The sequence below is a fragment of the Arthrobacter sp. MYb227 genome (assembly GCF_002975435.1).
Lineage (GTDB): Bacteria > Actinomycetota > Actinomycetes > Actinomycetales > Micrococcaceae > Paeniglutamicibacter.
In genome coordinates this window covers 56,721-114,203 of sequence record NZ_PCPT01000004.1, presented here as the reverse complement: position 1 = coordinate 114,203, position 57,483 = coordinate 56,721, and the positions used below count along the sequence as shown (strand labels likewise).

53 protein-coding genes and 3 pseudogenes (1 of these 56 cut by a window edge) are annotated in these 57,483 nt (G+C 55.1%); 38 read left to right on the top strand and 18 right to left on the bottom strand.

What is annotated here, in order from left to right; translation table 11 throughout:
• Positions 1–637: the 3' portion of a hypothetical protein gene (locus tag CQ018_RS10455; RefSeq protein WP_105549951.1), read on the top strand. The gene continues 542 nt to the left of window position 1, outside the view; the window shows 637 of its 1,179 coding nt (coding positions 543–1,179); the start codon falls outside the window, past its left edge; its stop codon occupies positions 635–637.
• Positions 638–927: 290 nt separating this feature from the next.
• Here the strand turns inward: CQ018_RS10455 and CQ018_RS10450 are convergent, their stop codons facing one another.
• Together CQ018_RS10450 and CQ018_RS10445 are read right to left on the bottom strand one after the other, a co-directional pair.
• On the bottom strand, positions 928–1,110 hold the full coding sequence (locus CQ018_RS10450; protein WP_105549950.1) for a hypothetical protein: 183 nt from the start codon (positions 1,108–1,110) through the stop codon (positions 928–930).
• Positions 1,111–1,307: 197 nt separating this feature from the next.
• On the bottom strand, positions 1,308–1,517 hold the full coding sequence (locus tag CQ018_RS10445) for a hypothetical protein (protein ID WP_146111872.1): 210 nt from the start codon (positions 1,515–1,517) through the stop codon (positions 1,308–1,310).
• 212 nt (positions 1,518–1,729) lie between these two features.
• Between CQ018_RS10445 and CQ018_RS20810 the strand changes: the two are divergent.
• Positions 1,730–2,277 (top strand): annotated as a pseudogene (locus tag CQ018_RS20810) (transposase).
• 384 nt (positions 2,278–2,661) lie between these two features.
• On the opposite strand, the gene CQ018_RS10430 reads toward CQ018_RS20810, so the two are convergent.
• Positions 2,662–4,407, bottom strand: a complete 1,746-nt coding sequence (locus tag CQ018_RS10430) for a UvrD-helicase domain-containing protein (protein WP_105549946.1) — start codon at positions 4,405–4,407, stop codon at positions 2,662–2,664.
• Positions 4,397–6,451 carry an ATP-dependent endonuclease gene (locus CQ018_RS10425; RefSeq protein WP_105549945.1) on the bottom strand — a complete coding sequence of 685 codons (2,055 nt, stop codon included), beginning with the start codon at positions 6,449–6,451 and terminating at the stop codon, positions 4,397–4,399. Before CQ018_RS10425 ends, CQ018_RS10430 begins: the two co-directional genes overlap by 11 nt.
• Positions 6,452–7,637: 1,186 nt before the next feature.
• On the opposite strand from CQ018_RS10425, the gene CQ018_RS10420 reads away from it, so the two are divergent.
• On the top strand, positions 7,638–9,869 hold the full coding sequence (locus CQ018_RS10420; protein WP_105549944.1) for a polyribonucleotide nucleotidyltransferase: 2,232 nt from the start codon (positions 7,638–7,640) through the stop codon (positions 9,867–9,869).
• 1,071 nt (positions 9,870–10,940) lie between these two features.
• Here CQ018_RS10420 and CQ018_RS10410 read toward each other — a convergent pair.
• The gene (locus tag CQ018_RS10410) at positions 10,941–11,405 is read right to left on the bottom strand and encodes a hypothetical protein (RefSeq protein ID WP_105549942.1); all 465 of its coding nucleotides are present in this window, start codon (positions 11,403–11,405) and stop codon (positions 10,941–10,943) included.
• Between the two features lie 179 nt (positions 11,406–11,584).
• Here CQ018_RS10410 and CQ018_RS10405 point away from each other — a divergent pair.
• Positions 11,585–11,842, top strand: a pseudogene (locus tag CQ018_RS10405) (S1 RNA-binding domain-containing protein); the annotation flags it as partial.
• 170 nt (positions 11,843–12,012) lie between these two features.
• On the opposite strand, the gene CQ018_RS10400 reads toward CQ018_RS10405, so the two are convergent.
• Positions 12,013–12,624: a TetR/AcrR family transcriptional regulator gene (locus CQ018_RS10400; RefSeq protein WP_105549941.1), complete on the bottom strand. Its 612-nt coding sequence runs from the start codon at positions 12,622–12,624 to the stop codon at positions 12,013–12,015.
• Positions 12,625–12,740: 116 nt separating this feature from the next.
• On the opposite strand from CQ018_RS10400, the gene CQ018_RS10395 reads away from it, so the two are divergent.
• The 5 genes from CQ018_RS10395 to CQ018_RS10375 all read left to right on the top strand — a co-directional run bounded on the left by CQ018_RS10395 (position 12,741) and on the right by CQ018_RS10375 (position 19,745).
• The gene (locus CQ018_RS10395; RefSeq protein ID WP_105549940.1) at positions 12,741–13,868 is read left to right on the top strand and encodes a P1 family peptidase; all 1,128 of its coding nucleotides are present in this window, start codon (positions 12,741–12,743) and stop codon (positions 13,866–13,868) included.
• Between the two features lie 31 nt (positions 13,869–13,899).
• Positions 13,900–15,345, top strand: a complete 1,446-nt coding sequence (locus CQ018_RS10390) for an APC family permease (RefSeq protein WP_105549939.1) — start codon at positions 13,900–13,902, stop codon at positions 15,343–15,345.
• A gap of 270 nt (positions 15,346–15,615) precedes the next feature.
• Positions 15,616–17,019, top strand: coding sequence for a pitrilysin family protein (locus CQ018_RS10385; RefSeq protein WP_258142556.1), 1,404 nt, complete (start codon positions 15,616–15,618; stop codon positions 17,017–17,019).
• A 253-nt stretch (positions 17,020–17,272) separates the two neighbouring features.
• Complete coding sequence (locus CQ018_RS10380; protein ID WP_105549938.1) at positions 17,273–18,790, top strand: sodium:alanine symporter family protein; 1,518 nt, start codon at positions 17,273–17,275, stop codon at positions 18,788–18,790.
• Between the two features lie 304 nt (positions 18,791–19,094).
• Complete coding sequence (locus CQ018_RS10375) at positions 19,095–19,745, top strand: hypothetical protein (RefSeq protein WP_146111871.1); 651 nt, start codon at positions 19,095–19,097, stop codon at positions 19,743–19,745.
• Between the two features lie 160 nt (positions 19,746–19,905).
• On the opposite strand, the gene CQ018_RS10370 is transcribed toward CQ018_RS10375, so the two are convergent.
• Both CQ018_RS10370 and moaA read right to left on the bottom strand, forming a co-directional pair.
• Complete coding sequence (locus tag CQ018_RS10370) at positions 19,906–20,211, bottom strand: MoaD/ThiS family protein (protein WP_105549936.1); 306 nt, start codon at positions 20,209–20,211, stop codon at positions 19,906–19,908.
• Entirely contained in the window at positions 20,211–21,269 is a 1,059-nt protein-coding gene (gene moaA / locus CQ018_RS10365) for a GTP 3',8-cyclase MoaA (RefSeq protein WP_105549935.1), read from the bottom strand. Before moaA ends, CQ018_RS10370 begins: the two co-directional genes overlap by 1 nt.
• 185 nt (positions 21,270–21,454) lie before the next feature.
• Here moaA and CQ018_RS10360 point away from each other — a divergent pair, with 185 nt between their 5' ends.
• Genes CQ018_RS10360 through CQ018_RS10330 form a run of 7 tightly spaced genes read left to right on the top strand, consistent with a single transcriptional unit; the run spans position 21,455 to position 26,194 of the window.
• Complete coding sequence (locus CQ018_RS10360) at positions 21,455–21,853, top strand: molybdopterin-binding protein (protein WP_105549934.1); 399 nt, start codon at positions 21,455–21,457, stop codon at positions 21,851–21,853.
• Positions 21,854–21,885: 32 nt separating this feature from the next.
• Positions 21,886–22,620, top strand: a complete 735-nt coding sequence (gene modA / locus CQ018_RS10355) for a molybdate ABC transporter substrate-binding protein (RefSeq protein WP_181149838.1) — start codon at positions 21,886–21,888, stop codon at positions 22,618–22,620.
• On the top strand, positions 22,617–23,438 hold the full coding sequence (locus CQ018_RS10350; RefSeq protein ID WP_258142554.1) for an ABC transporter permease: 822 nt from the start codon (positions 22,617–22,619) through the stop codon (positions 23,436–23,438). The genes modA and CQ018_RS10350 overlap by 4 nt, the downstream gene beginning before the upstream one ends.
• Before the next feature lie 39 nt (positions 23,439–23,477).
• Positions 23,478–24,734 carry a gephyrin-like molybdotransferase Glp gene (gene glp / locus CQ018_RS10345; RefSeq protein WP_105549932.1) on the top strand — a complete coding sequence of 419 codons (1,257 nt, stop codon included), beginning with the start codon at positions 23,478–23,480 and terminating at the stop codon, positions 24,732–24,734.
• Positions 24,731–25,261, top strand: a complete 531-nt coding sequence (gene moaC / locus CQ018_RS10340) for a cyclic pyranopterin monophosphate synthase MoaC (RefSeq protein WP_105549931.1) — start codon at positions 24,731–24,733, stop codon at positions 25,259–25,261. The genes glp and moaC overlap by 4 nt, the downstream gene beginning before the upstream one ends.
• Positions 25,258–25,758, top strand: a complete 501-nt coding sequence (locus CQ018_RS10335; protein ID WP_105549930.1) for a molybdenum cofactor biosynthesis protein B — start codon at positions 25,258–25,260, stop codon at positions 25,756–25,758. The genes moaC and CQ018_RS10335 overlap by 4 nt, the downstream gene beginning before the upstream one ends.
• Entirely contained in the window at positions 25,748–26,194 is a 447-nt protein-coding gene (locus CQ018_RS10330; RefSeq protein ID WP_105549929.1) for a molybdenum cofactor biosynthesis protein MoaE, read from the top strand. Before CQ018_RS10335 ends, CQ018_RS10330 begins: the two co-directional genes overlap by 11 nt.
• 241 nt (positions 26,195–26,435) lie before the next feature.
• On the opposite strand, the gene nhaA is transcribed toward CQ018_RS10330, so the two are convergent.
• Both nhaA and CQ018_RS10320 read right to left on the bottom strand, forming a co-directional pair.
• Positions 26,436–27,767 carry a Na+/H+ antiporter NhaA gene (gene nhaA / locus CQ018_RS10325; RefSeq protein ID WP_105549928.1) on the bottom strand — a complete coding sequence of 444 codons (1,332 nt, stop codon included), beginning with the start codon at positions 27,765–27,767 and terminating at the stop codon, positions 26,436–26,438.
• 88 nt (positions 27,768–27,855) lie between these two features.
• On the bottom strand, positions 27,856–29,379 hold the full coding sequence (locus tag CQ018_RS10320) for a SulP family inorganic anion transporter (protein WP_105549927.1): 1,524 nt from the start codon (positions 29,377–29,379) through the stop codon (positions 27,856–27,858).
• A 190-nt stretch (positions 29,380–29,569) separates the two neighbouring features.
• Here CQ018_RS10320 and CQ018_RS10315 point away from each other — a divergent pair, with 190 nt between their 5' ends.
• The 4 genes from CQ018_RS10315 (at position 29,570) to CQ018_RS10300 (ending at position 31,800) form a co-directional block, all read left to right on the top strand.
• Complete coding sequence (locus CQ018_RS10315; protein ID WP_105549926.1) at positions 29,570–29,962, top strand: MerR family transcriptional regulator; 393 nt, start codon at positions 29,570–29,572, stop codon at positions 29,960–29,962.
• 156 nt (positions 29,963–30,118) lie between these two features.
• Complete coding sequence (dapB, locus tag CQ018_RS10310) at positions 30,119–30,877, top strand: 4-hydroxy-tetrahydrodipicolinate reductase (protein WP_105549925.1); 759 nt, start codon at positions 30,119–30,121, stop codon at positions 30,875–30,877.
• 6 nt (positions 30,878–30,883) lie between these two features.
• Entirely contained in the window at positions 30,884–31,333 is a 450-nt protein-coding gene (locus CQ018_RS10305) for a tetratricopeptide repeat protein (RefSeq protein WP_105549924.1), read from the top strand.
• Between the two features lie 95 nt (positions 31,334–31,428).
• Positions 31,429–31,800 (top strand): DUF952 domain-containing protein, encoded by a 372-nt coding sequence (locus tag CQ018_RS10300; RefSeq protein WP_105549923.1) that lies wholly within the window; start codon positions 31,429–31,431, stop codon positions 31,798–31,800.
• Positions 31,801–32,032: 232 nt separating this feature from the next.
• Here the strand turns inward: CQ018_RS10300 and CQ018_RS10295 are convergent, their stop codons facing one another.
• Positions 32,033–33,553: an SLC13 family permease gene (locus CQ018_RS10295; protein ID WP_105549922.1), complete on the bottom strand. Its 1,521-nt coding sequence runs from the start codon at positions 33,551–33,553 to the stop codon at positions 32,033–32,035.
• A 2-nt stretch (positions 33,554–33,555) separates the two neighbouring features.
• A complete protein-coding gene (locus CQ018_RS10290) occupies positions 33,556–34,107 on the bottom strand; it encodes a gluconokinase (RefSeq protein WP_105549921.1) in 552 nt (183 codons plus the stop codon).
• Positions 34,108–34,195: 88 nt separating this feature from the next.
• Between CQ018_RS10290 and CQ018_RS10285 the strand changes: the two genes are divergently transcribed.
• Complete coding sequence (locus CQ018_RS10285) at positions 34,196–34,924, top strand: tyrosine-protein phosphatase (protein WP_105549920.1); 729 nt, start codon at positions 34,196–34,198, stop codon at positions 34,922–34,924.
• A gap of 35 nt (positions 34,925–34,959) precedes the next feature.
• Positions 34,960–35,241: a hypothetical protein gene (locus CQ018_RS10280; RefSeq protein WP_105549919.1), complete on the top strand. Its 282-nt coding sequence runs from the start codon at positions 34,960–34,962 to the stop codon at positions 35,239–35,241.
• Positions 35,242–35,321: 80 nt separating this feature from the next.
• On the opposite strand, the gene CQ018_RS10275 is transcribed toward CQ018_RS10280, so the two are convergent.
• Positions 35,322–35,714 (bottom strand): hypothetical protein, encoded by a 393-nt coding sequence (locus CQ018_RS10275; RefSeq protein WP_105549918.1) that lies wholly within the window; start codon positions 35,712–35,714, stop codon positions 35,322–35,324.
• Positions 35,715–35,795: 81 nt separating this feature from the next.
• Positions 35,796–37,040, bottom strand: a complete 1,245-nt coding sequence (locus CQ018_RS10270) for a heparan-alpha-glucosaminide N-acetyltransferase domain-containing protein (protein WP_105549917.1) — start codon at positions 37,038–37,040, stop codon at positions 35,796–35,798.
• Between the two features lie 64 nt (positions 37,041–37,104).
• On the opposite strand from CQ018_RS10270, the gene dapA reads away from it, so the two are divergent.
• From dapA to CQ018_RS10250, 4 genes are all read left to right on the top strand, one after another.
• Complete coding sequence (gene dapA, locus CQ018_RS10265; protein WP_105549916.1) at positions 37,105–38,022, top strand: 4-hydroxy-tetrahydrodipicolinate synthase; 918 nt, start codon at positions 37,105–37,107, stop codon at positions 38,020–38,022.
• A 15-nt stretch (positions 38,023–38,037) separates the two neighbouring features.
• Complete coding sequence (locus tag CQ018_RS10260; RefSeq protein ID WP_105549915.1) at positions 38,038–39,744, top strand: ribonuclease J; 1,707 nt, start codon at positions 38,038–38,040, stop codon at positions 39,742–39,744.
• 161 nt (positions 39,745–39,905) lie between these two features.
• A complete protein-coding gene (locus CQ018_RS10255; protein WP_105549914.1) occupies positions 39,906–40,589 on the top strand; it encodes a hypothetical protein in 684 nt (227 codons plus the stop codon).
• A 732-nt stretch (positions 40,590–41,321) separates the two neighbouring features.
• Positions 41,322–41,813: a DUF2975 domain-containing protein gene (locus CQ018_RS10250; RefSeq protein ID WP_181149837.1), complete on the top strand. Its 492-nt coding sequence runs from the start codon at positions 41,322–41,324 to the stop codon at positions 41,811–41,813.
• 27 nt (positions 41,814–41,840) lie between these two features.
• Here the strand turns inward: CQ018_RS10250 and CQ018_RS10245 are convergent, their stop codons facing one another.
• The gene (locus tag CQ018_RS10245; protein WP_105549912.1) at positions 41,841–42,512 is read right to left on the bottom strand and encodes a metalloregulator ArsR/SmtB family transcription factor; all 672 of its coding nucleotides are present in this window, start codon (positions 42,510–42,512) and stop codon (positions 41,841–41,843) included.
• A gap of 179 nt (positions 42,513–42,691) precedes the next feature.
• On the opposite strand from CQ018_RS10245, the gene CQ018_RS10240 reads away from it, so the two are divergent.
• Together CQ018_RS10240 and ribA are read left to right on the top strand one after the other, a co-directional pair.
• Complete coding sequence (locus CQ018_RS10240; protein WP_105549911.1) at positions 42,692–43,918, top strand: NAD(P)/FAD-dependent oxidoreductase; 1,227 nt, start codon at positions 42,692–42,694, stop codon at positions 43,916–43,918.
• Between the two features lie 121 nt (positions 43,919–44,039).
• Positions 44,040–44,618 (top strand): annotated as a pseudogene (gene ribA / locus CQ018_RS10235) (GTP cyclohydrolase II); the annotation flags it as partial.
• Between the two features lie 118 nt (positions 44,619–44,736).
• Here ribA and CQ018_RS10230 read toward each other — a convergent pair.
• Both CQ018_RS10230 and CQ018_RS10225 read right to left on the bottom strand, forming a co-directional pair.
• Complete coding sequence (locus CQ018_RS10230; RefSeq protein ID WP_146111870.1) at positions 44,737–44,934, bottom strand: helix-turn-helix transcriptional regulator; 198 nt, start codon at positions 44,932–44,934, stop codon at positions 44,737–44,739.
• 1 nt (position 44,935) lies between these two features.
• Positions 44,936–45,403 carry a hypothetical protein gene (locus CQ018_RS10225; RefSeq protein ID WP_105549909.1) on the bottom strand — a complete coding sequence of 156 codons (468 nt, stop codon included), beginning with the start codon at positions 45,401–45,403 and terminating at the stop codon, positions 44,936–44,938.
• A 358-nt stretch (positions 45,404–45,761) separates the two neighbouring features.
• Between CQ018_RS10225 and CQ018_RS10220 the strand changes: the two genes are divergently transcribed.
• From CQ018_RS10220 to dapF, 10 genes are all read left to right on the top strand, one after another.
• On the top strand, positions 45,762–48,659 hold the full coding sequence (locus tag CQ018_RS10220) for a DNA translocase FtsK (protein ID WP_105549908.1): 2,898 nt from the start codon (positions 45,762–45,764) through the stop codon (positions 48,657–48,659).
• 9 nt (positions 48,660–48,668) lie between these two features.
• Positions 48,669–49,289, top strand: coding sequence for a CDP-diacylglycerol--glycerol-3-phosphate 3-phosphatidyltransferase (gene pgsA, locus CQ018_RS10215; RefSeq protein ID WP_105549907.1), 621 nt, complete (start codon positions 48,669–48,671; stop codon positions 49,287–49,289).
• Positions 49,290–49,317: 28 nt separating this feature from the next.
• Positions 49,318–49,842, top strand: a complete 525-nt coding sequence (locus CQ018_RS10210) for a CinA family protein (protein ID WP_105549906.1) — start codon at positions 49,318–49,320, stop codon at positions 49,840–49,842.
• Positions 49,843–50,036: 194 nt separating this feature from the next.
• Positions 50,037–50,462 carry a helix-turn-helix domain-containing protein gene (locus CQ018_RS10205; protein WP_105549905.1) on the top strand — a complete coding sequence of 142 codons (426 nt, stop codon included), beginning with the start codon at positions 50,037–50,039 and terminating at the stop codon, positions 50,460–50,462.
• Positions 50,463–50,630: 168 nt separating this feature from the next.
• The gene (locus tag CQ018_RS10200) at positions 50,631–50,852 is read left to right on the top strand and encodes a DUF3046 domain-containing protein (protein WP_105549904.1); all 222 of its coding nucleotides are present in this window, start codon (positions 50,631–50,633) and stop codon (positions 50,850–50,852) included.
• A gap of 198 nt (positions 50,853–51,050) precedes the next feature.
• Entirely contained in the window at positions 51,051–52,100 is a 1,050-nt protein-coding gene (gene recA / locus CQ018_RS10195; protein WP_105550113.1) for a recombinase RecA, read from the top strand.
• A gap of 4 nt (positions 52,101–52,104) precedes the next feature.
• Positions 52,105–53,013, top strand: coding sequence for a regulatory protein RecX (locus tag CQ018_RS20705; RefSeq protein WP_308729122.1), 909 nt, complete (start codon positions 52,105–52,107; stop codon positions 53,011–53,013).
• Positions 53,014–53,015: 2 nt separating this feature from the next.
• Complete coding sequence (gene miaB, locus CQ018_RS10185) at positions 53,016–54,587, top strand: tRNA (N6-isopentenyl adenosine(37)-C2)-methylthiotransferase MiaB (protein ID WP_258142552.1); 1,572 nt, start codon at positions 53,016–53,018, stop codon at positions 54,585–54,587.
• A 10-nt stretch (positions 54,588–54,597) separates the two neighbouring features.
• Positions 54,598–55,506: a tRNA (adenosine(37)-N6)-dimethylallyltransferase MiaA gene (gene miaA / locus CQ018_RS10180; RefSeq protein ID WP_105549902.1), complete on the top strand. Its 909-nt coding sequence runs from the start codon at positions 54,598–54,600 to the stop codon at positions 55,504–55,506.
• A 73-nt stretch (positions 55,507–55,579) separates the two neighbouring features.
• On the top strand, positions 55,580–56,536 hold the full coding sequence (gene dapF, locus CQ018_RS10175) for a diaminopimelate epimerase (RefSeq protein WP_105549901.1): 957 nt from the start codon (positions 55,580–55,582) through the stop codon (positions 56,534–56,536).
• 151 nt (positions 56,537–56,687) lie between these two features.
• Here the strand turns inward: dapF and CQ018_RS10170 are convergent, their stop codons facing one another.
• Complete coding sequence (locus CQ018_RS10170) at positions 56,688–57,305, bottom strand: class I SAM-dependent methyltransferase (RefSeq protein WP_105549900.1); 618 nt, start codon at positions 57,303–57,305, stop codon at positions 56,688–56,690.
• Between the last annotated feature and the right edge of the window lie 178 nt (positions 57,306–57,483).

The window sequence follows — 57,483 nt, the reverse complement described above, 5'->3', positions numbered from 1 at the left end:
ATGGTTCCGTGACCGTCTGGTGAACGCGTTGTCCGATCCTGGGTCTCACATGTTGTTGGACGATATGACCACAGCGTTCCTACACGATTCTGGGTACTATCCAGACGGGCTCCCCACCGTCACTGAGTTGCGAAGCCGACGAGTAGCTGTGGGTACAGGTCTGGTGGAGAGATTACCGACATTTCCCGATGCACCGATGAGCCAAATCCTAGAAGCACGGGATGAGCCTGCTGCGGGCCGTGCCCGGTACAGAACATCGGCTAAAAATCTGGCCGACAAGCTTCAGTCCTCGGCGTTGGACGAGACGCTCTCAAGCGAGATTGATGAACTGTGGAATGACGAAGTGCGTCCCGCCTTGGAGGATTTGCGGAAGTCTGCGTCGATGACGCGGGTTGCCGTCGAATCGGGCAAGCGCCTCGTGACGGAGGGATACGGCGTTCCAACAATCGCTGTAGCGATCGCGAATATCCCTGATCTTGCGTCTGTTCTCCCCTCCGCAGCTGCCGCGGCAGGAGCAACGGGCCGTGTAATCGTTGCAGCTGCGGCCGAAGCGTTCAAGGCTCGTTCTGCCGTGAGGCAGCATGACTTCGTCTACCTTTTGGATGTGGACAAGAATCTGAGCCGGAGGCGAGGCTGAGTCCGGCACGCCAGCGCGAAGCTCGCGACACAATTATCCGTAACGTGTACGGGCGACGAAGGGACACGATCGACGATCGACTTTCTGGCACCTTATCTCCAGTCGTGCTTCCGCGCGCGTGTCGTTGGCAGGAAGCACGTTTACTTGGCCCGATGTAACTGCACTAAAGTATACGGCGGGGCGTTTGGTCACTGCCCTCAAGACCGACGCCTTCATCGTTACGCCCGCATCTAGGGCGGGTAGTGCGACATTTAGCTATATCGGCACACGGACAATCGTGCGATTAGTCGCTATTTTTTGTGTAGATGATCAGCGTATTCTTCTTTTGTCTCGTCTGTGTAGAGGTACTTCTCGACCGTCTCAGCACGGATTTTTCCCTCGTTGACATCCTTGAGGGTCTCCGCTGCGGCTTCCTCACCAAACTCGTCCATCAGCTTGTTGAATGTGACACCATCCAGCTTGTTCTTCACCACGAAATAAACCTCCATTAAAGCTATTTGTTTGCGAAGGGCTTCGTACGTTTCAGCACAGCACCGCAAAATGTCATATTAGCGTACGGCATTGGTGTCGAATAGTTTGCAATAGAAATTGAAGGACACGCTGAAATGCGGTCAAGCCAGCCGCTAGGTTCTTGTGGTGAGGTGCGGGCATGACGGTGACAAAGCTGGTCTTAGAATTCGAAAACCTCATAGTCTGCCTCCGCTTCTTCACTGGGTGCCGGGTAATCACCTGGATTGGATAAATGGAGAACTTCACTGCCAGCGGCGAAGTTGCTAACTTGTTCTAACCCAAACGCCTCGGCTTCGCTCTCTGTCTCAAATTCCTCATCGAGCTCCTCGCGGTCCCCATCCGAGTACGTCATGACTACCTTGAAACTCATACCGCCCCACTTCGTTTGAGCAACTTGTTCAGACCTGTGATTCTGCCATAACCTAAACGTTCTTGGAAGAATCCTCGCGAACAAATATCTGCGGAGCAGACTCGAACGTGAAGATCACCCTTATTGACGAACACTGCGGATCCGCTGCCACCGTACGGAAGACTCAACGACCCGAAGCATGGACGCGAAACATCGAGTATGTTTCCATCGAAATGTCGAGCGAATTCCGTAAAGCCATCCACAAGTCTCTGCCCGAGGTCAAGTTCTCTGTGGACGCTTTTCATATAGTCCAATGCCATGCCCACGACCTGCTCGGACACCGCGGACGGAACATTGGCCCCGCCTACGAATGCCGCAAGCTCTTGACCCGCAAAATCGAGAATCTCTCACAGAAACAGACTGAGCGTCGCAAAGAAATCCTTGAATCGGACTCTGAGCTCGCGGTCATCTACGCCATCAAAGAACACGTACGAGACCTACTAAAAACCAGCACCTTAGAAAGCTTTGCCGTCAGGTGGACAAACTACAAACCTCGCTGAAAGCCTCTGACATTGACGGAGCCAAATCCTTGCTACGCACCTTTACTGCGCGGAAGAAAGAACTCGAAACCTATTGCCTCATCAGGCTCACCAACGCCTGCAGTGAAGCAGCGAACCTGACAGCCAAGAACTTCAAACGAATGGGACGCGGATACATCAACCACGAAAACTACCGGTTACGAATATTTTCGTTCGCAACACGCGACCTCAGACCGTGCTGAACATCCGGGCACCACGCCCAAAGTCAAAGAGCCGCTCAATGCGCATACCCTCATAAAAACCCGGGCTAGGAGACACCAACATCTACTGATGACGCTCTATTCTAGACCTTGGTTACTCCCGTCGAACAATCGTTATGCGGTCATCAAACCCGCGAATATCTGATCTTGCCGTCATAAAGACACACCTGTATTTCACAGAACTCATGATGATGTCAGAAGGCCGACCCCGAACACTTCTGAAAATGGTTCGAGGTCGGTCTTCCACGTCTATTGACAAGAGTTTCTATAAGTTTCAAGAATACCAGCTTCCCTATAGTCATCGGAATAAAGCTCCGGCCCATTGCCAGCGCTGGAAGCTTGCTCGAAGCCTACAAGGCGTTGTTTCTACGATGATGTTGGAACGGGAAGTGCATGCACGTTGCTGCTACCAAACCATGATTCGAGAACATCATGTGCTGCGGCCTCAAGCTGCTGTGTGAAGAGTAACGCTACATTGGTGGTGGGGCGTGATGCACAGACATAGAACAAGTTTCGAGCCCGAACAAATCCTTTCCAATCCTTCTGCGGCACCTTGGAAGGGTCAGCTGCATAGGAAAGGAAACGAGGAAAATTGTAGTGGTTCCATCCGCCACCCAGAAGAACGATGACGTTTTCAAATTGTGCGCCTTTCACCCCGTGTTCTGTTTCATAAGGTGAATGATGGCCTATGAAGTCATTTAGGGCAACGATCTCTCGGTAGTCGACATCGAGGAGTTTCTCCAGCTCCAGCTGACGTCTTGTGCGTTCCTTATCGCTGGTCAAGTCACCAAGCTCATTGAGTTGCTGCTCGACGTCTGCCGGGATTGAGAATGGCGGCTTTCGAAAGTGCGCTAGTACGCTTCTGACGGTTCCGCACTCCGTTTCATTCACAATATTGGTCAGCGCAGCGTGAAGATGAGACTTGTCTGAGTTGCATCTCAGCATGGGTTGCGTAATGCCTAGGGCATCAAAGAACATCCCGGTTCGTCCGGATTTGAAGTGAGCTCGGGCAGGCTCGACCATTGCAATAAGGAACTTGACAAGATGATTCTCAAGCTTGACAAAATCGTCCTTGTTGCCAAAGATTCCCTCAATAGTTGGATAGCCCTGACGAGCAGCGATCGACTTATGGGTTAAGATAAGAGTTTTTGTCTTCGCTGGCGCCAAATCCCATCCATTGGTTTCCAGAGTTTCTCGAACCAGAGCTAGTGCGCTATCAACCAGTTCATGATCTAGGTCGTTCTGAGTGTGTGTGCCGGGCACTCTGCCGTCTAGCCATTTGTCAGTGTGAAAAACAAATGCTTGGCCTTTCTCTTTGAGGCTCGGCATAGCCTGGGTGAGTGTGGGGCGCATCGCATTCAATGCACGCACAATGGGAGCACTGGAGCGAAAGTTTGTTCCTTTCTGGATTACTTCTAGTTCTGTTTGGCTAATTTTCCCCACGGATCCTGAATGAATCTGTTGCCAGTCGTCGCCGAAGAAGCCGAAAGCGGGGCCTTTGTTGGATTTTACACAGTGCTCCAGGATTGCATGAGCAAGCGTGTCATCTGTGTCCTGATATTCGTCGATTAGAACAATCGGGTATTGACTTTTTAGCCGAGTTACAAATTTTTGTTTTCTCATGAGTAGCGCGGCTAAAGCAGGAACATCGTCATGATGAAGAGAAACTTCGGACTCAGTCACACGTCGATATCCACGAGAATATTCGATGTGCTGGTCCGTGATGCTATCTATGTCAGACCTCTCTAGTACTTTCGCCCACTTTTCAGGTTCGAGAAGCGAGCGAAGCTGACTTTGAAACGGCTTCATGACCGACCAGAAGAATTCGTGGATAGTTGCTACGAAGAACCGAGGATCTGCATCGATTCGATCGAGGATCTCGTCTTTGGCTACGTTTGTATAAGTAATGCAGGCAACTCGCCTTCCGCTTTGCAGAGCATGCGATGAAGAATTCTGTAGAAAGCGCAGCGCGTCAATAAGCGAAGTCGTTTTTCCGGCACCAGCACCCGCCTCGACCAAAAAGCTTTTAGGTACCGACAAACAATTGGATATTTTAGATTGAGTAGCTAACGCAACTTCGTCGGCGTTGGTTGCGACTATATTAGAGCCCATCGACAGTCTCCAGTTCGTTTAATGGAATGACAGCGATATCAGTGGCAACGGAGTTTCTTCCCTCCGGAAGTTCTGTACTTTCAGCGAGCAGCCAGTCCAGTCCTTCTTGGAGATAACGAGGGGTGTTCCATACAACACTTTCGACAGCAAATTTGAGTGCAAAGTCTGTTTTTTTGTAACTCGCGGCCACTTCACGGGCGGCGGTCTCTAGCTCATCTGATGATACTTTCGGGAGTTCAAATAGCGTGGGGTTTGCAAGAATGAAAGCGTCTTCAAAAGTGCGGCCGCATGGCCCTTTCTTGGACTCCGGGATTTGGAAAGCGATGCGGCGCTGTTGAACAATTTTCTCCTCAGACGTGAGACCGATGAGAGTTGCAGGTTTCAGGGGATCCGACGGATCTGACGCAAACCAGTGCTTTAACGCTTCATTACTCGTTGCACCCGCTTTGTGGACGGCGCACGCAGCTAGACGGTTGTTGTCGTTCTTGGCTACAGAATCTAGATCTGTGATTATGAGGCTCTTGAGTTCAAGGAAATCAAGCAATGGTAAGAATTTTTGAGCGTATGCCCCTCCTACTTCAAGTATGGTGACGTAATTGCTTCGCGCTTGTGCCGTCATTCCACCTATAATTTTTGGAACTATCAAACGCTCGCTCGTTCCTTCGATAAGGATCGCCTTGTCGGCAAAAAAGAGTTCAGAACTCGTGAGGGTCAGATACTGATGGAGAAACGCTGTATCGATTTCTTTATTGTTCTCCGCAGCCAATTGAAGATCTTTGATTACAGTTTCTCTTGAAGAGTCGTTTCCGCGTTTATCGAGGAAGTAACGAATAGCTTTGAAAGGGACGGTATTTGCTATGTGAGATGAGTGTGTCGAGACGACAAATTGGACATTCCATGGAGTTGATGACTCCTCCGAAAGCTTCCTGACGATCTCACCCAGTTGCCGAATGAAAGTTGCCTGCATTTGTGGGTGCAAGTGGGCTTCGGGCTCCTCGATGAATACAAGGTGGACGCTAGATCCTTGGTCTTCTTGTTGCCATTTTCGGTGAAGGCCGACGATCTGGAGAAGAATATGAAGCAGGTTTCTGGTTCCGAGGCCATTGTAAGTCTCCGGAAGTGAAGGCCCCGTTTCGTTCGGGTATCTGACTTTCGTATAATTCGAGAGCATGCTCCGAACGTTTAGAGTAGTTTGGGTAGCAATTCTGGTTCCGGCATCGCCAGGAAAACCGAAGAGCTCAAATATCGGCTCCAGAGATTTCAGATTTTGATTGAAATTTTTGTCAATCTTTTTGTGAACATCAGCCAATGCTTTATCAACTTGGTCGCTTGTTATATTTTCTGCAGTTTCGCCATTTGCCGAAATCGATGTATTGAAAAGGCGCTCCATGACTTTGGCAAGAACATCACTGTCCTTTGTAGTTACGTCGTCCAATCCGCGTTGTGCTCCGACATGTCCAACCTGAATCACTTTTTCGACATCAGTGAAATCTAGCTGGCGAACGTTCGTTGCGTCACGAGCATCTTCGGCGCGAACACTTCGACGGTAGTACTGTTTGATGCGCTCATTGAGGTTTTGAAAGAATTCATTTCGCTGGGATTCATTTGATGGCGAGATCAACCCTTCAAAGAAAACGCCCAGTTTACGAGGATCCAACTCATAGCTGATAACGATTAGTGCATCTGAGCGTGAATCATCGAGATCGATGATAAAAGGAGCGAGCGTCCCAAAATCATCAAGATTCTCTGAGTAGTCAATGTGGAATCGTAGTTCGATTCGAGGGATTTGTGACAGGATTGTTGTGTTGTTCTTGCGTGAAACGTAGTCTCGGCAAGCACTTTGAAACGACTGCCACGCATTAGCGGAGAAATCTTCGATGCTAAACAGACCAGTGCCACCGCCGAGAAATCGCCTTGACACTTCTCCGAGGGACGTCTTTCCGCTATTGTTGCGCCCAACAATTATGGTTGCATTCTTGTCCAATCGGAGCGGTACGTCTCGTAGTAATCGGAAGCCTTTGATTTCTACTTTTGAAATTTTCATTTATTCTCCAAGCTTTATCCACTTACTTAGTGGTTATCGAGATTCTAGCCCAGAGTTCTTGCCAATCGCTTTCGCGAGATGGAGCCTGCGTGGCGACGCCATCTGGACATTCATTCTTTCAATAGGAGCGCGGCATTTTGATCCGGGACCGCAGTAGGAAACAAGTAGAGTTGCTGCATTTCGGCGCATATTTGAATGCCCTGTGAGTTTGAACGTGAAGGGAGTGTCCTAGATAATCGGGATCGATTCTCCAATCAGGCGGTCGGAAATACGCTGATGCGGCAGCCAGCTGAGCCAAAATGGTATTTAGCCGATTAATCTGGTGATTTCGGTAGAATGCTTCGATAAAACCAGGGCACAAGATTGGCTCGTTTTTTGTGGCTTTGACCGATGGTTGTGACCCTAATGAGATCCAGCGGAATTCATTCTTTCATTACAGAACTGGCCCGGCGTCGAATATTGGAGCCTCAATGTTTCGCGGATGACGTTCGCCAACGGAAATGATCTGGTCTCTGGTAGGTATGGTAGCTCGTTTCGTTTCGCAGAATTGGTGATCTGAATCCTTCGAGAAATTCGCTCTAAACGGGCAGCACGATAGATACCGACCTCGCTTCAAATCGGCAGCGTGAATGGCTCATCTTTGTTCGAGAGTTCCTTGTTTTTGACGTGGGAGCCTCAATGAATGTGCGACTGCACGTCTCTTCCCGCAAACTGAACTGTTGCGGTTGCTTGATGGGTTCCACTACACGCAGGTCGCACCTTTCGGCGGTTTCCATGACAAAGCTCGGCGGATACCATCACTAGGATGGTTCTTCACTGAGGATCCAGGCAGATAGTGGACCCAAACCGCGCCTATTATCTGAGAAGGGGACGGAGCAACCCCTAGAAAATGACCCATATCCAAAAACGGTTCGCGGTGTGCCCCACAGAACTGCACCTTTCCCCGTTTCCCGGTAGGCTTATACGTGGTTCTCCGTGTATTACGGAAAACCACAACAAACAATTACTCCCCGGGCCGTGTACAGCAGGGTCCACGCCGCGCAGATCGCGGTCCTCGGTAGTGGCTTTCGCTTACGGGTATCTACCTCTATAACAGCGCGAGTCTCGATCGAAGACCAGATCCGGGTACGGAACACTGAGGTACGCACTTTAGTGTCCTGGGAGCGATCGAAAGGAATGCCCCCACATGGAGGGTCCAGAAATTCAATTCGCAGAGGCCGTGATCGACAACGGTCGATACGGTAAGCGAGTTATCCGCTTCGAAACCGGTCGTTTGGCCCAGCAGGCTGCAGGTGCAGCCATGGTCTACATCGACGAAGATACCGCACTGCTCTCGGCAACCACTGCCGGCAAGCACCCGCGTGAAGGCTTTGACTTCTTCCCGCTGACCGTGGACGTCGAGGAGCGCATGTACGCTGCCGGCCGTATCCCGGGCAGCTTCTTCCGCCGCGAAGGCCGTCCGTCGACCGAAGCCATCTTGGCTTGCCGTCTGATGGACCGCCCGCTGCGCCCGGCATTCGTCAAGGGCCTGCGCAACGAAGTACAGATCGTTGTCACCGTCCTGGCAATCAACCCGGACGAGCTCTACGACGTGGTTGCCATCAACGCATCCTCGATGTCGACCCAGCTTTCCGGCCTGCCGTTCTCCGGCCCGATCGGTGGCGTTCGCGTTGCCTTGGTTGATGACGGAAACGGTGCCCAGTGGGTTGCCTTCCCGAAGCACAGCCAGCTGGAAAACGCTGTCTTCAACATGGTCGTAGCCGGCCGCATCGCTGGCGACGACGTTGCCATCATGATGGTTGAAGCAGAAGCCACCGACAACTCATGGAACCTCATCAAGGAACAGGGCCACACCGCCCCGACCGAAGAGGTTGTTGCCCAGGGTCTTGAGGCTGCAAAGCCGTTCATCAAGGCGCTGTGCGAGGCTCAGGCAGACTTGGCAGCTCGCGCAGCCAAGCCACTGGTTGAGTTCCCGGTCTTCCGCGACTACGAGGATGACGCATACGCCGCAGTTGAGGCTGCAGCTACCGTCAAGCTCACCGAGATCTACCAGATCGCCGGCAAGCAGGAGCGCGACAACGCAGCATCAGCCTACAAGGACGAAGTTGTTGCAACTCTTTCCGCAGAGGGTGCAGCATTCGAGACCCGCGCGTCCGAAATCTCCAAGGCCTTCGGCTCGCTGACCAAGCACGTTGTGCGCCAGCGCATCCTGACGGATCAGGTCCGTATGGATGGCCGTGGTCTTTCGGATATCCGTAAGCTCACCGCCGAGGTTGAGGTTCTGCCTCGCGTGCACGGTTCGGCTATCTTCGAGCGTGGCGAAACCCAGATCATGGGCGTCACCACCTTGAACATGCTGAAGATGGAACAGCAGATTGACTCGCTGAACCCGGTAACCCGCAAGCGTTACATGCACAACTACAACTTCCCGCCATACTCGACCGGTGAAACCGGCCGTGTGGGCTCGCCTAAGCGCCGCGAAATCGGTCACGGTGCCCTGGCAGAACGCGCAATCACTCCGGTATTGCCGTCGCGTGAAGAATTCCCATACGCAATCCGCCAGGTCTCCGAGGCTTTGAGCTCCAACGGCTCGACCTCGATGGGCTCGGTCTGTGCATCGACCCTGTCGCTGCTCAACGCCGGTGTCCCACTGCGCGCTGCCGTTGCCGGCATCGCCATGGGCTTGGTTTCGGATGAAGTTGACGGCCAGACCCGCTACGCGGCACTGACCGACATCCTCGGCGCCGAAGATGCCATGGGCGATATGGACTTCAAGGTTGCAGGTACCTCGGAGTTCATCACCGCTATCCAGCTTGATACCAAGCTTGATGGTCTTCCGGCATCGGTCCTGGCAGCTGCGCTGACCCAGGCACGCGAGGCACGTCTGCACATCCTCAATGTCTTGAACCAGGCCATTGATACCCCGGATGAGCTCTCCACCTACGCTCCGCGCATCATCTCGGTGAAGATCCCGGTTGATAAGATCGGCGAGGTCATCGGCCCGAAGGGCAAGATGATCAACCAGATCCAGGAAGATACCGGTGCGGATATCTCCATCGAGGACGACGGAACCGTCCTCATCGGCGCCACCAACGGAGAGTCGGCAGAAGCCGCACGCTCCGCAGTGAACGCCATTGCCAACCCTCAGGTTCCTGAGATTGGCGAGCGCTACCTCGGCACCGTCGTGAAGCTGACCACCTTCGGTGCGTTCGTTTCGCTGACCCCGGGCAAGGACGGCCTGCTGCACATCTCCGAGCTGCGCAAGCTCGCCGGTGGCAAGCGCGTTGATGACGTTGAAGACGTTGTCTCCGTTGGCCAGAAGCTCCAGGTTGAAATCACCAAGGTTGACGACCGTGGAAAGCTTTCGCTTGCCCCGGTCGTTGCTGAGGATGAGAACACCGAAGCAGCTGCTGAGTAAGTAATTCCTAGTCTTCTAGGCTAAAAGTCCCGGCCCACCTTGATTGGTGGGCCGGGATTTTTTTCTTTTTCAGGTAGAACACTCTTGCGTGTTATAGCTTTCTGTATGTTGATGGCTGCAGCTACTAAGATGAATCTTGATCGGGTATAGGATTCTACGAGGTTTAAGAACTCGGGACACCGACACATTTCGGGTGACGGCATGTAGTTCAAAGAACCGTGCTGCCGTATCTTTCCAGGAGGATCTTCCAGCTATTTAGGTATCGGGTATGTTGCGTAACGGCCCATCGGATGGATGCGAGTTGGTTGTTGAAGTTGACCTTTTTATTTAACTAGACATCTTGAGAGTCTTTGCGGATAAAGAAGGCTACAAAAAGTAGGATCGGTACCCATAAGACTTGCATAGTGAGAGATATGAATCCGAGAACAAACGATTGTCCAATGGACTGTCTTTCGCCGGCTAACCCCTGACGGGCTAGATAGCCGATACCGGCTAGGCACATTAGTGTTCCAAACAAGACGCCCAGAGGAGCGGGGAAACCTATGCTCTGCCATAGAAGTAATGCTACGCATAAGGTGGCGGGTGCTGGGCCGAGTTCAAGGGCACCATCATTTTTTGGTATGTGGTTTGCGAAGACTGTGAACGCTACTGCAAGCGATATAGTTACCGCGGTTATCGTTGTAAAGAACCCTTGACGTTCTAGAAGCCATGAATTGGTTTGATGAAATGTCTTCATGAACCCTGATGGCATTCCCAAGAAGTCACCGATTTTTGCTATTAGCAGGGCAGCGGATGTTTCTTCGAACTGCGCCGCTATAAACAGGCATACGGAAAGCCCTCCGATCCACTGCCAGAGAGACAGTAACACGCGTTTTCCCAATAGGGAATTCAAAGTTTTTTCCGTTAATCCACTGAGCATTCTAGACTCATTTCTGAATTGGTGAGGGTGTGCGGTTGGCAATCTGGGAAGAAGAATCGACATTGCTGCGGTGTATGTCTAAAAGCTGCTGAGCTGAAGGGACACACGAGACCCCCGCAAGGTTCCTCGAATATTTGTAACGAGTGAGAGACCTAAGCGTGGCTACTTTGGAAGGTAATGACATGTCCACCGTTCTCTTTGACAATTTTTTCAAAGCCGTTCGGGTACCTCATTAATAGCGTGTCATTCATAGTCAAAACTGTTCCTATAGCTAGCATTCGATCGATTACATCCTTGGGAAGCACCGTGATTCTTAGACTTGTTCCGGATGCATTAAGTACAAGGAATACTGCGCCAGGGGAGATGCCAGTTTGCTCAAAGGCTGTAGTGAGGCGTGTGGCTGCAATGTGCGTCATATCCGAATGCAATTCTTCGTCGAGGGAATATCGCCGGGCACCTATGACCAGCACTTCTTGCTTGCCATCAGGACGAGTGGCGGTAACTCGGCCGCGATCTATCTGCACATTGTTGAATTGCCGCGTATCAGTGAGGATCCCGGGTAGTTCCTTTCGTGCATTGCGGGCAAGAGCTACGCCGTCTGTGGTCGAACTGAACATAGTTTGATTTCCTTATTATTGAAGTTTCGGTGTCATTCGGGTTAGTTCACTCCCGTAAGAGTAGTTTGCGCAAGGCTGTTTGCGCAAACTGCCTTGCGCAAAATAGTGATCTCTGTTGCCAAGCGCTTGATCGGGATGGAGGGTTGCCCTTTTTATTGGAACGTTTTGGCGGACTGTACGGCGATTGCTACCTGGGTATCGTCGTGATGCTGACCACCTTCGGTGCGTTCGTTTCGCTGACCCCGGGCAAGGACGGCCTGCTGCACATCTCCGAGCTGCGCAAGCTCGCCGGTGGCAAGCGCGTTGATGACGTTGAAGACGTTGTCTCCGTTGGCCAGAAGCTCCAGGTTGAAATCACCAAGGTTGACGACCGTGGAAAGCTTTCGCTTGCCCCGGTCGTTGCTGAGGATGAGAACGCCGAAGCAGCTGCTGAGTAAGTAATTCCTAGTCTTCTAGGCTAAAAAGTCCCGGCCCACCTTGAATGGTGGGTCGGGACTTTTTTATTCGGCTGATCCTTGCGGAGAGTTGCGGTCCAAGGTTTGGCTTTGGGCGCGGGAAAGCTTCTTCTATCGCGTAGTCAGGCGAATGATGTCGTTATTCTTGGAAACTAATCCAGAATCGGTAATGTGCTTCCCGTGGCAAGTTCGGCATACTGACGCATAATTCGAATCGCGTCGCTTCGTGCGATCTGTGGATCGTGGGCAACGATCCGGTAGCCCAAGTTGTCTTCGAGGGACATGAGGGTTATCGCAATATCGTGTGCCTCGTGGGTTAGTTTAAAAGCACCTGAGTCGGCCCCTGCTTGGAGCACCTGCTTGTACAGATCAACCTGCCGGTGAAAGATTCCTTGAATGGATTGTTGTTTGTCCAGCTGAAAGCCGGCCGTCAGTACCGCCGACCAGATGACTCTCCATTCAGTGTCTTCGCTTCCGCGTGGAACACCGAGGCTGATGAGTGTGGCTAACTTTTCTTCGTGGGTATCTAGATCTCTCGATATTTCGCTGCGTTCCTCGAGGAATCGCGGGTCCGATCGCGCTGCCAAAGCTTGGATCATATCCGGTGTGCTTTTGAAGTAATACCTGATTGCGTTTTCCGTCAGGCGCATTTCCTTGGCGACGTCGCGTAAATGGAAAGTGTCCATGCCTTTGTCTTCAATGACGTGGATTGCTACGTCAAGGATCTCGTCAGCACGCTGTATTCGAGTACTCTTTCGCGCCAATTTTGGCCTTCCAATGGTATTGATGCACTAGTAAGAACCATTATGCCTTGGGTCTCAAGCAAGTAGTCACCCGGAGACCTCTTGCGCAAATGTGTGACGTAGGCCATTCTTTTAACATGTTGAAAAGAATTGCAGTCAAACCCATACGAGCTCGTGAACTGGGCATCGTGATTGGTGAACATCCCACGGGGGAGCACAACTCAATTACCGACGTACCAGGGCTCAAAGTTGGGCAGGTAACCATCCAACGCGACGAGCCTGGTGCCTCCCCGGTTAATACCGGCGTGACAGTGATTGTTCCGTACGATCAAATATGGAACGAGCCCGTCTTCGCTGGCGCTCATCGCCTCAACGGCAGCGGCGAAATGACAGGGTTGGAGTGGATCCGTGAATCCGGCGAACTGACCTCGGCCATAGCCCTGACAAATACACACAGTGTAGGCGTTGTACGAGACGCGATGGTGAGAGCTCAAGTCGAAGCACGGGGAGAGGGGCTCTACTGGAGTTTGCCGGTGGTGGCCGAAACCTATGATGGTTTGCTCAGCGACATCAATGGTCATCACGTGACGGCAAAACACGTTGCCGAAGCTCTGGCCGGCGCCACAACCGGACCAGTCCAAGAGGGTGCGGTTGGTGGCGGTACCGGAATGATCTGCCACGACTTCAAAGGCGGTATTGGCACTTCTTCCCGCACCATGGATACCACTCAGGGGAGTTATACGGTCGGGATTCTAGTCCAGTCGAATTACGGTCGTCGAGAACGGCTGCGGATTAACGGAGTACCCGTTGGTGAGCGGATTGGCGCAGAAATAATACCAGTCCCTGAGCACTCTCAACGCTTTGAGAGAGGGTCTGGCTCAATTGTTGTCGTGGTAGCAACCGATGCACCTTTGCTGCCACACCAATGTACGAGGCTCGCCCAGCGTGCGGCCTTGGCCATTGGCCGCATGGGCGGAACTGGGGAGCAATATAGCGGAGATTTGATCATCGCATTCTCAACCGGAAACCGAAACATCCCACCCTATGCATGGGACGAGAATCATCGAGTCGACGAACCCGAAATCCCGGTGCGAATGGTCGCTCCGCAGCTTATGACAAGGCTCTTTGACCTGACGGTGGAAGCGACGGAGGAAGCAATTGTCAATTGTCTTGTGGCTGCAGAAACCACTGTCGGTCCTCATGGAGTCACCGCACACGCAATTGACCACGCACTTTTACGCAAGGCAATGAACGTAGATACCTAAATCGTCATCCGCACAACACAACGGAGTGAACATGTTGGAAAGTACTGACGCCAAGCCCGCGGCACGGCTTGCCGGAAAATTGGGACCCACCGCTATTGTCTTTATGGTTGTCGCCGCAGCGGCACCGCTGACCGTCATCGGTGGCAATATGCCTTTAGGGATGGGCTTGGGCAACGGAGCCGGGGCACCGGTCGGATTCCTCATTGCTGCGCTTGTTCTCTTGCTTTTTAGCGTAGGTTTCGTTGCTATGACGCCTCACGTCCGAGAAGCTGGCGCATTCTATTCATACGTGACCGAAGGACTTGGGCGTCGGGCAGGCCTGGGCATCGCGTTTGTGGCGCTGGTTTCCTACACCGCCATTCAGGCCGGGATTTATGGATACATTGGGTGGGCGGTTGACGATACTGTTCGTTTTTACGGCGGGCCGGAGATTCCTTGGCCTCTGTATTCGCTTTTGACGCTATTGATAGTTGCAGCGCTGGGGTATCGGCACATTGATTTGAGCGCGAAAGTCTTAGGTGTCGCGCTAGTACTTGAAATCGGCGTTGTGTTGATTCTGAACCTGTCCATCCTTGCAAACCCTGGCCCGGAAGGCCTGTCACTTGCTTCATTCGAGCCGTCCACTTTTACCTCTGGTTCGCTGGGTGTGGCAGTGTTGTTTGCGCTGACAGGGTTCATTGGTTTTGAAGCCGCAGCAATATTCCGTGATGAAGCGAGGGACCCAAGTCGGACGATTCCACGTGCCACCTATATTGCTGTGTTCCTGATTGGTGCGTTCTATGCGTTCACTTGCTGGATGTTTGTCGTGGCCATCGGTCCAGCGCAGGTTGGTGATGTAGCGAGACAAACACTTGATGGAGAAGCAAACATGCTCCTTGATACGACTGCTGCGTACCTTGGGACCATGGGGCGAGATATCGTCAATATCTTGTTGCTGACAAGTCTATTTGCATGTGTTCTGTCTTTCCATAACGTCATCACCCGTTACCAATTGGCTCTATCTAGAAAAGGGCATTTGCCGGCATGGCTGGACTCGATCCATCCACACCACAAATCTCCGGCGCGCTCTTCGATCGTTCAGACTGGCACGGCCTTGATTCTTCTTGCGGTATTCGCCATTTTTAACGTTGATCCACTGGTTGGTGTGTTTGGATCCATGGCTGGAGTCGCAACGGTTGGAATGGTCATTCTCTTATGGACCACAACATTGGCAGTCATTGTCTTCTTCCGGCGTGGACCTGGAAAACAGGGCGGGAACACAGCGAAAACGCTTATCGTGCCAATACTGGCATTGGCAGGATTGAGCATGAGCCTAGTATTGGTGCTGGCAAATTTCACGCTCGTCACCGGTAGCAGCCTGACTCTGAGCATCCTGTTAGGTACCATCCCATTCCTTGTATTCGTCCTGGGGATGCTCCGTTCGAGGCATGTTCAACGCCGAGATAAGAAGGGCGTGGAGATGACAACGAGAAGCTGAGTCGCATGGCGGAATAGCTTGAAATGGGGAACACGCCAGCGTGCTGGTCATCGGATCAACAGGGATGACCACCACGCTGGCTGCCTTATTGCCAAGGAGGTCGTCTGATACATGCGTTTGGTTCCTCGAATTCGTTGGAAACCTGAATGAGAGACCTCTCATAGCCCGCTAGGGTTTCACCACCACTGTGGAAGAATAGATTAATGCGTTTCGCGCACTCGTTCGCGCGAAATTCCCCAAATTTTCAATGGACTGTAAAGGACATTTTCTGTGGTTATGATTCCCCTGCCGCTCAACGGTGTTGGAGTAACCCCTGCTAAGGCAGGGGAGCGCGGTGCTACCGGTACCGCCGCCCCCATCGAGGCGGGAGACCCGACCATCATCCATGGTGAGGCTGGTGGCGCACTCGTGCGCCGTTCGGTACTCCCCGGTGGTGTTCGTGTACTGACCGAGGCCATGCCCGGTCAGCGTTCGGCAACCATTGGCTTCTGGGTGGGTGTGGGTTCACGTGATGAGCAGGATGGCCAGCACGGCTCCACCCACTTCCTTGAACACCTATTGTTCAAGGGCACCAAGCGCCGCACCGCCATGGAAATCGCCTCCGCCTTTGACGAGGTAGGCGGCGAATCCAACGCGGCAACCGCCAAGGAAAGCACCTGCTACTTCGCTCGCGTGCTGGACACCGATCTGCCGATGGCCATTGACGTCATTGCGGACATGATCACCTCTGCAGTGATTGATCCAAATGAGCTCGAGCAAGAACGCGACGTGATCCTCGAAGAGATCGCCATGGATGCGGATGATCCGGGGGACGTTGCGCACGAGCGCTTTGTTGAAGCTGTTCTTGGCGAGCACGCACTGGGCCGTCCGATCGGTGGCACCCCGGAAGCAATTACCGGCATTAGCCGTGAATCGGTTTGGGAGCACTACCAGCGTTTCTACACCCCGGATGAAATTGTCATCACCGCAGCAGGCTCCCTTGACCATGACGTGGTCTGCGAGCTGGTCCTGAAGGCACTCACCGAGGCCGGTTGGGAACTGAAGGAAGGCGCAAGCCCGGTTGAGCGTCGCTCCACTGTTCCTGTAGAGATCACCGGCTCGGAGCGCATTGAGGTTATTCGCCGCCCCGTAGAGCAGGTCAACATCATCATGGGCTGCCCCGGCATCGTGGCCACCGATGAGCGCCGCCATGTAATGAGCGTGCTGAACGCCATCCTGGGTGGCGGCATGTCCTCACGCCTCTTCCAGGAGATTCGCGAGAAGCGCGGACTTGTCTACTCCACCTACTCGTTCTCCGCAGCCTACTCGGATGCCGGTTACTTTGGCATGTACGCAGGGTGTGCACCTGCCAAGACCGAACGGGTCATCAAGCTGCTTGCCTCCGAGCTTGAGAAGCTTGCCGAGCACGGCATCACCGATGAAGAGCTGTGCAAAGCAGTTGGTCAGCTTTCCGGCGGAATGGTGCTTGCGCTTGAAGATCCGGGATCACGCATGTCGCGTCTGGGCCGTGCCGAGCTGGTCACCGGTGTCTTCCACGACATCGATGAGTCGCTCGAGCGCGTCAAGGCTGTCACCGCCGATCAGGTCAAGGAGCTTGCAGCTCTGCTGGTTTCGCGTCCGCGCACGATCACCGTGGTGGGTCCGTTTGATTCGGCCGCAGAGTTTGGCATGTAAATCCCCAAAATAGTTCGTCTTCAAAAGGCCGCTAACTTTCCCCACTAGGGGAGCGCTAGCGGCCTTTTGCGTCATAATCGAGACGTTTTTAACCGTTAATCGCGAAAATGACTCCGTTCATCCTTTCGGCGACTTTCGGATCTTGTGCGTGGGCTCACATGGGGCCGGATCGTCGCATAGTATGTTTATCTTGTGACGTCGATCACCGTCGCAGTTTATTCGCACCGCACGAGAAGATTTGGGAACCATAACTATGGATAATCTCGCAACACTCTTCGGGGACATCAGTAGCGTCATCTGGGGACCATTCATCCTGATTCCGTTGCTGCTTGGCACCGGCCTCTACCTGACCATCCGTCTTGGTGGCATTCAGTTCATCAAGCTTGGCGTCTCACTGCGCCTAGGTATCCTCAAGCGTAAGGACGCCGGCTCCGAAGGCGACATTTCCCAGTTCCAGGCACTGACCACGGCCCTCGCGGCAACTGTCGGTACCGGTAACATCGTCGGCGTGGCAACGGCCATCGGCATCGGTGGACCGGGCGCACTGTTCTGGATGTGGGTTACCGGCCTGGTAGGTATGGCAGCCAAGTACTCCGAGGCATTCTTGGGTGTGCGCTACCGCGGTACCGATACCGCCGGTGAAAAGTCAGGTGGTCCGCAGTACTACCTGGAACGCGGCATCAAGGGCCCACTGGGCAAGTTCCTTGCTCTCTTCTTCGCGGTTGCTGCAACCATCGCCTGCTTCGGTATCGGCAACATGACCCAGGGCAACTCGATTGCAGCCAACCTGGAAAACTCCTTCAGCGTTCCGACCTGGACCACCGGTCTGGTTCTCACCGTGCTGTCGATGATTGTTCTGGTTGGTGGCATCAAGTCAATCGGTAAGGTCACCGCAGCTTTCGTTCCGGTCATGATCATCTTCTACGTCGGTGCAGCTCTCTACATCCTGCTCGCCAACATCGGTCAGGTTCCTGCAGCCTTCGGTCAGATCTTCTCCGAAGCCTTCACCGGCACCTCGGCAGTTGGCGGTTTCGCCGGCTCGGCCATTATCATCGCCGTTCAGTTCGGTGTTGCTCGCGGTATCTTCTCCAACGAATCGGGCATGGGCTCGGCAGCTATCGCAGCCGCCGCAGCACAGACCTCCCACCCGGTACGCCAGGGCTTGGTCTCCATGACCCAGACCTTCATTGACACCATCATCGTGGTTTCCTTCACCGGCCTGGTCATCATCACCACCGGCGCTTGGAACTACATTGACCCGGACACCGGTGAGCAGATCAAGGCTTCGCTGATGACCGGCCACGCCTTCACCTTCGGCCTGCCGGGTGAATGGGGACACTGGATCGTGACCATTGGTTTGGTTATGTTCGCCTTCTCCACCATCCTGGGCTGGTGCTACTACGGTGAGCGCAACATTGAGCGTCTGATTGGACGCAAGGCAGTTATGCCGTTCCGTGTTGTCTTCGCCTTGGTTGTATACGTAGGCTGCACCACCGAACTGACCGCTGTATGGAACTTCTCGGACATGATGAACGGCCTGATGGCATTGCCGAACCTTGTGGGTCTGTTGATCCTCTCGGGTCTGATCGTTCGCGAAACCCGCTGGTACCTGAAGCATGACCCGAAGCTCGAAGCCACCAAGGACGAGATTGAGGCATTCATGAAGGATCAGGACGGTTGGGAAGAGTGGAAGGCCGGCGACGTTCGCGGCACCAGCCACATGTCCCGCAAGTCGCGCCTTGCCATGGAAAAAGAAACAGATCGCGTCTAAGTATTAGAAACGTTTGTTGGATTGCCACTACCCGTTGGTGGCACCCAACAAAACGAGTATGACCGTTCCAAATCAGAAGCGGCTTGGATTCCAAAGAATCAACTTTTGGAATCCAAGCCGCTTTTGCGATTTCATCGCGACCCATGACCGGGCAACAACTCGAATTATGGACAAAGTTGGCTGTTCTGATTATAGAAGTCCCTGTCAGGCTATGGTTTATCTTCTTTGCGGTGATCTGTCAGCATGTCTCAACAAGGGCTTCTTGAAATCAAAATATGTTGAATAGGTGAGGTAGCGTACTTGTGTGAGCCAACGACATCAGATTGCAGTTATTAATTATGGAGCGGATACGCTGACGAGGAATGCTGTAACGGCAATTGAAGGATTTGTGAGGGGCTTGCATTCGCCCGGAAATGGTCGGATTCTTCTGGAAATTTCAGAAACGCTACTGCCTGAATCTTCCGAACAGCTACTCGAATCGTTTCGGACAATGAATTCAACGGCTGATCGTCCGTTCATGACAATTGTTGATGGTCATGGTGGTTATAACGAAGACGGTGAATGGCGGATTGCTCGGACTCCTAGCGGACTTGGGAGAACATATCTGAGTGAGATTGCAGACAGCGTTAAGTTTAAAACTGACGTGCTGATAGTTGCAGCTTGCGACTCTTATCTTGGGCTCGAAGACTGGCGAAAAATTGTGGGGACAGACTGCGACATCGTTCTATCTAAAATGCCTGTGAGCACTTCTGATTTCGTTCGCCTTTTTAGCAATTTTCTACTTGCTGCAGTAGGACAAACTGGTAAGAAGAGAATCACGGCAGCTCGAAGGAAGCAGATTTGGAACAACGCTTTTGCTGCTTTCGAGACACAAGAAACCGGTCAGCGCAACAAGCATGGCTTTATGCAGCACGAACTCTTTCTCGTTGACTATGAAATATCTGAGTCATCCTAGAGGGTGTTTTAGAAAGGGCCGCTAGTATTCAGCTGACCGAATTTTAAGTGCCAAAAAGCATCGTTGGAAAGCACGCAAATCATCCTCAGCCTACGGACCGTGATTGGCAAAGAAGACTTCTCGGCATCCCCGTTCTATTGTCTTGGCAGGACCCGACTTCCTATCCGCCAGCGAACGGCGGAAGGATATCGAGTTCATCGGTTGCTGCAAGAATGTGTTCGTGGTCCTGCACGCTAGTTCCGTTGATCAGGAAGCTGCAGCGGCTAAGAACCGTTGCCAAAGAAGTAGCACGACGCACCAGCACACCGCTTGAAACTGGTTCCGCAGCCGGTTCACGAGCAGAGAGTGCTTCAAGGACCTGTCCTAGTGTCACAGGCCCCTGGGTGCCGGCAAGGTCGGCAAGATCGAACTGTTCTTCTTTGGTGCCTGCGGCAGCTGCCGCCGCCGCAAAGTAGCGAATGCGCATTATCCTCCGATGGCGCTCATGGAGCGATCCGATTGTACAAAGTCTTTGGAGCCCAGCCCCACATGATCCATCCCGTGTGCCCGAGGCTTACCCCACATGGCTGCACGCCAGCGTTCTGCAATCGCCGCATCATCGCTACCATCGCGCAGCAACGCCGAAAGATCCGTCTCCTCACGCGAGAAGAGACAACTCATGACCTTACCTTCCGCGGTGATACGGGTGCGTAGGCAATCGGCACAGAAAGGTTCGGAGACCGAAGCAATAATGCCAACGGTTCCAAGAATCTTCTCTGGTTCCCCAAGGTTCGAAACGAGGAAACGTTCGGCCGGTGCACCAGCGCGTGGACGGGTGTCTGGACTCAGGACGAAACGCTGTCCAAGATATTCACGCAGCTGGGCCGCGGTGACCATATTGTCCTTGCGCCACGTGTGGTCGGCATCCAGGGGCATCTGTTCAATGAAACGTAATTCAAGCCCACGTTCCAGAGCCCAGGCCAAGAGCTCGGGTGCTTGCTCATCATTGATCCCACGCATCAGTACAGCGTTGATTTTCACCGGGGTCAGCTTGGCGGCCAAGGCAGCATCAATACCGGCGAAAACAGAATCAATCTGGTTCCTACGAGTCAGTGTTGCGTAGGTATCCGAATGCAAGGTATCCAAGGAAACGTTGATGCGGCTCAAACCGGCATCGGCGAGCGCTTGGGCTTTTTTCGCCAGTCCCACACCGTTGGTGGTCAAGGAGATGGGTAGTTCGGGGAATTCGTTGCGAACCGAAGCGATGATTTGGGCCAGGTCCACGCGTACCAGCGGTTCTCCGCCGGTGAGGCGTAGTTCGCGGATGCCTAAGTCTCGAACACCGATGCGAACAATTCTGGTGATTTCTTCCAGAGTGAGCAATCGATCCTTGGGGAGCCACGCGAGGCCGTCTGCTGGCATGCAATAGGTGCAGCGAAGGTTGCATTTGTCGATCAGCGAGATGCGTAGATCTGTTGCTTGCCGCCCGAACTTGTCGCTGAGTCCTGGTGCGTCTTTGGGCGCTGGTTGCAAGATCGTGGGCATGGGGAGGCTGACGGTCGTTGTGACTGGGGGTGTTGTGTTCGTCGCCATATATTGAGCGTAGACCAGTCTGCTGGGCTTTGGGTGGTGCTATGCGGCCGGACGAATTACCGGCCGTATTTTGGGTTTTGTGTTTGCGGTAGAAAATTTAGTGGATATTCGCAGATGCAATGCTTTATGGTCATGTAATGACGGTTTTGCGTATTTCTGAGGCTGCGGCATTGATTGGTGTCAGTGACGACACCGTACGGCGTCTGGTTGCCGATGGGCAGCTTTCGGCAGTGGATCCGGGGCATGGTCCGTTACGGATTGATGGTGCCGAACTTGCCTTGTGGCTGCGTGAGCGGGCCAAGGCTCCACAACCGGAGGGAAGCGTTGCTAGCTCCGCGCGGAATAAGTTCGTGGGGTTGGTAACCGAGGTTCGTAGTGATCCGGTGATGTCTCAGGTTGAGATGCAGGCCGGTCCTTTTCGGGTGGTCTCTCTCATGAGTACCGAGGCCGTCGAGGAGCTGGGACTCAAACCTGGGGTGCTGGCTACCGCTGTTATCAAATCAACAAACGTTGTTATCGAGACGAGGCAATCATGAGCAAGGTTCGATTTCGTGTAGTAACAGGCACTATGGGTTTGATTGTAGGGCTTGCCTTGGCAGGATGTTCCGTGGGGGTGGAGTCTCCGGTCGGCGGCTCATCCGAGCCAGTAGAGACTAGTTTTGATTTCTTTGCCGCGGCGTCCCTAACGGATGTGGCTCCGGAACTTGTGCAGGCTTATAACGCCACCCATGATCCCGACTTTCAGGTCTCTTTGAACTTTGGGGCTTCATCGAAATTGGTGGCTCAAATCAATGGTGGGGAGAAGCCCGCACTTTTGGTGACCGCCGATACGCAATCGATCAAGGCCTTGGAGCGTCCCGAAGAGTACGAGACTCCACAAGATATTGCCGTTAACCATCTAGTCTTGGCGGTCACCACAGAGTCGGAAATCAAGGATATTGCTGGTATCCCCGGTGACAAGACGGTTGCACTGTGTGCTCCCGCGGTTCCCTGTGGGCGAGCAGCTGCAACGTATCTTGCGGCTCATCCAGACTTCACCGGGGTATTTACCGAAGAAGTTGATGTGCGTTCGGTACTCACAAAGATCACCAGTCACCAGGCCGACACCGGTTTTGTCTATGCAACCGATGTGGCAAGCACTAACGGGAAAGTTCAAGGTTTTGCGCTAGAAGGCGTAGAACCTAATACGTATCCCTTATTGGTGAACAAGGACGCCAGCGGCGCGGCTAGTGACTTCGCGCAGTGGCTGCACACAGAAGATGCGAAAGCCATCTTGAAGAAGGCTGGTTTCGATACTCCGTGAGTGATCGAAGGCATTACTCGCCCCGGCTGCGCACCGCCACCACACCTAGTTGGTTGTGGTTCCCGGGGCTTTTAGCGTTGTTCATTCTGGGTGGTCCGCTGATCGCCCTGATGATTGCCATGCCCTGGAGTGAGCTAGGTAGTGTCTTTTCACAACCAGAAATCTTTACCTCCCTGTGGTTATCACTAGGCACGGCCGGAATCTCGACCCTGATCTGCTTAGTCCTCGGGTTACCCCTTGCTGTACTGCTCTCACGGATCAATGGACCGTTATTGCAGATCATGCGGGCCATCCTGGTGATCCCGTTGGTGCTCTCGCCGGTGGTCTCCGGCCTCGCGCTGATTTACTTCTGGGGACGCCGTGGGATGATTGGCAGCCTGCTAGAGAACGTGGGCATGGGCATTGGCTTTACCCCCAGCGCCGTGGTGCTCGTACAGGTCTTCGTCTCACTGCCATTCTTTGTTGTGGCGGCGCTGAGCAGTATTGAATCGGTGAGCGCAGATCTTGAACTCTCGGCAGCCAACGCCGGAGCGAACTCCGGACAAATCCTGCGCCACATCACCCTTCCCTTGGCAGCACCGGGAATCATTGTTGGAACTCTGTTGGCTTTCGCGCGAGCTTTGGGGGAGTACGGGGCAACCATCACCTTTGCCGGCTCCGTTGAGGGACGAACCCGCACCATGCCACTACAGATCGAACTGGCACTGAACTCCAACGACCCACAAGCAGCACTAGGCATAGCACTCATGCTCATTGCCATCTACTTACTGGTCTTGATCGCAGCCGGCGGAGGAGTTAACCGGATCTTCCACAAATGATCCTGCAACTGGCAGCCGAACAAGCCTAGGATAGGTGCCATGACCTCACCATTTCGCCGCAGCGTCACCGAGCACCAAGAAATCATCAAAGAACTAGTTGATCAGGCACTCGGACAGCCACGAAGCGAAAAAGTAGAACTACGCAACGCCCGCGGGCGACAACTCGCTGCAGCGGTGAAAGCCCCACGCTCACTGCCACCCTGGGATAACTCCCAAATGGACGGGTACGCGGTAAACACCGAAGATCTAGATGACGACCCACTGATGGTCGCTGATGCCATCGCGGCCGGTGAAGAACCCCCAAATCTAAAATTAGGGTACGCGGCACCCATCATGACAGGTGCCCCCATCCCGTGTGGAGCCAACGCCGTCATTCCCATCGAATCGGCAACACCAGATGCTTTCCCCACAGCAACCCAAATAGCAGCAGGCATCACCGTGCAGCTGCCCTTTGGTGGCATCCCGGGTTCCTTCATCCGGTACAAGGGAAGTGACATCGCCGAGGGTGAGACGGTCTTAGCCGCAGGAGCCCGCTTAGGACCCACAAGCCTCGGTATCCTCGCCGGACTAGGAATCAACGAGGTCACTGTCACCCAGCGGCCCTCCGTACTGTTGCTCTCCACTGGGGACGAACTAGTGGCACCCGGGCAAGAGCTGAAACCCGGACAAATACACGACGCCAACACCACGCTACTTTCCAGCGCACTGCAAGCAGCCGGATGCACGGTCACTAACGTCGGGGTACTCGATGACTCCCCGGAACAGTTCACGACATCCCTGATCGAAGCGCTCTCCACCGGCTGGCTACGCTACGACCTGGTCATCAGCAGCGGAGGAATCTCCAAGGGAGCCTTCGACGTCGTCAAAGAAGTCCTCACCACCTACGGCATCAGCTTTGGATCTGTTGCCATGCAACCAGGCGGCCCCCAAGGAAGCGGAACCCTCGCCCTGCCCGGCTGCGACCCTGTTGCCTTCGTTGCTTTCCCCGGCAACCCGGTTAGCGCCTATGTCAGCTACGAAATCTTCCTGCGCCCGGCGCTCGCCGAACACGTCGGCTTGGCGCCCCGAGTGCTGGTTGAAGCTGTCCTATCCGAGCCGATGGAATCTATGCCCGGTAAACTACAGGTGCGCCGCGGAACCTATAAGGATGGGACTTTCACCCCGCTGGGTGGTGCCTCATCCCACCTGCTTGCGGCCCTAGCGGCCAGCAATTCAGTGATCCTCATTGATGAGCAAGCCACAAGCCTCACCGCAGGCCAAATTGTTCAAACACTAGTGATCGGAGATGGCTCATGAGCCAGGAAAATACCCCCGGTGCACTCTCACACGTGCGTCAAGACGGCAGCGCCCACATGGTGGATGTCAGCGCCAAAATTGAAACCAACCGCGAGGCAACGGCAGAAGCAACACTTCACAGCACCGCCGAGGTCCTTTCGCTGATCTCCACCGCGGGAATGCCCAAGGGAGATGCCCTGGCGGTAGCCCGCATTGCCGGAATCATGGGAGCCAAGAAAACCTCGGACTTGATCCCGCTCTGCCATCCGCTGCCTATTTCCAAGGTCGTCATTGACTTTGAATTAGACCCCACAGGATCGGTGCGTATCCTGGCAACGGTCAAAACCCGTGGCGTGACGGGTGTTGAAATGGAGGCACTGACCGCGGTGAGCACTGCTGCCCTTGCCTTATATGACATGATCAAGGCCGTTGATAAGCATGCAAGCATCGGTGGCATGCGGGTCTTGGCCAAGTCCGGAGGAAAATCCGGGTCTTGGAATATTGCCCCACAACAACTTGAAAAGCCCCAAGGAGAAATTCGCGCATGAGCGCCTGTGAACCACTCGGAGCCCCTCGCAAGGCGGCCATCCTCATCTCGTCCACCCGCGCTGCCCTAGGTATCTATGAAGATCTAAGCGCACCGGTGATCGGGGACTGGCTCCAAGAACACAACTTTGATGTCATAGACCCCATCATCGTTCCGGACGGGCCCAGCGTCGGTGCGGCCCTACAGGGTCTGCTACTTGCCGGACCACGAGTCATCATTACCAGTGGCGGCACCGGACTGAACCCGGATGATACAACCCCGGAAGAAACCGAACCACTGCTGAACCGCACCATCCCGGGCATCATGGAAGCCCTGCGGGCCGCCGGACGGGTGAGCACTCCCTTGGCCGCGCTGAGCCGCGGACATGCCGGGGTCGCTGGAGAAACCTTCATTGTGAACCTTCCGGGCTCACCTTCCGGTGTGATGGATGGACTCAACGTTCTTGACCCGTTGATCGAGCACATCTGCGATCAAATTGAAGGCCGCCATGGCCACTAGTCCAAGCACCACCCCCGGTGAGATAGTTTTTGCCGCGGTGAGCGAAACACCCATCGATGCGAATACCGCCTGGGATGCGGTTGAATCGGATCACACCGGTGCCGTGGTGACCTTTGGCGGAATCGTGCGCAACCACGACGGCGGCCGCGAAGTGCTCAAACTCAGCTACAGCGCACACCCCAGTGCCAATGAACGTATCGGCGAACTCGTCGCCGAGGTAGCAAGCCGCCATCCCGGAACCCGACTCTGGGCCGCCCACCGGGTGGGAGACCTAGCGATCGGGGACGCGGCACTGATTGCCGCAGCCGCTGCCGCACACCGTGGCCAAGCCTTTGATGCCTGCCGGGATCTCGTGGAAACCGTGAAGGCTCACGTACCCGTGTGGAAAGAACAATTCTTCGCCGATGGTGAGGTCGAATGGGTGGGTAGCGCCTAGAACGCTAAATCCTACGGATCAACAGAGAGCACGTAAACATCGTCACGAACCAGAGAAGTTACGTACTTGCTTGGACACACCCGCGCGATGCGACTTAGCAGCATGAGCGTTGGATTCTGCCGAATCATGGGCGTAGGGCAGTGCGCGGTAGCACTTGAGGCCTGAAGGAATGGGTGCTGTATTTGTTGACTTCGGCAACACCGAAGCCTACAAATGTCCTACACCTACTGAATGCATGCGACTAGCGTTCCTGCTGGTAAACATCCGGAATGCCATCGGAGTCCGCATCGATGGCCTCCTCGGCGCTCAATGTCCGGTACCTGCGGTTTCGGCTGCCCAACAGGATGGCTGCTAGAACTGCCGCTATTACGGAGGCTGCAAGGATGGCCACCTTCGCGTGGTCATTTGCGGCGCTTCCCAAGCCAAAGCTGAGCTCACCCACCAGCAGCGAGACGGTGAAACCAATGCCCGCCAGCAGGCTGACACCCAACAGATCCACCCACTTCAGCGTCGGATCCAAAGTTGCCTTGGTGAACCTTGCGGTCAGCCAGGTTGCGGCAAGAATCCCGACCGGCTTGCCAAGGACTAAGGCCAGGATAATGCCAATGGCCACCGGGTCGCTCAGGGCAGCAACTAAGCCCTGGAATCCGCCGACCGCCACGCCGGCGGAGAAGAAGGCAAAGACCGGCACCGCGAATCCGGCCGAGAGCGGGCGGAAACGGTGTTCGAAGAGCTCGGCGAGACCCGGTCCCTGAGGTGTTGCCCCACCCTTGGTGCCGTGCAGAACCGGGATGGTGAAGGCCAGTGCCACACCGGCGACCGTCGCATGAATACCTGAGGCATGCAGCAATGCCCAGGTAGCGAAGCCCAGTGGCAGCAAGATGAGCCAGGCCGCCGCTGGTTTAAGACTAAAGAAGGCCCGGTACCGCTGAGCAAGGAATGCATAGAGGGCAAAGGGGATAGCGGTGAGTAATAGGGCGGTCGTGTTGATCTCGCTGGTGTAGAAGATCGCGATGATGGTGATCGCCATCAGATCGTCGACAACTGCAAGGGTCAGCAGGAAGATTCGCAGTGCCGTGGGCAGGTGCGAGCCGATCACTGCCAGCACCGCCACGGCGAAGGCGATGTCAGTTGCCGTGGGAATGGCCCAGCCGGAGATGGTCTGCGGATTTGACCAGTTGATGGTGGCATAAATCAGTGCTGGGACAAGGACTCCACCCACGGCAGCTGCAACAGGAACGATTGCCTTGCTGAACTGGCGGAGATCTCCTGCAACAATTTCACGTTTGAGTTCGAGGCCCACGAGGAAGAAGAAGATCGCCAGCAGGCCGTCGGCTGCCCAAGCGCCAAGGCTCAGTTCCAACTGCCATGGCTCGTAGCCGATCTTGAAATCGCGTAGGGCGAAGTAGCTTTCGGAAGCCGGTGAGTTGGCCCAGATCAGCGCAACCACGGCGCTGATGACCAGCAGGGCTCCGCCGATGGTTTCTTTGCGGAGGATTTCACCAATGCGCAGTGCTTCGGCATGGCTACCGAGGCCAAGCAGGGGACGTTTGGTTGGTGGAGAACTGCCCATGAGGTGGGCTCCTTACGGTGGGCTCGACAATTTTCATTGCCGACCAGACTTCCCGGCGCACCTAGAGGTTTAACCCTACGGCACCGAGTTAGTGTTCGGTCCCAAATTTTCCGCGCATTCGTTCGTGCATCTTCTGGCTTGCGGCATTTAACCCTTGGATTTCAACGACTTTTCCGTGTTTCTGATATTTTGCTGTGATTGCATCAAGTGCCGCGATAGTTGAGGCATCCCAGAGATGGGAGTTGTACATATCGATCACAATGCGATCTGGATCGTTCGCATAATCGAATTGGATGAAAAGATCGTTGGAGGAAGCGAAAAAGAGCTCACCATTGACTTCATACGTGGCAATTCTCTGACCGAGGCGTTCCTCGATGCATCGATCCACGGTGACCAAATGGGCTACTCGATTGGCGAACAGGACCATTGCTGTGAGTACCCCGACCCCAACGCCGAGTGCCAAATTGTGTGTCCAGACCGTGACGATGACGGTAAAGAGCATGACAGTGGTTTCGCTCTTGGGCATCATGCGAAGGGTGGAAGGCCTGATACTGTGCCAGTCAAAGGTTGCCACGGAAACAAAGATCATCACGGATACCAGTGCTGCCATCGGGATCAGCGCCACAATATCGCCCAAGGCGACGACCAAGATCAGTAAGAATATCCCGGCCAGGAACGTTGAGATACGGGTGCGGGCACCGGAGGCCTTGACATTGATCATTGTCTGGCCGATCATCGCGCAACCGCCCATACCGCCGAAGCAACCGGTAATGATGTTTGCAACGCCCTGCCCCCAAGATTCGCGGGTCTTATTCGAGTGGGTGTCGGTGACATCATCGACGAGTTTTGCGGTCATCAGGGACTCGAGCAACCCGACGAAGGCCATGGCCAACGCGTAGGGGAAGAGAACTTGCAAGGTCTCGAGGTTCAGCGGAACATTGGGTAGAAACAGGTGTGGCAGGCTTTCTGGCAAATCTCCCTTGTCTCCGACCGTGGGAATGGTCAGGGACGCAAATACAGCAATCAGTGTCAGCACCACGATGGCGACCAACGGGGCCGGAACCGCCGTGGTGATTTTGGGTAGCCCGAAGACTATGAGCAGCCCCAGCGCGGTCAATGGGTAGACAAGCCAGGGGACGCCAATCAGTTCGGGTACCTGGGACATGAAGATCAAGATCGCCAAGGCATTGACGAACCCGACCATGACTTGCCGGGGAATGAAGCGCATGAGCTTAGCCACGCCCAGCAGCGCGAGGAGAACCTGGAAGATTCCAGCGAGGATCACCGCTGCGATGAAGTAGTCAACGCCATGGCTTTTCACCAGCGGGGCAATGACCAGCGCGATGGCGCCCGTCGCGGCGGAAACCATTGCCCGGCGGCCGCCGAGAAAAGCGATGGACACCGCCATGGTGAACGAGGCGAACAGTCCGATGTGGGGATCGACCCCGGCAATGATGGAAAAAGCGATTGCCTCGGGGATGAGGGCCAACGCCACCACCAACCCGGCGAGGACCTCGATCTTGAGCAGCCTAGGGGATTTAAGGGTGTTAATGACCGACTGGCGTTGCTCCGGTGAGGGAATGAGGTGTCCTTCTGCGGTTTTCGTAGCCATTGAAGGCTCCGTTCTGAATCTGGGTAGGAGGCGTTCGAGCGCTAAAGTACATAGAATCAGCTGGAGTCCGCGCAGTATTGCGCTGTACAAGTTGTGACTGCGACGAGGAATGGCCGCAGCGATGCACTGAACAATTCCAACTCTACCCTAACGTAAGGGTAGAGTTGGGAGTCTAGGAGAATTCAACACCATGACCAAGTCCACGCCGCCAATGACTGCCGGGCCAAGAATGCACATTGGCGAGCTATCCGAGGCCACCGGTCTTTCCCAGCGCACCATCCGTCACTACGATGAGGTGGGCCTGCTTCCTGCTAGTACACGTAGCGAGGGAGGCTTTCGCGTTTATACCCCCACCGATCTGCAGCGCATGCTGGTGATTCGATCCATGAAACCACTGGGCTTCAGTCTGGAAGAAATGGGCGAGTTACTGGACACCGTCGACACCCTAGCCCTGAATAAGAGCAACCCGGAAGCCCGGGCAAAGCTCGGTGAATTTATCGCCAGAGCCGGCGAAAAACGCGATAAACTCGCGTTGAATCTACAGCGGGCCGAGAAGTTCATTGAAGAACTTCACGCCAAATAACCCGTAATTTTTTGCCTCCAGCGGGCTCAACGTGCACATCCTTGGACGCGTGTGGTGAGTATTCTGTTCGCTATAGAAGTCACGCTGTGCGGCAAGCCCCAGCCAAAACCGTCACCGAATCGATGACTGGTCCTAGTAGCCGATAAGCTGGAAGTCATGAGTGCACCACTAAAAGTCGCCGTCATTGGCGCGTCAGGACGTATGGGAGCCGAGGCTGTCAAGGCAGTTGGCGCCGCCACCGATATGGAACTTGTTGCAGCGCTGGGCCGCGGTGACAAGCTAGAAACCATTCTTGAGGCGGGGGCAACCCACGTGGTTGACCTTTCGGTTCCGGGAAGCACCGAAGAAAACGTGCGCTTTGCGGTAGCCAACGGCCTTCATGCGGTAGTTGGCACTACCGGCTGGGATGATGAAAAGCGCGCATCGCTAACCGCGTTGCTTGCCGAACACCCGGAAACTGGTGTGCTTATTGCCCCGAACTTCGCGTTGGGATCGGTATTGGCCTCGGCCTTCGCGGCAACTGCATCACGCTACTTTGAATCGGTGGAGATCATCGAGCTGCACCACCCGAACAAGGTTGATGCACCCTCGGGTACCGCGGTACGCACCGCCGAACTGATTGCCGCCGAACGCGCGGCCGCAGGTGTGGCTCCAAGCCCAGATGCCACCGAGACGCAGATTGATGGCGCACGCGGCGCAAACGTCGATGGTATCCACGTGCACTCGGTACGTCTGCGCGGACTAGTAGCCCACCAGGAAGTATTGCTCGGCGGCGCAGGGGAGCAGCTGACGCTACGGCATGACTCCTATGACCGGGCCTCCTTCATGCCAGGTGTTCTGTTGGGTCTGCGCGAAGTAGCGGCACGTCCGGGACTTACCTATGGCCTTGATGGATACCTTGAGTTGGGACGCTAGAACCGCATGAAAACCAAAATCTGGGTCGGCGCTATTCTGCTGCTTTTTGTCTTCTATCTTGTTGCGGCATTTGGCTCCGCTGTGCGGTTCATTACCGCTGCCGAACCGCTGGCCAAGGTGATTGGCGTTGCCGCGTTGGTCATCCCCTTGGTTGGCGTATGGATACTGATCCGTGAAGTGCTCTTTGGCTCACGCACCCAAACCATGGCAGGAATCCTGGAATCGGAGGGCTTGCTTCCGGAAGATAACCTTCCGCGTACCCCCTCCGGCCGCATCGTGAAGGCCGCCGCCGATGAGGACTTCGTGCAGTACAAGGAAGAGGTTGAGGCCAACCCCGAGTCTTGGAAGTCTTGGCACCGACTGGCTCTTGCCTATGACGCTGCCGGGGACCGCCGCCGAGCGCGCGATTCCATGAAAACTGCCATTGGTTTCTACGTAGCGAGTACCAAGAAGTAAATATTATTTGCTGGTAGGTGTGAACCAGTTTGTTGTGGCCGTGGCCCCGAATCGTCTGTGCAGATCGTTCGGGGCCACAGTTATATGCTGAATCAATGACACGAATCTTGCACCTAGCCGAGCTCGAGCATTGGCAGTGTGCCCAAGCCAGCGGCGAATACACGCAGTCAACGCGCGGAGCCGTGCTTGAAAATGTTGGGTTCATCCATTGTTCGTCGCCCGAGCAGCTTCCGCTGGTTGCCGCCTTTATCTATGCGGATTTCACCAATGGATTGGTGGTCTTAGAGCTGGACGCCGCTGCGATTGCGAATGCAGGTGTTGAGATTCGGATGGAAGATGGCGGGAACGGGGAGCCGTACCCACATCTCTACGGATCATTGCACACTGAATGGATCAGCAAAACCTACCCCGCAGAGATGGCTGACGGCGTATTGATTGCACCGACGCTCCACAGCGAACCAAGATGATTTCATTGACTTTTACAACTGCCCAAATCAAGAACAAAAAGCTGATGCTCGGTTTCCGGTAGCTACAGCGATCTTGATGTTGCTTGCCCCGGTGCCCGCATTGTTGACGCCGACCACCGTATTTCTTGGACCCGAAGCTTAAGGATCAATCGGAGCACCGCGTAGTACAAGAAACATGCTATTCGGCGAAGATGGCCCTGCCTCGTGTGCACTAACGAGGTCCCTGATGTGGTCAGACAAATACCGAAAGCAAGAGCACACACAGGAGCCCAACGACTGAAATGAGGGTTTCCATGACAGACCATGTCTTGATGGTTTCCCAAATAGTCAAACCAAAGTATTCCTTCACCAGCCAGAACCCCGCGTCGTTGACGTGGGAGAAGAAGAGCGAGCCAGCTCCCACCGCCAAGACCACCAGGGCCAGTTGTGTTGCAGGCAGTCCCGCCGCAAGCGGTGCAACGATTCCCGCTGCGGTAACCGTAGCTACTGTTGCCGAACCGGTTGCCACACGAATCAGCACCGCCACAATCCAACCCAGGACAAGCGCCGAAAGGCTCATCGCCACGGCTACCTTGCCGATTGCGGTGCTGGTGCCGCCATCAACCAAAACCTGCTTGAAGCCGCCTCCGGCACCCACAATGAGCATGACTCCAACAATGGGAAGCAGGCTCTCACCGATTTTCTTGCCCAGCATCTTTGCCGTGAAGCCCACCGAGGTGCCAAAGGTAACCATTGCTAGTAGCACTGCAATGAGCAACGCAACCACCGGGTCGCCGATGATGTTCAGGACCTTGTACGACGGGCTGGTTGGCTCAACCCACAAATCTGCTGCTGCGCGCAGCAACATCAAGAACACCGGGGATAGCACTGTGACAAGGGTCCAACCGAATGATGGCACACGCTTGGCGTCGGCCGAAGTCTCACCGGCCGGAGACTTCGGTGCGACTACATCCCCGGCCAGATGTTTACCCGGTTTGAGCGCTGCGGTACCGGTGCCGGTCGACGCGTTGGAGGTTTCGGTGGCTCCGCCACCCACGAAGGCCAGGCCAGCACCGGCAGGGCCGATCGGAACCCAATGCGCTGCCAAGTGACTGAAGAGCGGACCACAAATTGCCACGGTGGGCACCGCAACGATCAGGCCGAATGCCAAGGTAATGCCAATATCTGCGTTGAGGATGCCAACAGCCGCGACCGGGCCGGGATGCGGTGGGATAAAGCCGTGAAGCACCGATAGACCAGCTAATGCCGGGATCGCCAGCAACATGGCCGGACCCTTGGATCTGTGGACTGCAAGCATGACGACCGGAACCAGCAGCACCAGACCGACCTCGAAGAACATGGGAATACCAATGATGCCGGCGATCAACGCCATCTTCCACGGTAACGAGGCCTTGCTTCCATGCAGCAGCGTGTCAACGATCTTATCCGCGCCACCGGAATCCCCCAGCAATTTGCCCAGCATGGCACCCAAGGCAATCAGCACGCCAACATATCCAAGCACCCCGCCCACACCAGTCTCAAAGGACTTGGTGACATTCGCCAGCGGGATGCCAGAGAAAATTCCTACGAGTAGGGAGGCAATCGTCAGGGCAAGGAATGCATGCATCTTGGCCCAGATGATGAGTACCACCACCAGTGCGATACCCAGGACTGCAACAATAAGTACTTGGGTATCGTGGGCGGCCCAAGGTTCGTGCATTTTGTCGGACGCTGCGTCGGCAAGGATGCTGACGCCCAGGCTGAAGGCATTCATTTTTAGTCCAAAGGGTTAGAAGTTCCAAGTCCCAAGGCATCGATGATGGATTGGACGATTTTTCGCGGGGCCGGACCGATATCGACTCGGATGGCGGGCTCGTCATCCTGTGGTTCTTCGAGGTCGGTGAACTGGCTCTGCAACAGGCTGGCTGGCATAAAGTGGCCCTGTCGTGCTGCAAGGCGTGCGGCGATCTGTTGTTGCGTTCCTGCCAGGTAGACGAATTCAACGCCGGTTCCGCGTCTGTTCAGTACCTCGCGGTAGGAACGTTTCAACGCCGAACAGGTAATCACTCCGTGTTTGCCTGAGTCGAGTTCCGCTTCGATCCAATCTGCAACCTCGGCCAGCCACGGCCAACGGTCTTCGTCGGTCAGCGGGTGTCCGGCATGCATCTTCTCAACGTTTGATGCTGGGTGGAGCGAGTCGCCCTCTTCGAACTCCCAGCCGAAACGGCCCGCAAGTAATGCTGCAACGGTTGTTTTCCCACACCCCGAGACACCCATGAGAACCAATACCCGTGGATCGTGCCCAGCTGCATTGCTTGTGCCGCTCATATGCTCATAATGGCACCGCAATGATCCAAAGTCAGTAGTAGTCAGGTTCTTTGCTGGTGGAACCAACTAACTGTTCTACGCTGGTTTGATGAGTGCTGATTTGACGTGGGATGGGTACATTAACGCGAGGGATCTGGGCGGTTTACCGACACCATATGCCACTGGGGGAGTGACAGTTCCGGGAAGAATCGCTCGTGGACCGCGCCGCGAACGACTCACTATCGCCGGATGGGACGCAGCGCGCGACTGGGGTCTTTCCTCGGTGATCGATCTTCGTTGTTCCTATGAGGTGGGAGCGCAAGATACTGATCCGCAGGTCCCTGAAACCGTATTCAATGATCTGGAGATCTTTAATGTGCCAACAGAGGACCATCTGGACACCGAGTTCCAACGGGTCTGCTTTCCGATCCTTGACTCACCGGAATACTGGAGCCACAACTGGCGACTCCAGCCGGATTTAGTACGCGCAGCCCTAGAAGCAATCGCAGGCGCCCGTCCAGGAACACTCATCCACTGCAGTGCCGGACGTGATCGCACGGGAATGATTTGTACGTTGCTCTTGGGCCATGCCGGGGTGCCTGCTGAAATCGTCGCGGCCGACTACGCCGCATCTGTGCGGGCCATGGCAGGGACCGCAAACCACTCGCCGACCGTTGATCAACAGGCAGGATGGTCCTCTGAAGAAGTCGAGGGTTGGCTCGTAGATAAGCTGGCAATCGTGCGGGATGTTGCCGCTGAGGCCACAGATATTCTCAGTAGCCTCAAGGTATCGGGGAGCACGCGTGAATCATTGCGCTCAATGCTCACCGACGTTTAGCTGAATTCGCCCGAAACGCGTGGAATAATCATCAGATGACCTCAACAAATGCGCGGATCGGCAGACATGATAAGCCCGTGACAACGTGGGTGCTGATGCTGGCGGGACTGTTGATCACCTTGTACATGCTGCTGATTGGCAGCAATGGTAATCCGGCTTTCTCGTGGTTCCTGGCGGCACCAGCTGCGCTAGGTCTGCTCGGTGCATGGTTCGCCGCACGCAATGACAGCCCGGGGTGGATGATCGCCTCCGGTGTGTGGGGCATCGCCTTGATTCCGGCGTTGATCTTTGCCATTACCTTGATTAGTGGCCCATAACGGTGCCGCCGAGCGCCGCGCCACCGGAAGTTCTCCCCGTCGCCGCTTCAGGATTTAGGCGGAATGATTGAGCGCCCGATTTAGCCCTTAAATGGTGTACCACTCACATGCTCAAGCCCCGGTAGCTTGTCTCCATCACTTCCATCCAGCGGTATGTAATCAACCGAATGCAGGACTCCACCCTCAAGCCAGAGTTCTAAGAGTCCGAAGCCCAATTCCGCACCGGAGACGTCCAAGAATGCGAAGGGGCCGCCGGAGAATTTGGGAACCAGTGGTAGCGCCCTCTCGGGTGGAATCTGAATCAAGAAACATTCGCAGCCTTCAACGCTGTAGCCACCCCAGCGGGCATGAACCAGTTGCTCACGGGCTTCCGATGAACCTTTCCAATCTCCTGCGCACAAGCGAGCGAGCAACGCCTTCTCAAGTGAAGTGAGCGGATCGCCGGGTTCTCGGACGATGAGACCAGTAGCCATTGATGAAGTTCCTTGGGTTGAGGTAGGTCGTCGTGATTCTTCGTTTGGGCGGACGAACGACGGATGCCTAGCTGGTTTCAGCTATTTGCTTCCGGAAAGAGTTCTGGCGACGCTGTGCACCAGCGCCTCGAGCGGCCCACGACGATTAATGAATTTCAGCAGCAAGCCGAGCAAGAGCGTCGCCACAACAAAAATAATGAATAGCACCGGTCGGGGGAGGCTGGCCGAAACATCGCTGAACAGATCTAGTGCGACTAAATGGCCGGCATAAACGGTCAGCGTTGCGGCCCCGGCCCCGGTCAGTGGCCATAGGATCATTTCGCCTACGTTGCCAAGCACCGCGGTGAGTGCAAGGCAAAGCAACTGCGCGGCACCTAACACTGCCAGTGCGCAACCCGTCACGTGCAGGATATCTAGTGGAGCTCCGCTGTGCGGTGCCGAGATCGCCAAGAACCACGGGGTATTGATGGCACCATCGAGGCGTTGACCCGTCACCAACGCCACCTCAAGACCATTGGCATGGAGTTCGGTTGCGGTACGTAGCACCTTGAGGGCTCCTGGCTGATCGAGCAGCCACGCCGAGGCAAGCTTTGAGCCAACGGCAATGAGCGATCCAGAGATGAATAGTCCAAAGGCAACCGGTGGGCGCGCCAAGGCCAGACGGCCAACAAAAAGACCGGTGAGCAGGAAACCAAACCAGATAAGTAGCGGGTAGTAACCGGTCAACAATAGATCGGCGATGAATGCTAGGGGCGTTGCAAGATCGCTAAGAACCGGGGAAGCACCAAGTCGGTAGGGATCAATGGCATTTTCAACCCAGGGACGGGCCACGTAATAAAGTAAGGGGGTCAGCAGTAGCCAGCCGGCGGCCCACCAGCCTAGCGCGCGCCTGCGCATGTTGATAAATGGAATGGCAGCCAGGAATAGCAGTCCGTAGTGGACAAGGATGACAGCAACATTCGTATCGAGCATGCCAAGCCCAAAACCCAGCAGGGCAATGAGCCAGGCCCGGATTAAGATGTTCAGCCTGAGTGAACGCAATTTACTAGGCGCCGGACCGTTTGGCCCACCACTGAGCAAGGCTAGGCCAACACCTGCAAGTAGCACGAATAGCGCGGAGGCCCGCCCGGAAAATACAGCTGCCGCGGCCGTTGGCTCAAAGGTTCCATTGGACAGGGCCATCCGCAACGGCAGAATGTGCACGGCTATCATGCCGATCAGCGCCACACACCTGGCAAGATCGACGCCAAGAATCCGTTGCGAGGTACCGCCCGCGCGAGATACTCGCTTGCCCCCGGGGTTCTTTCGCGAAGAGGTTTCGGTCATATCTTCAGCCTATTGCCTTGTGCCGAATCAACCCTTAGGGCGCGCAAAGTGTAACGTAGGAGTCATGGCTGATATTGCGTTGAATACCCCTGGTAAGAATTACACCTTCGGAACGGTGCTCACCGCCATGGTGACCCCCTTCAAGGATAATGGGGAGGTTGACTACGATGCAGCTGCAAAGCTAGCCAATAAACTTGTTGATGATGGCTGCGATGGCCTGGTCGTCACCGGCACCACCGGTGAAACCTCAACGTTGACCGATGCTGAAAACATTGAAATGTTTGCCACGGTCGTGCGTGCAGTTGGTGACCGTGCCAAGGTCTTGGCCGGTTCCACAACCAATGACACAGCACACTCGATTCGCCTGTCATTGGGAGCCAAGGAAGCCGGAGTACACGGCATTCTTGTCACCACCCCTTACTACAACAAGCCCTCACAGGCCGGCGTCATGGCCCACGTTGAGGCAATTATCAATGCCACCGGCCTGCCGGTGATGCTTTATGACATTCCGGGCCGCGCGGGTATCGCCCTGGCACCGGAAACCATTATCGAACTTGCCAAGAACCCACTGGTTGTTGCGTTGAAGGATGCCAAGGCCGACTACCAGTCGACAACCATTGTCCTGGCCAAGACCGACCTTGATGTTTACTCGGGTGATGACGGACTGACCCTGCCACTGATGGCAGCCGGCGCAGCAGGCGTTGTCTCGGTAACCGCACACGTGGCAACCGCCAAGTACCGCACCCTGGTAGATGCCATGCACGCCGGGGATCTGGCAACCGCTCGCGCCACCCACTTTGAACTTGATCCAATCCAGCGCGCCGTGATGAGTCACATCCAGGGCGCCGTTGCAGCAAAATATGTACTTCACTGGCAGGGTGTCCTGCCGAACACCGTGGTCCGACTGCCTCTTTTGGCTCCGTCGGAAGCGGAACTCGAAACCATCCGCACCGATTTGCGCGAGGGCGGATGGGAGCTCTAGAAAGGTAAGAAATTCATGACCGAATCCTCACTAGCGGCAGCAGATATGGTGCTCCATAGCCTGCCGCCGAAGCTTGAGAATGGCACCTTGCGAATCGTCCCGCTCGGTGGTCTGGGCGAGGTCGGCCGCAACATGGCCGTCTTCGAAATCGATGGCAAGCTGCTGATCGTCGACTGTGGTGTGCTCTTCCCCGAGGAGCACCAGCCGGGCGTGGACTTGATCCTGCCCGATTTCAGCTACATCAAGGATCGCCTCGATGACATCGTCGGTGTTGTGCTCACACACGGCCACGAGGACCACATCGGTGCCGTACCGTACCTGTTGCGTCTGCGTGGCGATATCCCGCTGATCGGCTCCCGTCTGACCCTGGCGCTGATTGAAGCAAAGCTGCAGGAACACCGGATTCGTCCGATCACCTTGCAGGTTGAAGAGGGCGATGTTGAGAACCTCGGTCCCTTCGAATGTGAATTCGTTGCGGTCAACCACTCGATCCCGGACGCCCTTGCCGTCTTTATTCGCACCTCCGCGGGTTCAGTGCTGCACACCGGTGACTTCAAGATGGATCAGCTGCCGCTCGATGGTCGCATCACCGACCTGCGTCACTTTGCCCGTTTGGGTGAAGAGGGCGTAGATCTGTTCATGACCGACTCGACAAATGCCGACGTCCCCGGTTTCACCACCGCGGAAAAGGAAATTGGCCCGGTTCTTGAGGGACTCTTCGGTCAGGCACGCAAGCGCATTATCGTTGCCTCGTTCTCCTCGCACATTCACCGTGTGCAGCAGGTCATCGATGCTGCGGCAATGCACGGGCGCAAGGTTGCCTTCATTGGCCGCTCCATGGTCCGTAATATGACCATCGCGGAAAAGCTTGGCTACCTACATGTCCCTGCCGGCATCCTGGTTGACATGAAGAACGTGGATAACCTGCCGGATCACAAGGTGGTGCTGATGTCTACCGGTTCGCAGGGCGAACCGATGGCAGCGCTTTCGCGTATGGCTAATGGCGATCACAAGATTCAGGTTGGCCCGGGCGATACAGTCATCCTTGCATCCTCGCTGATCCCGGGCAATGAGAACTCGGTCTTCCGGGTGATCAATGGCCTGATGCGTCTTGGCGCGGATGTCATTCACAAGGGCATGGCCAAGGTACACGTTTCCGGACACGCCTCGGCCGGCGAGCTGTTGTACTGCTACAACATCGTCCAGCCCAAGAACGTCATGCCGGTACACGGCGAGACCCGCCACCTGATCGCCAACGGCCGCCTTGCTGCGCAGTCGGGTGTCCCCGCGGAGAACATCCTGCTCACCGAGGATGGTTCGGTGGTTGACCTCAAGGATGGCGTGGCCGAGCTCGTGGGCCAGGTTGACTGTGGCTTTGTCTACGTTGATGGTTCCAAGGTTGGCACCATTACCGATCAGGACCTCAAGGACCGCGTCACGCTTGCCGAGGAAGGTTTCATCTCCGTTATTTCGGTGATCAACCGTCAGAGCGGAAAGCTGATTTCCGGACCGGATATCCACGCCCGCGGCGTGGCAGAAGATGATTCGGTATTTGATGACATTAAGCCAAAGATTGCAGCAGCAATCGAAGAGGCTGTACGCAATAACCCAACGCACACCACTCATCAGTTGCAGCAGGTTGTTCGCCGTGTCATCGGTTCATGGGTTTCGCGCAAGCTGCGCCGCCGCCCAATGATCGTTCCGGTGGTTTTGGAAGCCTAAGGTTTCGCCAAGGGGCGTTTTGCAAAGCTTTTAAAAAAGCTTTGCAAAACGCCCCTTTTTGGCGTACGGCAGTAGATTCCTGGTGCGGCTGCATCTTATATTTCCGAAAGTTAGCCGCGGCAAAGCGAAGCTATGCGGAATTGATTTGGTGGAATTGACCAATGAAAGGTCTTAATAAAATGCAGTTGTACAACGACTGGAACCGAAGTATTGAGTCAATTGTGTCGTCCGAAGATGAAGGCGTTCAAGAAGCTTGGACCAAACTAGCTGACATGAGTACCAAGCTCTCAAAGCATCTAAACGGAGTAACTCTATGGAGTTCGGTCACCGCGGGTGCCGCACTATCCGTCCTATTGACTTGGGGTAGCGATTTAATCGTTCGAAACGTTTCGCTAATCTTCTTTGGTGTGTCGATTTTAGCGCTTTTGATTACTGCTACTCATGTTCAACCACGTTTGCTAAGGCTTTCTCACTGGTTGAGAGAGCTTGAGCGCGCGGAACGAATTGTGGAGCAAGCGGTTCTCGTTACTTCGATTTCCCTGCATCCACAACTCTTGATATTCGCTTCATCAGTTGCGGAGAGTCTGCTGGACGAAACGAAGATTTCGAAGATGGTCTATAACTCGACCAAGATGGATGAGGATGTTAATAAGCACAAGCGCTTGGCTCAGAGTTATGCAGCAGGTCTTGCCTGCACGCGTATCAATTTTGAAGGTATTAGGAAGTCCATAGAATTTGAGGTGGATGTGACTATTGACAGAATACGTTCTGAAGCCACAGCGATTCTTAGGGAAACAGCTAATATAGCGGAAGTAGGAGATCAAGCCTCTGAACTTCGAAGTTGATCTCATTCCTGTGCGTTGGCGTCGATTGGTCAAAGCCGATTTGGAAGGAAAAATCAGGATATTAATTTTACGACTTTTAAGGAAGTCGTGCGCACTGGATCAAATCGTATGACCTTAAAATTGCTGCGGGATACTCGGACAGCTGCTCAGCTGCCGTCTCAGCGCTTCGGTTTGTGGTGTTTTAATGATTCGTCGAAGTAGCTGAAGACCGCGTCCGTGCGATTCGTGCTTTATGCGTCCGAAGTCGACGATCTTGGGAAAGCAGCACTCTGTTCGGAACTCAGGGATGCCAACTCTGGAATCCATGCGCATATGGCTGGGCTATTGACTGACGAATTGAGTAGTGAGGTAACACGGGAAGCTTTGGCTTAACTCGTTGAACTCTTTGCCCGTGGTCCTGAAGCAAAAGTGCAGAAATAACTGGTCGGGCGGAAGAATGCGTGGGAGATGCGGCACAGGTATCCGTAGCTGTTTAGATTTTGGCTGGTGACCTGCTCGGAGCCTTGGACAAAGAAAAAATCTCTGTGGGTTTAAGCGGCTAGTGCGAGGTTGCCTTCAACGCGATGCATCGCGGTATATTCATTAGCTCCTTCGATATGCCGTTCTCGAGTGCTGGTTCCCGTCGAGAACTGTATTGCTAACTTCACCATTTGGAGAACGTGGTGCATTGCTAACCCTAGACAGTACCTCAGGCCTATGGCTTCTAACGCCGTTTCATCGCAGACTCGAACCATGGACAAACCATCGACGGGTCTTTTGAGAATTGTTTTGGTAGTCATGGTGCTGGGCCTTTTGGCGGGCCAATTCATGATTCCTGTGATTGCCACCGACTTTGGCAACGAATACTACGAAGTGACGCACCTGGTAATCCCGTATTCCGTGCTCGGAATCCTCACTCTTGCAGCGCTACAGCTGGGCCTATTGATGATCTGGAAACTCTTATCACTGGTATCTACCGGAATGATTTTCAGCCAAGCCGCTTTGAAGTGGGTCAACGTGGTAATCATCTGCCTTGCCGTAGCCACGCTGCTTCCAAGCGCGGCGCTATTCCATCTGTTATTCATCGTGGACCTCGGCGGTCCCAGCATTCTCATGGCCTTCGCAGCGACCGGGGTTGGCGGCCTTGCGCTGGTATTACTGATGTTTGTCATGCGGGGCCTACTCAGCGACGCAATTAGTGACCGCGTGCAGCTTGAAGAACTTTCTGACCTGCGCTTCGGCTGAGTCGAAAACTTACGGCGCGGTGGTTGCTCACGGAGTTTCACCGGGTACCGGATGGATTGCCACACAGCAGTGACCTGGGCGCGGGGCTAATTCGGCACGGGTGCTGTCCTCGCCCTTGGCATCAAGGTATCCACAGATCAATGCATGGTTGAGTCCACATACGAGTTCCGGCTGTTGCTGGGCAACCTGGTGGAACGGGCAATTTTTCATGAGGATATCGCCGTCTTCGGCAACCACCGGTTCAAAACCATGAGCGTTGAGTGCATCCATGGTGTCCGGATATTCGTCGGCTGCCTGTTGACCTTCCTCGCGCGCTGTGGCTTCCAGCGTGGACCTGACAATGCCTGTCTGATCCGCCGCTGCTGCCTGGGCCAGCATGCGTGCCAGCATGTCGTAGCTACGCGGTGGAACGGTAATTGAAACTTCTTGTTCGGTACGTGCATAGCATTTGGCCGGACGACCGGCTCCCGGACCACTGCGACCTGCGGGACGCTCGTAACTAAAGCCCAGAAGCTCTGCAGCTACCAACTTATCTAGATGGTAGGCGGCAAGGCTGCGGCTAATTCCAACGGCCTTTGCCGCGCTTTCACGGGTAACTGGCCCATTTTGTGACACCACAAACTCGTACAGGCCTCGGCGAACCGGGTCTGAAAGTGATTCGAGGGTGGCTAATTGGCCAGAAGACGTTGGTAAAGCCATTCCCAAATTCTAACACCAACCAGAGTTGACAAAACGAGCGGAGAGGGCAAAAATCTAAAACAAGGATTGATTAGTGTTAGAAGCGTTGGAAAGCCTCTAATGCCGCCATGAGTAGCGAAAACGCTACTTTGAGCACCAATAGCCGGAAGGGTATATCCGGCCGGGCAAGGGAGAGCACCATGAGCCAGACACAGAGGGTTGTCGTTGTCGGTGGGGGACTTGCTGGTGTCAAAACCGCAGAGGCCCTACGAACTTCCGGGTTCAAGGGCAGCATCTGCATTGTGGCGGCAGAAGATCAGCTTCCCTATGAGCGCCCACCACTTTCCAAGGGCTACCTGATGGGCAAAACCGAGTTCTCGGCCCAGGTCGTCCACCCCGAAGAATGGTTCACCGAAAACGCTGTCGAGTTGCGCCGGAAAACCCGGGTCACCGCCATTGACAGGATCGCGAAGCGAGTAGAACTCTCCGACGGAACCAGACTCCACTACGACACTCTGGTCTTAGCCACCGGTTCTCGTCCGCGCAGGATCCCGTTGCTTGGTGCGGAGGCCCAAGGGGTTCACTACCTTAGAACCAAAAACAATGCAGACGCGCTGCGCTCAGTCTTCGGAGAAGGCAAACGGGTGGTGTTTGTTGGCGGGGGTTGGATTGGGCTGGAGGTTGCTGCAGCAGCCAGAGCCGCCGGATGTACCGTCACGATCCTCGAGCGACTGTCCCTTCCGCTGCTTCCAATTCTTGGTGAAGAAGTGGCGCAAGTATTTGCCGATCTTCATCGCTCTCACGGCGTAGATCTGCACACCGCTGTTGATGTTAAAAGCATTCAAACCCAGGACGGAGTCGTGACCGGGGTGGAGCTGGGCACCGGCGAAGTGTTCCCGGCTGACGCGGTGGTTATTGCCGTGGGCGCCATTCCATCGGTAGAACTGGCCCAGGAAGCCGGGCTTGAGGTCGAAAATGGCGTGCTGGTTGACGAATCTTTGCGCAGCAGTGACCCCAGTATCTTTGCCGTGGGCGATATCGCTAATCAGCAGCATCCATTTCTGGGTCGTCGTCTGCGTGTTGAGCACTGGGCCACCGCGCTGAACCAGCCCAAGACCGTGGCAGCAGCGATCATGGGCGAACCGGCAAGCTACACGGATCTTCCATACTTCTTCACCGACCAATATGACCTGGGCATGGAATACATCGGAAATGCGCAACCAGGAAGCTATGACCAAGTGGTACTCCGTGGGGATCTGGCCAAGCGCGAGTTCCTGGCCTTCTGGTTATCCCAGGGGGTCGTCATCGCGGGCATGAACGTGAACATTTGGGACGTCAGTGAAAGCATCCAAAAGCTCATTCGAAGCCAAAAACAAGTTGACCTCAAGAAGCTGGCGGACCCCAGCGTGGCACTTGAGACACTCTGACTCAAAAATATCTCTGCTTTCCCTCATGACATCACGCCATCTGCGGCACCCAGAAAAGGAAACACTCATGACGCTCGTCGATAACAATGCGGTTACCCACGAACACCAACCCAAGCGACATATCATCATGGAAGCCGAAACCACGGTTCCTACCTCGCATGGAAGCTTTGTCTTCCGCTCCTACCTTGATGAATGGACGGGGGATGAGCATCTGGCAATCATCTCTGGTGTTCCCGGTGCACAAGCGCTGGTACGCGTGCACTCCGAATGCGCCACCGGAGAAATCTTTGGTTCGCTAAAATGCGAATGCGGACCCCAACTTGATGCGGCATTGGACCTGATCAAGCAGCATGAGGGAGTCGTCATTTACATGCGTGGCCACGAAGGACGCGGCATTGGACTGGCCAATAAACTACGCGCTTACCGTTTACAGGAGGACGGTGTGGACACCGTGGATGCCAATCGCCAACTGGGCCTGCCGGATGACAGTCGCGATTACACCGCCGCGGCCGAAATCCTCAAGGATCTTGGCGTCGACTCGGTGAAGCTGCTGACCAACAACCCGGAAAAGATCAAGCAACTAGGTGCATTAGGAATCAAGATTGTTGACCGGGTGCCATTGATTGTTGGGGCAAATCCGGAAAATTCCGGGTACCTCGAGGTCAAGCGCGCACGCATGGGTCACCTGATCGAGGCATAAAAATCGATACTACTAAGGCCGAGGGTTGCGTACTCCCTTTCGGAAAGGTCAACCCTGGGCCTTAGGCATATAGGTATTGCTTCGATGAGCTTTGCCCTGTTGGTGCAAAGTCTCGTGCTTAGTCTTTTTCGGGAAAGAACAGCTCTTCAATGCGTTTGTTGAAGAGTGCAGCGATACGGAAAGCCAACGGCAATGACGGGTCAAATCTTCCCCGTTCAATAGAGATAATCGTTTGCCGAGTCACTCCCAGTTCATCGGCAAGCCGTTGTTGGGACCACTCCATTGATTTTCGGTGCTCCGACAGGAGGTTTTCCACGTCAGGTTTTCCTGCGTAGCAGTTGGTATCTGATGGCAACGCTTGCAATAGAAATCGCAATGACACCGCCGAGTATCAGTTTAGGGTCCGCGTTGTTTCCCGACGGAAAAATAGAGAGTGCGAGGACTCCAAGGATTGCTGCCAAGATGACGTCGATCTGTGTACCTGCCGCGGCTTGCTGGTACCACTGTGACTCAATGCTCTGCTCGGGCAGATCGACTGCTCCCTGCAGGGATGACCTGTCAACGACTAGAGCCCATACGAGCATGGTTGCTGGAATAGTTAAGCAAACGGCAAAGACGGTTCCGCCGAGCGATTTATTCGGTCCCGCGATACCGTTCCAAACCGCGACCAAGCTTAAGATGGTTCCCAAAACTAGACCGCACGGGATGGCAATCCGCATTGCAGGGATCTGGCGATTACCGAATTTTGCGCGTCCCCATTTGGTACGCGTTTTGACTTCACTCATCTCGATCTCCTCATGAATTGTAAAGTGAACTTTACCTGTCAAGTGAACTGTACATCAGGGTTTGTGGTGAAGAGAAGCCCCAATTGAGAAAACTATTAAAAGGCTTGTGAGCCACGAAATCTGGGTACCCGATGTCTACTCAAACAAAAATCCAGGAGCTCATGCACTCGAGATAAGAATGCAATCCAGCTGACGCTTCGGCACCAAAGCACTGGCACACGGGACAGGTTTGCTAGCAGAACAAGTGACCACGGAAGCTCGAAAATGGCATAGGTTGTGACGCTTATCCAAGGCGCTTCTTCCCCGGGGAACCGTGTAAATTCAGGCACCTGTCACCGCGGGGCGATACCCTAGAGCCATGGCTCCACGTACCTCCTCGCAAGGCGGGGGGAAAACGAGCACGCGTAAACCACGTGCCACGTCCTCCTCGACCAAGAGCACCAAGAGTGCAAAAAGTGCCCCGGCAGCGCCGGTGCACGACTTTCCGCTGCCGGTGCGCATGATCCGTTCCGCTTGGATGGGCATAGCCCGTGTGATTGCCGGGGCCTTTAGGAAGATTGGCCGCGACGTCCACCCGCCCTATGAGGTGCGGCGCGACGGAACCGGGCTCTTCCTCGTCATCTTGGCCATGATCATTGCCTCGGTCGAATGGTGGGGGCTGCGTGGCGTTGGCTGGTACGGAGGCTTTGTACACTCCGTAGCCGGCGGAACCTTTGGATTCATGGCAGCCCTGATGCCACCGATTCTTTTGATTGGTGCCATCAGGCTCTTCCGGTGGCCCGAAGAACACCGAGCCAATAACCGTGTAGGCATCGGTCTGGCCATGCTCACGGTTGCCGGAAGCGGTATTTCCCATATTGTTGGCGGGATTCCGGCAATCAACGCACCCTTTGAGAAGCTTTGGGAAGCCGGTGGCGTGCTTGGAGCCATTGTCACCGTCCCCCTTGCAAGTGCCATCACCGCCCCGGCAACAACGATTCTGATGATCCTATTGATCTGCCTGAGCCTGATGATCCTCACGGCTACCCCGTTTAGGCAGATTCCTTCGCGCTTCCGTGAAGGCTACGAAAAGCTCATGGGCCAGCACGCCGAAGGATACGAGCCACGCAAGGGCGTTGACCTCGAATCCTCGGATCACGATCAGTCGTACCTCTATGAAGAAGCCGCGGCGGCCAAAAAACCTCGGAAAAAGATCAAGCTCTTTGGCAAGGACAAGGACTTGGCCGACGATCCCACCGAGGACTTGGCTAGCTACACCGGAGGTGGAGCGTACGACAAGGCAGTCATCACCGATGCCGATGGCGTACCCCTGAACGCCGATCCTTCGGTCGATCTATACGATGAGCTCGTGGGCGATGAATATCAGGAACCGGCGATTCGCCCCGGGGTACGCAGGCCTACCAAGTCCGAGCTCGAGATGGCAGCCATCATGGAACAGGTCGGCTTGGGCTCCGAACCCGAGGCCACCACCCAGGCCATGAGCGCCATCGACGTGAATTCCTTTGGCTCGAACGATGACACCACAACGGTTGTCCCACAGATCCCTTCCCGGCCACCTGCCGCGCCGCTGCCTCCCATCCCGGCACGTACCGAACAGCTCCAACTCTCCGGAGATGTCACCTACACGTTGCCAGGCTCCGACCTGCTGCCCGCGGGTCCGCCCTCCAAGGAACGCTCCGAGGCAAACGACGCGGTGGTTGCCTCGCTGACCGACACCCTTGATCAGTTCAAGGTCGATGCAAAGGTCACCGGGTTCTCCCGTGGCCCAACGGTTACCCGCTATGAGATTGAGCTAGCTCCGGGCACCAAGGTCGAACGTGTCACAGCGCTTGCAAAGAATATCTCCTACGCGGTTGCCTCCTCCGATGTGCGAATCCTCTCGCCCATTCCTGGCAAGAGTGCCATCGGCATTGAGATCCCCAACGCCGATAAGGAAATTGTTGTTCTCGGCGATGTGCTGCGCAGCCATAATGCGCGCAAGACAGAACACCCCATGGTCATGGGTGTTGGCAAGGACGTTGAGGGTGGGTTTGTTGTTGCAAACCTTGCCAAGATGCCCCACCTTTTGGTGGCGGGTGCCACCGGTGCCGGTAAGTCATCGTTCGTGAACTCGATGATTACCTCGATCCTGATGCGTGCCACCCCGGATGAGGTACGCATGGTCATGGTTGACCCCAAACGTGTGGAACTTACCGCCTACGAGGGTGTCCCGCACTTGATTACCCCGATCATTACCAACCCCAAGAAGGCAGCCGAGGCGTTGCAATGGGTGGTCCGTGAAATGGACACCCGCTATGACGATCTTGCCAACTTTGGGTACAAGCACATTGATGATTTCAATAAGGGTGTCAAAAACGGCAAGGTGATCCCGCCCGAGGGATCCAAGCGCGTGGTCAAGCCCTACCCATACCTGCTGGTCATCGTCGATGAGCTCGCCGACCTGATGATGGTTGCCCCGCGCGATGTTGAAGATTCGATCGTGCGTATTACCCAGCTGGCCCGTGCCGCAGGCATCCACTTGGTCCTTGCCACCCAGCGTCCGTCCGTTGACGTTGTTACCGGTTTGATCAAGGCCAACGTTCCATCTCGCATGGCGTTTGCCACCTCATCCGTCACCGACTCCCGCGTGGTCCTTGACCAGCCGGGCGCCGAAAAGCTGCTGGGTCAGGGTGACGCGCTCTTCCTGCCCATGGGTACCTCAAAGCCCATGCGTGTGCAGGGTGCCTGGGTCACCGAATCGGAGATCCAAGCCGTTGTTGAACACGTCAAGGGCCAATTGAAGGCCGAATACCGTCACGACGTGGCGGTTGAAGCACCCAAGAAGCAGATCGATGACGATATCGGTGACGATCTTGAATTGTTGTTGCAGGCCACCGAGCTTGTGGTCACAACTCAATTCGGTTCCACCTCCATGCTGCAGCGTAAACTGCGTGTTGGCTTCGCCAAGGCCGGCCGCCTCATGGACCTGCTCGAATCCCGTGGCGTGGTTGGACCTTCGGAAGGCTCTAAGGCTCGTGACGTGTTGGTCAAGCCCGATGACCTACCAGAGGTGCTTGCCGCAATGCGTGGAGACGACACCCCGCAGGACGTGGTCCCCACTGCCCAAGAAGCGGCTCTTGCGGATAACGCCAACGCCAACCACTTTGGTGTGGACCTGGTTGCCGAAGACCTCAATAGCTTCGAACAAGCAACTGACTACCACGACGGCGCTGATGACGAGGGGTCGGAAGACGCCTGGAACCTTACCGGAAGGTAACCTAGAGACGTGACTGATTCCCCGGCTAGCCAAGCCCAACCTCCTGTTCCAAACCTGAATATCGCAAATGTGCTCACCACCTTGCGGATCTTCATGGTTCCCTTCTTCATTTGGGCTTTGCTTGCAGATGAGCAGCAATATGGGTGGTTGCGTTGGGTGGCTTTCGGACTCTTCGCACTTGCCATCTACACCGACAAACTCGATGGGGATTTGGCACGCAGTCGAAACCTGATCACCAACTTCGGGAAGATCGCAGACCCCATTGCCGATAAGTTGCTCACCGGCTCCGCGCTGGTGCTGTTCTCGGTGCTGGGAGAGCTGAGCTGGTGGATCACCGGAGCAATCCTGGTCCGCGAATGGGGCATCACCCTGATGCGCTTCGTCGTGATTCGTTACGGTGTCATGGCAGCTTCCCGCGGTGGCAAGCTCAAAACGGTGCTCCAGGCAATCGCGATACTTCTCTACCTGCTGCCGTGGTCCCAGACCGTGCCGTGGTTCGGGGTAGTTGCCTTCGGCGTGATGATCTTGGCCTTGCTCGCCACCCTAGTGACGGGCGTTGATTACCTGATCAAGGCGGCCCAACTGCGGGCCCGTTTCTTGGCTAACCCAGAAACAAACACCAAGGCGTAGCCGACAGCGAGGAAGTAGGGGGGAAACTATGAATGATTTTCGGACGGGCAAGGCAACCAATGAGCTGGCACGTGAAGTAGTTTCGCTGGGTAAAGAATTAGGACTCACCGTTGCCACTGCCGAATCTCTAACCGCTGGTTTGATCGCGGCAACGCTGGCACAAATACCGGGTTCCTCCGCAGTGTTACAAGGCGGGGTTATCAGTTACAGCAACGAGGTGAAGGCACAGGTGCTCGGGGTCAGCGAGACATTGCTCGCCACCCATGGTTCGGTTGATGGTGAAGTTGCCCGAGCGATGGCCGTGGGCGCCCAAGCACGATGCCAAAGCTCGGTTGCCGTCTCTGCAACCGGCGTAGCCGGGCCAGATCCGCATGATGGCAAGGATGTTGGTACGGTTTTTCTTGGGTATGCTCATGAGGCTGGCAGCGGATTTGTTGAATATTGCTTTGCTGGAACTCGCGAAGAGATTCGAAATCAGTCAACTGACGCAGCATTAACTCTGCTACTTTCCACCCTGCGCTCAGAAACCCCACAGGTTGATGCGGCAATGTAGTTCCCGAAGCGGTTTATGACATAGTTGGTGACCCAAACCAAAATGTTGTGGCAAAACGACCCAAACACTAGATAGTGTGGGGACGTGGGAACAAATAACGGGTCACCGTAGTTGTAACCAATGACGGACACAGTAAGTGTTCCGCACCGATCGCCCCACAAAGGCAATAGGACCGGAGAACAAAGGCAATGCACATGGTCAAACAACCAGTATCGGTAAACGGTGTGGTCCGTTGGCGTGATGTGGGCCTACAGAGCGAGGTCCGCCGCGAAAAAGAGGAGCGCAAGATGGTAGTCCTACGACACGAAATCGGTGACGTCCTCCGCGACGTTCGTCAGCGTCAGGGACGTACCCTGCGCGAGGTTTCCCATAGTGCACGAGTATCGCTTGGATATCTTTCCGAGGTTGAGCGTGGACAGAAGGAAGCTTCTTCCGAACTACTTTCCTCGATCTGCAGCGCACTAGAGGTGCCGCTCTCGTTGATGCTCCGCGAAGTCAGTGACCGCGTAGCTATCGCCGAAGGCATCACCATCCCTGACACTGTTCCAGTGGATCTGGCCAGCGAATTCGCCGGCGAGTACCCGATGGAACTAGGCAAGCGCTTGGCCCCAAGCCACTAACCAAAAACTCTTAGAGCCATTCGGGTGCGGTGTGTACCCCGAGTTGGCATGAGGGGAGCCCTTGGTTTCGAGCAAAACTGCTTGAAACCAAGGGCTCCTCTCTTTAACCTCGTGTCCTTGAGCACGTGCACTGCACGCAAGGGACAAACCCATGAAAGAATTAGCCTTGTGCGATTGAGTGATTTCTGGCGTCTGATGGATGACGAATTTGGTGAGGGCTATTCCCGATCCCTGGCTTCGAGCCTGGTCTTGGCCGAAGTCGGAGGGGTAAGTGCCGAAGAGGCATTGAGCAAGGGAACTCCACCCAAGGCGGTGTGGCAGGCTATCTGCACCATGCAAGATGTGCCTCCCGAGCGTCAATTGGGTCGCGATATTCCACCTAAGGATTAGAAAAGATTCGAAGACTCCGCAAATAGTGTTCGAATATCTGTTCGGAAGAGTGTATTGTTCATGGTGTGAGTTCGTTGGGCGAAGACGAAGGGTTTTCCACAGTCCTACCGCCCAGATACCAAAGTGTCGGCCAGCAGTCGTACGCTCGTGGATAGACAAAGAGTATTGGCCAATGGGCCCTAACAACCGAGGTGAATGATGGCCGTAGATAAGAATCGCGAGAAGGCCCTTGAGGCTGCACTTGCGCAGATTGACAAGGCATACGGCAAGGGTTCTGTCATGCGCTTGGGCGATGATACACGCGCGCCAATCGCCACCATTCCCACTGGTTCGGTTGCTCTTGATATTGCACTGGGCATAGGCGGGCTTCCACGTGGCCGCGTCGTAGAGATCTACGGCCCAGAATCCTCGGGTAAGACAACCGTTGCCCTGCACGCGGTAGCCAGCGCACAGCGCGCCGGTGGTATTGCGGCATTCATTGACGCCGAACACGCACTCGATCCGGAATACGCTAAGCGTCTTGGCGTAGACACCGATGCACTACTGGTATCCCAGCCGGATACCGGTGAGCAGGCACTAGAAATCATGGACATGTTGGTGGGCTCCGGCTCTATCGACATTGTCGTGATTGACTCCGTTGCGGCTCTGGTACCGCGCGCCGAAATCGAAGGCGAAATGGGTGACAGTCACGTTGGTCTGCAGGCCCGTCTGATGAGCCAGGCACTGCGTAAGATCACCGGCCGTCTGTCCCAGACCCGTACCACCGCGATCTTCATTAACCAGCTGCGTGAAAAGATCGGTGTGATGTTCGGTAGCCCGGAAACCACTACCGGTGGTAAAGCACTGAAATTCTATGCTTCGGTTCGTATCGACGTACGACGCATCGAAACTTTGAAAGAAGGTACGGTTCCGGTCGGTAACCGCACCCGTGCCAAGATCGTCAAGAACAAGATGGCACCACCGTTCAAGCAGGCAGAATTCGACATCATTTACGGTGAGGGCATTTCACGCGAAGGTAGCCTCATCGACATCGGTGTGGATCAGGGCTTCGTGAAGAAGTCCGGTGCCTGGTACACCTATGATGGTGACCAGCTGGGGCAGGGTAAGGAAAATGCACGTAAGTTCCTGCGCGATAACCCGGACCTCGCCAATGAACTCGAACGCCAGATCCTCGAGAAGCTCGGCATCGGCCAGGCTCCAGTCGAAGACGAAGGCGAAGAGAAGTTGAAGATCGTCAAGGGTTCCTAATTTCGTGAGCACTACCAAAGGCCAAGGCGGTTCGTCCGGTATCCCACAGGGTTCCGAACGACCGCTTTGGTCATTTCCAGCAGATGGCAATTCTGAGTGGGGAAGCCCTCAGGAGATACCGGTCTGGGCAAAATCGGACGCCGCACTCGAAGCACCATCTGCCGAGCAAGCCCCCGGCCCACCTGAGCCCAAAAAAGCTTTTGGTGAGCGGCAAGGTTTTGCCGGACGCGGCGGACAACGCGCGGGAGGCTTTGGCTCAAAGTCCTCTGGGTTTGGTTCCAAATCCAGTGGCTTTGGAAATAAATCGAGCAGTTTTGGATCGAAATCTTCGCGCAGCCGCAGCAGTTACAAAGACAATTCATTTGGTTCTAGCACCACCAGAACCAAACGCGAGAAGCCACCGGCAGAACCTGTTGAACTCAGCGACGAGCAATGGGCGAGCAAGGGACGAGCGATTTTGCTTCGTCAGCTCACCGCCTCCTCAAAGAGTCGTTCGCAATTGCGCAAAAAGCTGATGGAAAAGGAAATCCCGGAGAGCATCGCCGAGGAATTGCTGGATCGGTTCGAGGAGATCCAACTCGTTGACGATGAATCCTTCGCCGAAGCATGGGTGCGCTCCCGTGCGCGCAGCAAGGGCCTCGCACGTTCGGCAATCCGCCGCGAGCTACGTGACAAGGGTATCGAGGGCGACATGGCAGAAACCGCGCTGGAACAACTTGACGACGAATCCGAGGAAGCAACAGCCAAAGATCTTGTGATGCGCAAACTCAGGGCACCATCAATGGCAGTAGATAAGGAAAAGTCGGTGCGCCGGCTGGTAGGCATGCTGGCCCGAAAAGGCTACTCACCCTCGGTTGCCTTCCGCATTGTTAATGAGGCCTGGGACGAACAATTCTCCGAGGACTCCTATTGAGCATGCCATTTCCTAGGAACCCCAAGAATCTTGGGTACCCTAGGGAGGTGACTGTTAGCATTTCTTCTTCCGCCGAAACCAGCCAAAGCACCGAACCACGCACCTATGAGGTGCGAACGTATGGGTGCCAAATGAACGTGCATGATTCCGAGCGCCTCGCCGGACTTTTAGAAACCTCGGGACTGGTACAGCAGGAACCCGGAGAAGAAGTTGCCGACGTCATTGTCTTCAACACCTGCGCGGTACGCGAGAACGCGGATAACAAGCTCTACGGAAACCTTGGAATGCTGGCCCACGTTAAGGAAAATCGTCCGGGCATGCAGATCGCCGTGGGCGGATGTCTTGCACAAAAAGACCGCGAAACCATTTTGCGTAAGGCCCCGTGGGTAGATGTCGTCTTTGGAACCCACAACGTCGGTTCTTTGCCAGCCTTGTTGGAACGTGCCCGCCATAATAATGAAGCGCAGCTCGAGATCCTTGAAGCTCTTGAAGTATTCCCCTCGACATTGCCGACAAAACGCGATTCGGTGCACTCGGGTTGGGTTTCAATTTCCGTGGGCTGCAACAACACCTGCACTTTCTGCATAGTTCCAGCGTTGCGCGGCAAGGAACGCGACCGCCGACCGGGTGATATTCTCGCGGAAATTGAGGCTCTGGTTGCCGACGGCGTCATTGAGGTGACGCTGCTGGGCCAGAACGTCAACTCCTATGGTGTTGAATTCGGAGATCGGCTCGCCTTTGGCAAGCTGCTGCGCGCCTGCGGTCAAATTCAAGGATTGGAGCGCGTACGCTTCACCAGCCCGCACCCGGCCGCATTCACCGATGACGTGATTGAAGCAATGGCGGAAACTCCCAATGTCATGCCGCAGCTGCATATGCCGTTGCAGTCGGGATCCGACAAGGTTCTCAAGGACATGCGTCGGTCTTACCGTTCCAAGAAATTCCTTGGCATTTTGGACAAGGTGCGTGAGTTGATTCCGCACGCGGCAATCACTACAGACATTATTGTTGGCTTCCCGGGTGAAACCGAGGAAGACTTCCAAGCCACCTTGGATGTTGTTGAGGCATCGCGTTTTTCCAGCGCCTACACCTTCCAATATTCAATACGCCCCGGCACCCCAGCCGCCGAGTTCGAAGACCAATTGCCTAAGGCAGTGGTTCAGGAACGCTTTGAGCGTCTCACAGCCTTGCAAGATCGTATCGGTGCCGAGGAGAACGCCAAGCAGGTTGGTCGCACGGTTGAAGTTATGGTGACGGCTCAACCGGGTAAAAAGGCAAGTGAGACTCACCGGTTGACCGGGCGGTCCACCGACCAGCGTTTGGTGCACTTTTCGATTCCCGAGGGCGGTCAGACTCCTCGCCCCGGTGATCTTGTCACACTTCCGATTACCGGGGCAGCCGGTTTCCATCTAGTCTCAGATCCTGCGTCTCTTGCCGAATACTCAGTCCGCCGTTCACGCGCCGGAGATGCGTGGGATCGGTCGCAGGCTGATTCGTGTGGAACACCAGTTCCGGGAACTACCGGTGCCAAGGGAGTAAACCTTGGCATGCCATCTTTGCCACTAAGAAAGTAGTAATTACTCAATGACTCTTCCGGTAATCGCCGTGATTGGACCAACCGGAACCGGTAAATCAGATCTTTCTATTGCCCTAGCTCAAGAGCTCGGGGGCGAAATCGTCAATGCCGATGCCCTGCAGTTCTACCGCGGCATGGATATTGGCACCGCCAAACTTCCCCTAGAAGAACGTGGCGGTATCCCACACCATCTGTTGGATATTATGGATGTGCGCCAGGAGGCAAGCGTTGCTCGCTTCCAAGCCGACGCACGTCAAACCTTTGATGAAATCCGTGCGCGGGGAGCTGTCCCCATCTTGGTCGGTGGCTCCGGGCTGTATGTGAGGGCAGCCTTGGATGAAATTGATTTTCCTCCCACGGAGCCTTCGGTGCGTGAGCGTTTAGAGACTGAGCTCAACGAAAAAGGTCCGGGTTTCCTTTCTGCTCGGCTTGCCGAAGTTGATCCGGCCTCGGCAGCACGCAATCTCGATGAGCGGCGCATGATTAGGGCACTTGAGGTCTATGAGATCAGTGGTAAGCCGTTTAGTTCTTACATGCCGGAACGCAAGTATCATGTTGCAGCTATTCAGGTCGGGCTGAACATTGATCGTGCGCTGCTACACGAGCGTCTAGAAACGCGGGTTTCTAGGATGCAGGAACACGGGCTACTCGATGAGGTGCTCCGGCTCGACTCCGAGGGTTTGCGCGAAGGAAAGACAGCATCGCGAGCCATTGGCTACGCACAATTTCTTGAGGTACTTGATGGCACCATGAACCAGAAGCAAGCTGCCGAAAAAACCGTGATTGCTACCCGACAGTTTGCACGTCGTCAGGTCACCTGGTTTAACGCAGATGAGCGTGTCCAGTGGTTTAACCCCATGGAACCGGAGCTAGTACACGCGGTACTCCAACGCATTAGAGCAACCCCAAGGTCTTAGCTCACTAGAAAAGTTGTTATACGGGAGCAACAATGTTTTTCGAGGATAAAGGCTTGCCCGTATCCTTAAAGCCATGAGCGTTGCACAAGTATCATCCACGTCCACCGAATCACTATTGTCATTGGTGGGGCCGCTGGAATACGCCAAGGGACACGGGACCGGCAACGACTTTGTGCTTGTCGCCGACCCTCACGACGTTCATGCGATTACCCCGGACCAGGTGGCAGCCATCTGCGATCGAAACCGTGGCATCGGGGGAGACGGACTGATTCGCGCCGTGCCATCGGCGGCGCTGCCCGAGGGCCGCGCAATTTTGCGCACCGAACCAGCTGCCGAATGGTTCATGGACTACCGCAACGCAGACGGATCACTCTCCGAGATGTGTGGCAATGGCGTGCGAGTCTTCGTGCACTTTTTGGTCAGTGAAAAGCTTGTAGATCTTCCGCTGGGCGCAACATTGTTCATTGGAACCCGTGGCGGGCTGAAATCGGTGAGTCGAGTGCCCGAAGGCTACGCCGTGGATATGGGCCCGTGGGAGTTCATCTTCCCGCAGTTAGCAACAAGCAACGGGCTCGATTCGGTGGTGCGCACCGAGGGACTGTCACAGGCCCGGGGAGCGCTTTCGGTGAGCATGGGCAACCCACATACCGTCATTGCCGTGGCAACGCCCCAAGAGCTCGCTGAGCTTGAACTAACGATCAATCCTGTGGTTGAGCCGCATCCACCGCGGGGAACCAACGTTGAATATGTGCTTCCCACAGAGCCACTGATCACTAACGGCCTAGGAAGTTTAACGATGCGGGTTCACGAACGCGGTGTGGGGGAGACCCTATCGTGTGGCACCGGTGCCTGCGCAGCAGCAGTAGCCACCCGGCATTGGGCTGGTGCTCAGAAAACAAACCAATGGATGGTAGAAGTGCCGGGCGGAAAACTTGGTGTGAAATTTGTTCTTGGTGAAACGGGTAAGGAACACGTGATCCTCAGTGGCCCGGCCGTGCTAGTGACGCGCGGACGTATCTGCGCACAGTAGAAAACAAACGCAGCAGAAACCAGAACGTTGACCCGGTGTCCGTTCGGTTACTCATTGGACTCCCAGCGTGCAGAATGTAGGCCAAAGTGAATGGCTCCGCTCAATGAAATTGAGCGGAGCCATTCACGATCGCTATCTAATATAGCCAAGCTTATGCTTCGAGTGGGCGGTGAATCCTGATCGTTCTAAAGGCCTTATCGGTGGATGTACGTTCAACGGTCCACGATCCTGGCAGCTGAGCGGCGATCCATTTCTGCAACGAATCGGCACCCAAGTTTTTCTGGACTACTAACCACGCGTTTCCACCGGGTGCTAAACGCGGCAACCACAGCAAAAGCAGCTCGTGTAAGGCTTCCTTACCGATACGAATGGGCGGGTTAGACCACATGGTATCGAACTCAAGGGCTGGGTCGACGGCTTCCGGGAGTGAAACCTTAACGTTTTTCAGACCCAGTGAGCCTGCGTTATCGCGCGTCAAGGCGATGCTTCGTTCATTGACGTCCACTGCGTAGACGGTTGCCTCGGGAGAGGCCAAGGCCATGCTCAGTGCAATGGGGCCCCAACCGCAGCCAATATCAAGGAGATTACCGGCGGTTGCCGGGGGCGGAACCGAACCCAAAAGCACTGCGGTACCCTTGTCGATCCGGTCGGGGCTGAAGATACCACCGGAGGATTGGACCTTGCGGGTGGCGCCGCCCAATTCGACGCTAATCGTGCGTCGCTTTTCCGGAGTTGACGGTTGCGCGCTGAAGTAATGTTCGGAGCTCATGTTGGCAGGTTAACCGCCAGCGGCGACAAACCCAAACCGAAACCTCGCTTTATGCCCCATTTTCGTCGTTTATTCACTGTGATTTACCGTACTGCGTGAAAATCATCGAAGTGATAGAGTTTTCCCTATGACTTTGATTTTTCTGTAAGACGCAGCTTAAGTACTCCTAGCGAACCAG

Coding starts and splice junctions, on each gene's coding strand:
- CQ018_RS10445 (WP_146111872.1), bottom strand. CDS start 1,517: ATGAGTTTCAAGGTAGTCATGACGTACTCGGATGGGGACCGCGAGGAG.
- CQ018_RS10430 (WP_105549946.1), bottom strand. CDS start 4,407: ATGGGCTCTAATATAGTCGCAACCAACGCCGACGAAGTTGCGTTAGCT.
- CQ018_RS10425 (WP_105549945.1), bottom strand. CDS start 6,451: ATGAAAATTTCAAAAGTAGAAATCAAAGGCTTCCGATTACTACGAGAC.
- CQ018_RS10420 (WP_105549944.1), top strand. CDS start 7,638: ATGGAGGGTCCAGAAATTCAATTCGCAGAGGCCGTGATCGACAACGGT.
- CQ018_RS10410 (WP_105549942.1), bottom strand. CDS start 11,405: ATGTTCAGTTCGACCACAGACGGCGTAGCTCTTGCCCGCAATGCACGA.
- CQ018_RS10395 (WP_105549940.1), top strand. CDS start 12,741: ATGTTGAAAAGAATTGCAGTCAAACCCATACGAGCTCGTGAACTGGGC.
- CQ018_RS10390 (WP_105549939.1), top strand. CDS start 13,900: ATGTTGGAAAGTACTGACGCCAAGCCCGCGGCACGGCTTGCCGGAAAA.
- CQ018_RS10380 (WP_105549938.1), top strand. CDS start 17,273: ATGGATAATCTCGCAACACTCTTCGGGGACATCAGTAGCGTCATCTGG.
- CQ018_RS10370 (WP_105549936.1), bottom strand. CDS start 20,211: ATGCGCATTCGCTACTTTGCGGCGGCGGCAGCTGCCGCAGGCACCAAA.
- moaA (WP_105549935.1), bottom strand. CDS start 21,269: ATGCCCACGATCTTGCAACCAGCGCCCAAAGACGCACCAGGACTCAGC.
- CQ018_RS10360 (WP_105549934.1), top strand. CDS start 21,455: ATGACGGTTTTGCGTATTTCTGAGGCTGCGGCATTGATTGGTGTCAGT.
- modA (WP_181149838.1), top strand. CDS start 21,886: ATGGGTTTGATTGTAGGGCTTGCCTTGGCAGGATGTTCCGTGGGGGTG.
- glp (WP_105549932.1), top strand. CDS start 23,478: ATGACCTCACCATTTCGCCGCAGCGTCACCGAGCACCAAGAAATCATC.
- moaC (WP_105549931.1), top strand. CDS start 24,731: ATGAGCCAGGAAAATACCCCCGGTGCACTCTCACACGTGCGTCAAGAC.
- CQ018_RS10335 (WP_105549930.1), top strand. CDS start 25,258: ATGAGCGCCTGTGAACCACTCGGAGCCCCTCGCAAGGCGGCCATCCTC.
- CQ018_RS10330 (WP_105549929.1), top strand. CDS start 25,748: ATGGCCACTAGTCCAAGCACCACCCCCGGTGAGATAGTTTTTGCCGCG.
- nhaA (WP_105549928.1), bottom strand. CDS start 27,767: ATGGGCAGTTCTCCACCAACCAAACGTCCCCTGCTTGGCCTCGGTAGC.
- CQ018_RS10320 (WP_105549927.1), bottom strand. CDS start 29,379: ATGGCTACGAAAACCGCAGAAGGACACCTCATTCCCTCACCGGAGCAA.
- CQ018_RS10315 (WP_105549926.1), top strand. CDS start 29,570: ATGACCAAGTCCACGCCGCCAATGACTGCCGGGCCAAGAATGCACATT.
- dapB (WP_105549925.1), top strand. CDS start 30,119: ATGAGTGCACCACTAAAAGTCGCCGTCATTGGCGCGTCAGGACGTATG.
- CQ018_RS10305 (WP_105549924.1), top strand. CDS start 30,884: ATGAAAACCAAAATCTGGGTCGGCGCTATTCTGCTGCTTTTTGTCTTC.
- CQ018_RS10300 (WP_105549923.1), top strand. CDS start 31,429: ATGACACGAATCTTGCACCTAGCCGAGCTCGAGCATTGGCAGTGTGCC.
- CQ018_RS10295 (WP_105549922.1), bottom strand. CDS start 33,553: ATGAATGCCTTCAGCCTGGGCGTCAGCATCCTTGCCGACGCAGCGTCC.
- CQ018_RS10290 (WP_105549921.1), bottom strand. CDS start 34,107: ATGAGCGGCACAAGCAATGCAGCTGGGCACGATCCACGGGTATTGGTT.
- CQ018_RS10285 (WP_105549920.1), top strand. CDS start 34,196: ATGAGTGCTGATTTGACGTGGGATGGGTACATTAACGCGAGGGATCTG.
- CQ018_RS10280 (WP_105549919.1), top strand. CDS start 34,960: ATGACCTCAACAAATGCGCGGATCGGCAGACATGATAAGCCCGTGACA.
- CQ018_RS10275 (WP_105549918.1), bottom strand. CDS start 35,714: ATGGCTACTGGTCTCATCGTCCGAGAACCCGGCGATCCGCTCACTTCA.
- CQ018_RS10270 (WP_105549917.1), bottom strand. CDS start 37,040: ATGACCGAAACCTCTTCGCGAAAGAACCCCGGGGGCAAGCGAGTATCT.
- dapA (WP_105549916.1), top strand. CDS start 37,105: ATGGCTGATATTGCGTTGAATACCCCTGGTAAGAATTACACCTTCGGA.
- CQ018_RS10260 (WP_105549915.1), top strand. CDS start 38,038: ATGACCGAATCCTCACTAGCGGCAGCAGATATGGTGCTCCATAGCCTG.
- CQ018_RS10255 (WP_105549914.1), top strand. CDS start 39,906: ATGAAAGGTCTTAATAAAATGCAGTTGTACAACGACTGGAACCGAAGT.
- CQ018_RS10250 (WP_181149837.1), top strand. CDS start 41,322: ATGGACAAACCATCGACGGGTCTTTTGAGAATTGTTTTGGTAGTCATG.
- CQ018_RS10245 (WP_105549912.1), bottom strand. CDS start 42,512: ATGGCTTTACCAACGTCTTCTGGCCAATTAGCCACCCTCGAATCACTT.
- CQ018_RS10240 (WP_105549911.1), top strand. CDS start 42,692: ATGAGCCAGACACAGAGGGTTGTCGTTGTCGGTGGGGGACTTGCTGGT.
- CQ018_RS10225 (WP_105549909.1), bottom strand. CDS start 45,403: ATGAGTGAAGTCAAAACGCGTACCAAATGGGGACGCGCAAAATTCGGT.
- CQ018_RS10220 (WP_105549908.1), top strand. CDS start 45,762: ATGGCTCCACGTACCTCCTCGCAAGGCGGGGGGAAAACGAGCACGCGT.
- CQ018_RS10210 (WP_105549906.1), top strand. CDS start 49,318: ATGAATGATTTTCGGACGGGCAAGGCAACCAATGAGCTGGCACGTGAA.
- CQ018_RS10205 (WP_105549905.1), top strand. CDS start 50,037: ATGGTCAAACAACCAGTATCGGTAAACGGTGTGGTCCGTTGGCGTGAT.
- recA (WP_105550113.1), top strand. CDS start 51,051: ATGGCCGTAGATAAGAATCGCGAGAAGGCCCTTGAGGCTGCACTTGCG.
- miaB (WP_258142552.1), top strand. CDS start 53,016: ATGCCATTTCCTAGGAACCCCAAGAATCTTGGGTACCCTAGGGAGGTG.
- miaA (WP_105549902.1), top strand. CDS start 54,598: ATGACTCTTCCGGTAATCGCCGTGATTGGACCAACCGGAACCGGTAAA.
- dapF (WP_105549901.1), top strand. CDS start 55,580: ATGAGCGTTGCACAAGTATCATCCACGTCCACCGAATCACTATTGTCA.
- CQ018_RS10170 (WP_105549900.1), bottom strand. CDS start 57,305: ATGAGCTCCGAACATTACTTCAGCGCGCAACCGTCAACTCCGGAAAAG.